The sequence below is a fragment of the Nostoc sp. KVJ20 genome, from assembly GCF_001712795.1.
In the GTDB taxonomy this organism is placed as follows: Bacteria; Cyanobacteriota; Cyanobacteriia; order Cyanobacteriales; family Nostocaceae; genus Nostoc.
On record NZ_KV757541.1, the window covers coordinates 1 to 49421 of the forward strand.

Genomic DNA, 49421 nt, shown 5'->3' on the forward strand with positions numbered 1-49421 from the left:
GTTGAGCATTGAGATAAATGAATTCGCAAAATGAACTCTTAAAACAGCAGTTGATAGAAGCGATTTCTTGTCAAAATCTGCAAGAAATTCAAAAAATCCTAAGCCTAGCACAATTAGAGGATGAGACAATAATCCTCAAAGAAGCTCTTGTGCAAGTAGAGTATGCAAATTTTGTTTGGTTCTTGCAAGAATACGTAGGCAAGGAAAGTTATCAACAAGCCGTAAAAGATGTATCGACAAGCATGACTCAAAAGCTAGTTCAAGGAGGTTTCAAGCCAGGGGTTGATTTCAACTTACACCCAGATGGTAGGATGTTGGCATCAAAAGAAGCAAATGAATATTTAGAAAAATATCATTCTAAACAACTAGAAAATAGCCAAATTTCTGTTGTAGCTCATGCACTACCAGAGCCAATGCAGATGTTAGAAAAAGCTTTAGGTGTGCGATTTTTTGAGAATCTTGGGAGGGTGGCAGCTACACGTTTAGCCACAATGGATGATGCAACAGCTAGTATTTATGGTCTATGGCTGATGCAAGGGATCAGTGCCCGTCATCCATTGCTGGAAAAAGATTTTTGTGAGTGGTTTATGATTGAGATTTGTGGTGAGCGATTGTCAGTCTTAGCATCAGCCGAGATTCAAGGCTTGGAGTTTAATGGCTTAGTTGTATTTGAAGATTTGTTAATGGCACTGGGCAAAACAAATGTATCGATAGTGAAAGAGAATGACTTAACTCTTGAAAATTTGCGGTTACTAGATCAAGTTTGGACAGGAGAAAATATGCGAGTGTTTGAATTAATTTCCATCTTGGAAAAAGATGGCGAACGAAATTTTTAATCAAAATGCGTTCACTACGGCAATTGTGCGGATTCATGAAGTTAGCTGATTAATAAGTCCCGCATAAACACGGATTCATTCTTGCTGCCTTTCAGTAAAACTACATTATACAAGTTTTGAAGGTGCATTTATGACTGATACTACAGTGTTAGATAACCGTATAAATAAGCAAATAAAGGTCTTCAATCAGTCGCTGGTCTGAATCCCCGACTGATTGATTCTGACTCCTGAATTCTGACTTCTGAATTCTTCTTCAATTCAAACCCTTTATGGTTCTCGTGTGCCTCAATCGTGTTACCTTTAAATTCAAGCTGATTAGGAATTTTCACAAGTAATTATTTTTGGTTTTTGATAAGTACGGCGCTCTAGCTTGTTATTAAAAGCAAAAGAAGCTGAGATTAATCTCAAACTAATAAAATACTCAAGGTCATCAGTGCCAGATTTGGAAATGAAATTACCCTGCAAAGTGATTTTAGTTTCAGATTGTTGAATTATTTCAATGTTGGGTTGAATTTTGTTTATTAATTCTTGCAAGTTATCCATAGTTAATCTGAAATTTCATCGAATTTATAAGACTGAAAACTAGTATCAATCAGACCAGACTAAAGGAATTTGGATTTATCTGAGCCAGTTGTAGCATAAATTTATTCCTCCTTTATTGTTACCCAGTCAGTTAAAACAGCCATACAGCAAGCGGTTAACGTTGGCCTTCTCAATATCTTATTTTCATATTTGGCGACATAACCACCCTCTAAGTCATTCTGCTCAAAATAAACCCCAATTACGTTAAAAAGCTTATTAGCAACGTCTAAGGAAATTGATTTCGACCAAGACATATTTATCTCCCACCCAATCCCGGAAAAAACTTACTCCAAAGACTTTGCTCTTTAGGGGTAGAATCCCCTTGCATAGCACCAAATGATCCTTGCTGTTGAGCTTGAATCTCCTGCATATTAAGAGAATGAATCACCTGGGCTAACTCTGGACTGTCTTCTAACAATTCAGCTTCAAAGTTTAACTCTTGCTGCAACAGTTGGGCATTTCGCCGCAAGAACATCTGCTGATTGTGTCGCTGTCTGATAAGGGATTCAGTTAAGTGTAATTGTTCTTCAAAATTCAACTCATCGTAATCGCTATACACTTGATTCAACTCCAATTAAACTAAAATATTCTGCTGAGATTTCCATTAAGTAAGTTGAAGCTAAAGCTGACCAATTATCAGTGAACAGTTAAATCCTTGGAGAAACGCCGCACTCAGAAGAATGTAAGTCTCAATTTAGCGCTTCTTTATCCAATATCTATACACCTTTAAGATGGATAACTAATAACTGATTTAATTACCATTTTATTCCTCCATACAATAGCTTAAAGCCAAGCTGTAAACGTGCTATAAATTCTTCTGTATTTTTATTCTTCCGAACTGGGTCAGCCTTATTTTTAATCCAGTTATTTGATGAGTGTGCAACTTCGTGATGGCACTTGTCACACAGTGGAAACCAATTGATTCCCAACTTTTCGTGATTGGTATAAGTATACTCGGTATGGTGCATTTGAGTAGCTTCAGACCTTAAACAACAACAGCATTTACTATGAGCTTGTCGATGTTGTTTGTGAGCGATTGCCACTTTCTTCTTATAATTTTTCAAATCGCCATACCGAGCATTCCAGTCTAGTTCACCGAATCGGGAAAACCGAGATTTTCCAGCAGTAGGGTAACGCCTTTTTCGTTTAACTCTTGCCCCGTTAATTCGTGCCACTTCTGTTTGATTTCCTGAAAATGTGGTTTTCTCCCTAATTCTGTTGCCCATTTTCTAATTTCTTGATACCAGTCAACCTGCTGCTGTGAGGATTGCTGATTATTTTTAGAACTATTAACAGTGTCAGCATTCGGTTTGGAATCCTGTTTTTGTTCCAGACCTTTGATATCAAATTCTGGGATTAGAGCAACGAAGGGATTAGACCGAGTAGGAATCACCAAGGCATATCGAACTCCGGCTTTATCTAACAGTTCGCAAGCCTGTCGCAAGATTTCCAAAATCTCCTTTTTAACGTTTACGAAATCCTGGGGATGGTCAAGGATATAACTCGATGTCTGCCCCATCGCAATAAAGCAAACATTTTTCAGAGATGGACGGCTAAATCCGGTTTCTCCAGAGAGCGGGGACTGGCCCATAAACACCCCATGTCCTTTAAGTCCGGCGGTGAATTTGATGATATAGTTCCAAAAACCTTGCAAGTCTTTGGCAGTATCAGCATCAACCATTCCTGGAAGTCCCTTGCCACCACCATAAACACTATCAACTTCATCCTGTGCAAGAAATAATTCCGGGACACCCTGACATTCACCACCAACAATTGATACTCTTGCTTTCTGTTTGTCAATTTGGTCTGTGGCAAAGATGATCCAATTTCTTAATTCTTTCATGCCGTCAAACTTACGGCTAAACTTGCACAACCATCTAGTGACATCATCTTTTGGATCGCTGCCGATGACAATTGCTGGTGTTTGAGATTTTGCAGCAATTTTGTTGATAATCACGCCTGCTAGAGTGGACTTACCAGATTGTGTTCCACCAGAAAGGTAAAAATGGTGATTACTGCGAAGAGTCATATTTTGATTGGATGAAGCATTACACAGTTCATCAATCCAAGCACCATCAATTCTGATGTAATCAGGATAATTTGCTGCGATCGCTTGCAGAATTTTCATCGCACCCGGATTAATCACCGACTGCACTGATTCTTCATCAATGTCAGCAATATCAGGATTAGGAATCCCAGTCGGTGAAGGTGATTGTTGTGCTGGTGGTTCTGGAAGAGTTACCAAACCTTGCAATTGATATTCAGCAATCCACCGGGGGCGCTCTTGCATTGGTAGCCGATTCACATAATCAGCAACTCTGCGTTTAGCTGCGATCGCAGTGGTGACATAATCATAAACAGCTTCGCCTTGCAAATGCTGCTTAAGTGATTTCAGGTCAGCTTCTTGTAAAGAGCGATAAACTTTTTGCTTGCTTTCACTGATTTGGGCAGATACTCCAAATAAGCCAGCACTCACCGTTCCAGCACCAAGTAGCATCCCGGTTGTTATTCGGTCAGTATTTAAGAAAAAAGGAGCAGACAGACATAACACTGCACTCGCTCCTAAACTACATAAGATAGTCCGTTCTGCATGAATGGCACTACTGGCAGTTAGACGTTGTAATTCAAATGGCATAAACTTATCTCACCCCCAACGCAACACCGGCTGCAACTAAAGTCAAGAAGACAAACAGGAATATCACTCCAGGCATCAAGCCGATGGTGAAAGTTTTACGGTTGAAGCCAAAACCTTTAATGACTAAACCGCCAAAGTTGAATAACCCCAGAACTATGCAGCAGATGGAGATTATGCCAATAAACCAAAGAATGTATCGACTAACGGGGCTGGCAACGGATAAATAACCCATAAACATAGAAAAGCCAACCCCAGACACTGTATATCCTACATGAGAGAGCTTGATTTGCATAACCTAAAATCGGAATGAATCTCCCACTTCATCAAATGCTTTCTCATATCCCCCCAACTGGCGTTGTTGTTCCTGCGAACCAAAGGCATGACGAATTACCGCCTCCCCATGTAATCCCCTGGTTCGCTGCAAATCTTCCTCAATCTTCATGGCTTCTTGGGAATATGCCAATTGGTTTTTATACATCTCTGCCAAGGATTGCAACTGCTTGAGCCTGTGCCGGGAAAATTTAGTGTGCAACCACTTCTGTGCTTTTAGAGTGCCAGCCACTTCTGCTTCATCAAGAACCTGCTTTGCTGTAGTGTAAGCTGGCAATGTGTAGCGATCGCGGATTGATGAAGGGAGATTACCCTCAATTTGTGTTGCATCCCCAACTCTTAAATCCGTTGATACTACTCCATTACCTTTACCGCCAAATAAACCAGGAAGCCATTTTCCTAACATTCCTTTCTCCCCCCTACTACTTAAAATTGGTATAAGTCTGCTGAACTTGTTGAACTTGTGAGCCGATATATCGGGTTATGCCATATATGCCCATGAACGAAAACATCAATATAGTAAAAGCTGCGATCGCAGTTTGAGCCATCATTCCCCGTTGCATCAATTCCTCAATCTGTCTATTAGAATGCGATCGCACTCTCGACTCATCAATAATTTGCTGGACTACCAGGAATTCTTCTGTTGTCAGATTTTCTAGTGTCAGCCCTGACAGATTCAATTCCCCGTCCTTCTTCAGGTGAATATTTAATGCTTTGCGATGGGTTTGGTCTTGTTGCTCCATATATTGCCACGCCCAAAACGAGGGTTAATAGCAGCAGATTGAGTACTGCTGCTAATCCAATTAATTTATTCGGCTGCATTTGTTGGGCTAATACCGAAAATACCCGCAACGAGTTCGTCACCGATTGCACGAAAGGAATCTACGTCAGCTTCCTCCTCCATCGCTTTAGAGACAAACTTACTCACCACATCCTTGGGGGCATTGCGAATTGTTGATAACAACTGGTCGGCTTTGTCGGTTGTGTAAGCATCAATCCCGACGTTGAGAACATCCTCCAAAGATTGAATTTCTTGGTTAGAAACCTGAGATGCGTGAGCGATCGCTCCTTGCAATGGCGGAATGGATTTACGACGGGATGAGTTTTTACCGAGTTTACCGTTGCCATTTTTGGACTTGCCATTAGTGGCTAATTTCCCGGTTGCTTGCCTTTGCTCAAGAATCTGAATAGCGATCGCTTGGGCTTGTTGATCGGTCAATTGGTCGATGTCAGCGTTAACTTGGGCGCAGAGGTCAGCGATTTCTGACTCAGTGGCTTCTATATTATAGGGTTGAAGGAATTGTTGAATCTTTTCCATAATATGCTTCCATTTATGCAAGTAATGGTGTTATTTTAGCATCCATTTATTTGACTTAGCATTAAAATTAGGAAATAGGACGCTAAAAAGTATAATTATGGAATCTAATTGGCATCATAAACATGGCAGATAAACGCGACCGAAGATTTTCCGTTAACCTTCCCTTAGTTAAGGAGATACGCCTGATTCTATGGGGACATACCAGAGGAGTAAGCAAAACTCGTATGGCAGAAGCAATTTTGATTGATCGGGTTTCCAGTGATGGGAATTGGCGAGAAGTTTGTCAGGACTTGAAACAAGAAGCAGCTATCAATCACTCTACGGTTAGTGAACTAGTTGCAGACATACTCAAAAACAATGGCTTGAAAGACGTGTTAGATATTGAAACCGTAGATTGGGAAACATTTCTAGTAGACGAATCAGCAATACCTACGGAGGAATAAACTAAAACGCTATGGAAAAATATCCTTTAGACTGGCTGAAAACTTCTTGTGAGCAAGTCTATTGCCATCCCATAGCAGAACGTACTTGGCGCAAATGGTTAAGATTGTGCCAAGTTCCACAGTATGCTAGGGAAGTGGTAAAGGAACAAGCTATGTGGTTATTGACTTTGGCTTACATGAAGAAGTTAGAGCCAAATAAAAAATTCACCCTGTTTCAAATTAAGTTTAAACTCTCAGGAAATCCATTTGCCGAATTGCATCTAGCTGAAGCAATTTATAACGCTTGTTACACCAATGCAGTTGGAAAAGATTTACCAGAAATTATTCTAAGAGTCACAGGTAAACAGGTAACAGTACGAACACTTTACCGTTGGGCACGAAAGCAGCAAGTAACTTTCAAAGCTTCTAAACGTTTAAGCCGCCCAGAAGTTGAGCAATGGATACGATGGGCTGCGGCTTAATAAAAGGGTAAAGGGTAAAGGGGAATGGGGAAAGGAGAATTTAAGGTTTTCTCCCTCGCCCCTTCTCCTTTTCCCTTTTAATTGGGGGGGCAGAATTTGCCCCTCTTTTTTATTTCTTTAGACTTCTTGCAGGGAAAAGGGTTAAAGAAAATTCTATCCTTTCCCCTTTAACCCTTTCCCTTTACCCGACTTCTTTTCGGATGTCGCAAATCAGGTGTGCCGTGACATTTCAAAATGCTCAAAACCCTGATTCTCTCGTTGTGACATCGGGCCGCTTTTTCTGAAACTCTTATATTTCTAGTGTCACAGCCACCATTTTCTAAAACTCCCTCCCTGCAATCATTAGAGCGATTTTTATCCTTTTTTTGGCCGCTTTCCGTGCCGCTTTTGTTTTTTAACTTAATTTTTGAGTGGTTAAAAATGCCTCAAATGCTGTCGGGATAAAGAGTAGAGATGTCACAACTCAAAGCGGCACACTTGGTCAAGTTTTGAGAAAAGCGGGCTTTTGGGGCTTTTTTTATTAAAGCCCGATTTTTCACACCACCTCTAAATACTGTGTCAGGTTCTCAATCTTGCGCTGGTAAAAGTCAATCTCGCCTTCTATGTCCAAACGCAATTCTTTTTCGGGTGGTAATTGAACCCCAGATTCCGAAATATATTCGACCTGCTCATCTTCAGTGCTAACTAATACCGCATATCGCCATGAACCGTCTCGTTCAGGAACCACTAAGTTTTCAAATAGACAATACTGAATCCCTACAATCATCCCCTGCTTGGTTCTTTGCCCTAACGAATATTTGGGTGATGTCCAATGATTCGGGATAGTGACAACTTTTGAAGCTTCCACGCAATTGCTCCTATCTTTGTTTTAACTGTGTTGGTACTACTCGCTGCTGCCTTTTCTCCACCAAAACCTTACCGATAGCTCCCCCAGTACCCAGCCCTAACATGGCTGTAGTAATTGTGTACATTGTATTTCTGCCAAAAATTTGTACTCCTAAATACCCGATAGATATGGCCGCTAATGTGCTAGTCAGACTTACAACAATTACTTGTGCTTGATTCCGTTCCATAATTAGAATGCCTTTCCCTGATGGAGGTTATCATTTAAATGATTTTGCTGTTACGCGAACGCGCCACCCCGGAGCAACTTGAACTTATGCTGCAACAGCACAAGTTTTACATTAGAACCGCAGTTGATATCGAACGTCGGGTGCTGGTTGGTGGTGGTGGTCTACACGCTGATTGTGAAGAAAAATTGCTAGATGACGGCAGTAGACAACAAGATATTTGGGCTGCCAGTTTTATGCCGATAAGTGGAAAAATCATTTATGAGTCGATGGTTAATCTTCGTCCCCGGCAAAATAGATCAATGGAACTTTTAGACCCTAAAATTAGAGAAAGGGTAGCTCAACTGATTAACGAGTTCCTAGGAAATTTATGATCGAAGTGACACCAAAGCAACAAATTTTTATGCAAGATGATGTGACTACACGTTTACGTCGTCTAGCTACACACTTGTCACAAATTCAATCTTTGTGGACTCAAGGCTCATCAGAAGATTTAATACTGGCTTTGGTTGATGAAAGCCGATACTTTATTGAGTGGACTGTACCAGATATGGTAAAGGCAGATGATATTGACCGAGCCTGTGAATTAGTTGATTTAGTTCGTCTTCTGACTCGTTGGCTATTCCATTGGGACGATATCTGGACTGATGCTGAACAAAAGCAATCTGCTTCTCTTGAAATTTCATATTGGTTACAGCGAGTTTTAGAAATATCACGTACAGAACCAGAATCAATGAGTGCTTGATCTCTATGAATTCTTCCTCTGTTTGACCAACAGCGATCTCAGGTACTGCCGACAAGCTGCTTCTCCCCGATAAATCAGAATCCGCAGTGCCTGTACTTCCTGGATCGGAGAAACACAAATCTCAGCGATCGCGGCAATCAAATTCTGTTGCTTCTGCACGTAATCTTGATGCTGCTGCTCCAACTCTTGAATCTTGGAGTTTAGCTGTTGTATTTGTCGTAATGCTTGCGTCAGGGACGATTCTTTGTTTCGAGAGCGATTATCTAGGGTTAATGTCATTTTCTTGCTCCTTCTTTAGATAGTTGAAAGCCTTGCCAATCGGGGCATTCCGCGCTCTCAATGCCTTCGGGATGAACAGAACAAATTAAAGGGGAGCCGTTGTAAGAGATCCCGTGATAGTATTTGCAACCTATACAACTGGTGGGTCTATTTAAAGGTCGAGGTCGGCGCAACATAACTTGGTCAATTTCATTTTGACCAGTAATTCGGTCAACCATGAATGCTGTGATCCCAGTCCCGGCTATTGCTCCACTAATGACGTACATGATATTTCTGCCGAGATATTGAGTGCCGAAATATCCACAAATAATTGTTGCTGCTGCTGCACTGATGCCTTTGATGAAAAGACTACAATTCATCTTTTCTTACTTCTTTTTTACTGATGGTTCATTCTCAGTTAAAAGTCTGCCAAAATCGTAAATCGTTACAGTTGGCTTTGGTTCCGGCTCCGGTTTTGGTTTTGACTCGATTGCGAGTTCAGGACTACCCAACCCGACTGCATTTCTGATTTCTTGTTCCATATCAAAATTCTCATTTTTGAGTCATCTGCTTCATATCATCGATTGCATCCAAAACTTCCTCCAAAATATTGAAAGCATCGTTTAAAACCACGTCATTCAATGTAGAAAAGTATTCGGAGGATTCGATATTGCGATAATCTTGACTACTGCTAATAAGCCGCAGTGTATATTGACACCCTTGCAATATGGCTTGAATTTCTGAAGTAGTTAGCTTAATTTCCATTGGTGTGTTCTAACTTTGAAAAACTGAATCAATTTCGCCGTTATCAATAGCATTTTTGGCATGGCGAACAGCTTGCGTATGATTGTCAAAAGTTTGAGTTGGAGGTGATGCCCAAGTTGTTTTTAACAGACCTGTTTTTCCCACATGAACATCCACAGCGCCATCTGATAACTCGGCAGTCTCAATTTTGTAGCCTCCATGTTTGGTTTTGTACTCTTTCATTAGCGTTAACTAACCTAAAATTTATCTCGTTGAATACTAAAACTTGCTCCGACTAAAGAACTGCCTAAGAATGCGGAAAAACTTACCAGCATTGCACCCAAGCAAATATTTTTCTGTTGCTCCCAACCAGAGATGATTATGTTGGGATTATTAGTCTCGATAATCTCCAGCCCCCAGCAAGCCATTGCCCCTACTCCTGAAAAGCCAGTTAAGAGCAGAGAGACAATTGCAGTTGTTTCTATCGTGCGGTCTATGAATACTTTGGGGTTAAATCTTTTTCGAGTCCGGCGTAGAACTAATTTATTACGGGTGTTTGAAGGCAAAGATGATTGATGAGTTACTTTATGGGTTTTCATTTCACTTCGTCCAACTCCACAAAAAATCCTGCACCTGTATTCGTAATCTTTACTCTTCTTTGATTGACCAATGTTTGAATCACTCCCAAGCTAAAATTGATACTGCATAACCGAGCGCTGCCACCGCAACGACTTAGGTACTGAAGGCATAACTGGGAATGGTCTTTTGGGACTGGGTTAGCTTTTTTAGGCATGGTGTCTTTCCTGTTGTGGTTTGTGGGGGTCAAAGCGCTGCGTGAAAAAAATAGCCAAGCAGTATTAATGCTTGACTAAAGTGTTTTTGAACTTAAAAAGTGAATTTCAGTTATTAGAAATTATCAAGATCGTCAAATTGATTTGTTGCAGAGTGTTTGTAAGTTTTGGCTTTATTCATTTGATGGGTAGAAGCTTTAATTACTGGAATTGCAGCTTCCTTAACTGAATCCTTTGCTTGTTGAAATAGAAATTGTGTCGTCCCTTGTGCATCTTCTTCTTTTGGGTCAATTTGTCCCCATAGTGAGCAAGTTAATTCTAAAGATTCGTAGTCACCTAAATTGAACTTACGTGTGTAAGTTACAGCAATAGTCTTGATTTCCATAATTTACCCAAACAATTTTTCAAAATGAAATGTAGCTATTTGGCATCTCTTACAAAGTGACGCTTCTCAAATTACAAATGTCGCCAGAAGTTCTTACTGATAGTCTTGAGACTAACTACCTTGGGTTCTGCTGCTGCTTCAGGGACATGGCCAGCAGCCACCGCAACAGCTTGTGGTGCAGGTGTCGTTAACAAAGAATTAAGCAATACCATTTGATAATCAACATCTTCTACTGAGCGATATACTCTGTATGGTTCAATTTGCATACCCAAAGGTGTTGGTACAATCTTCAGATATTGATTTAGGGCATTGATATAAGCAACTGAAAAGTTTTTCTGCTCTACATAAGGACGAATAATTTCTAGTAATTCAATCGCTCTGTTGATTTCAGAAACTTCACAATTACTGTCGATTTGTGACTGACTTCTTCTGTAGCCTTTCATCATCTTTTCGGCTACTAGATTGTTGAATTTGCTAACCGCCCTCTGATGATTGCCTAATGTGTGAACTTTGGTTTGTGCTTGATAACCGACTCTGCCCCACTGCACTGTCAAGTTACCATCTTCGACAATGGCCGCCCAGAATTTATTGCTGTTTCGGATAGCATCAACAAAGACTAAATAGATTTCCATGTTTCTTACCCTGTCAATTCACGGTTTGACGGGCATTGCCCCATCTAATTTGATGTTGTAGTGCTTCAAGTATTGTTTCCGCTTCGTGTGTTGTTAGCCCATTTAAAGTAGAGCAGACATCCTCAAACAAGTTTTTATACAATGGATATGAAACTAATAAGCCCAGATTAGACAATGCATCCTCAAGTGCCTCAGCAACAGTATGCTTAGTAGAACTGTCTTTTTCTAACGTAAAAATGTAAGTTGCTAATGCCATTCGGAGCATAAGCTTAGTTTCTCTGTCCAACTTCTCTAAATACACACCATATTTATCAACCAGTTGGTCAATAGTTGGAGTCTGCCCGTAATAAGTAACTAAGTCTGTCGTCATGTTTATTCGCCTTATTAAGTATGTTAATTGGTTGCTTTCAATTACTAAAAAAAAAGAGTGATTGCCCCCATAGAATCAGGAGACAATCGCTTTCTCATCAGTTCATATTCCGAAACTTAGCAGCACGCAAAGATTGAGTTTTCGCTGCAACCACAGGGCTACTAGCCCGTCGTGCGGTGGATGCCCAACCCTGCATACGCTCGACTGCCGCCGCATCCTGAATCGCAAGCGGGGTAATGGTTTGGCGGCAGATTTTCAGATCAGCAAGCGTTACCTGCTGCGGTCTACCCTCATCGAATGCCAGCAGAGCAGCTTCCGAAGCAAGGGTTTCCAGTTCAGCACCGGAAAATTTCGCGGTCGAAGCTGCGATCGCTTCGAGATATTCGGATTCCAGGTGAATGCCAAAGCGTTGTAGATGAATCGCCAGAATCTGTACACGCTCCGGTTCTGTGGGAAGATCAACAAAGAAATTTTCATCGAAGCGGCCTTTCCGTTTTAGTTCACTTGGCAGCGCAGATGGGTCATTGCAAGTTGCCACGACAAACACGCCACTGGTTGATTCCGACATAAACGTGAGGATATTGCCTAGAATCCTTTGGCTGACTCCACTTGTATCCCCACTACCGGAGAGGGCTTTTTCTATTTCATCAATCCATAACACGCATGGAGCAATAGCTTGGGCTGTTTTAAGTGCGCGGCGGACATTCCCCTCAGACTCACCGACCAGACTGCCCAAAAGGGATGCAATGTCTAGCTGTAGAAGTGGTAAATTCAGTATAGTTGCAATGTTTTTGGCACAGTTAGATTTCCCTGTTCCGGGTGGGCCAGCCAGCAACACACCTTTCGGTTGGGGTAAGCTAAGACTTCTTGCCTCTTGTGTGAACAGCCGCCGCCGCCTCATCAACCAATCACGCAGTAGATCCAAACCACCGAAGGGTATGCTGGCTGGTTTACCCAATTCGATACCCATTTGAGACAGTAGCCGAGTTTTGTACTCGACGGCTTTGGGGATAAAATCAGCGCCAACGACGACACCATCATTAGTTAAGTTTTCTTTGACTGTTAACCGAAGGAAATCACTAATCTCCTCTAGGGTTAAACCCAGCGCTGCACGAGAAAGAGTTTCAAGTTCAGCATTTTCAAGCGTAACAGTAAAACTTAATTCTTGCTCCCTAGCTGACTGTTGTAGGTCATGCAAATAAGAAGTGATATGTTCAAGTATTTGGTCAATACTAGGTAAAGGAACTTCACAATAAGGAATCAATCTGACTAGTGATTCGTGTAATTGTATATTCTGACCCAACAAGACAATGCGTTTATCTGTGGGTTTTAACCTGTGGTAAAGGTTTTTTACCTTGCTTAAAATCTCCCATGATAATTGGGGTGAATTCTTAGCAATAAAGGGGTGAATATCTCCAAGGATAAATACACCATTTCCGCTAAAGTTAGCAATGTAATCAAACACATATAACAATGGGTCAGCGTGTTGTGGTCTTTTGTACTCTGCAACTGGCTTAAACACCAATCCTCCATCTGCTGCGATTAAACATTGCTCCAAGGTTGATACTCCCAGATTCCAGAAGAACACAGGACTTGAAAGCTTATTGTTAGCTTCAGCAGTCAGCCACTGAATAATCGTCGCTTCATCGGGCGACAGAACATCAACCGCAGCAATGGGTATTTGTGAATCGAGTGTGGAGAGAAGATTTGAGAGGTTCATTGTTTTTCAATTTGATAAGGAACTGGAGAGAGTTCGTCATGAGTGTTGACCACTTTCACGACTACCTCATAAACTTCGGCATCGCCGTCAAAAACCTCAGCTATACCATTGCACTCTGATTGAGCAATGGCAGAAATTAAAGCATTCAATAGCACACATAGCCCTTCAGTATTCGCTTTTATGATCACGGGCTGCCGTGTTTTCTGTTGTGCGTAAATATGAACAAACGGGTATTCTTTAGCTAATTCGTTCATGATCTTTTGGGGGGGAACTTGTTGATTCCCCCATGTTGATTACTGACGTAAACGTGTTTGACTGCTATTTGTAGTCCGAAGTTGTTGGGTTTGGGCTTCGTCCTTGTAAGTGCGATCGCTCTCGCTGACAACTCCAAGTGCTTCTTCAAATGGTTGCGTAGCCGATAAACAACTCAAGCCCTCGAACCCCTCCGCTTCCACTCGAACTTCACCTGTAGCATTGTCGAAATGAATCAGTATTGAGCGTTCCATATTTATCTCCGTGCAAATTGTTTAACTTCTTGATGTCCGGCAAAAGTCAGCCGTAGAGTTTGCACAGTGCCGCTAGTTTCTTCAGCGATCGCACATTCACCAAACTGCTCTTGTAACTCGGCAGCCTTCGCCAAAACCATCCGCCGTCCGTAAGCAGGCATTAGCTGACAGGCGTAGAACTTTCCTCCTAACCGCCTAATTACTTCGTACTCGTCCTGGATCATTTCATATTCCGAGCCATTCCATTTAAATCCCATATCTGCACGGGCTTTTATAGTGCGACCAGACACAATGATTTCAGCGCTTTGTCCTTGAGAGCCGCCGTAGTATCCTTTTAATGGCTGCGCTGTTTCGTAAACTTGCGGATTCATTTTCAAGTCTTGTAAAGCTTGTACTAGACATTTGCGGTTGGTGAGCTTGGTTTTAACGGTTGAGAAATGGGACATGAGAATCTTGTTCCTTTAGTAGAAGTGCGGTATTCTTTTTGAGGTGTATATAATTTCTCGTTTAAGGTGCTAGTCTTGGGCTAGGGCAAATTCGCCCAAGACTGCTTTTTACCTAAACTTAAACGACATCACGGTAGCCTTCGATAAGCCCACGTCGTCAGTCGCAAGTGATTGTAGATTGCGTTGTTCATCTAACAACTTGGTGCGAATCTCTTGTATCTTGTGCTGCAATTGACTGCGCGTATCTGAACCCAGATTCTTCGACTCAATCGCTGGATCGTTAACGATAGAATCTAGATGCGTCATCATCGCCTCCAAGCTACTGCCTGCCTCCGGGTCAGCATTCGCTAGTAGTACTTGAACCTTCATCAGATGGCGTTGCATCTTCTTTTTAAACTGTACGGGCTTGCGTCCTGGCTCCCAGTCGCTTAATTCTTCAAGCAATTGGGCGGCAAGTTGTTCACCGCCAGCGATCGCAGATTCCCGTAGCCTTTGCTCCAGATTTTGGTCATACTGCTGAATGAACTTGGTAATCTGGTCAAGACATTCGGCTTGTTGCTGATTGAGTTGTTCGGACAATGCCGGGATAATCACCGGGCGACCAATGACGACTTGCAAATAGTCTTCAAGATCGGTCAGAGTCGGAAATGCTCTTAGCAAGTTGGCTTTTACAGATTCTTGCTTATCCTGCGATAATTCCCAAGTGTTAAGTGAGAGAAACTGATCAATTCGCTCTTGATAATCAACCAACCCAGCTTCATAATCAGCTTTTAATTGATTACGCAGTCCAGGGGCGATATTATCTCTGATATTGATTAACTGATTCCAAACGAGTGGAGCTAAATCAATCGGACAAATCCAATCACCAGTATCCGCAGACATCCACTCTTGAACTGAAGCAATCTCTTGCCTCAATTGGGCAGCAGCCTCATCCAACTTCTTGAATACCTTGATACCTCGCAAACCGACTTCAGAATTTGTGACTTTCACAAGGTCTGATTCAATTTCAGAAACCTCAGCTTTTAGCACATCGGCCCATTTAGGCGCGGCAGACTTTGTACTTTTCTTTAGTTGAATACGAAAGCGAATGCGAGTTTTATTTAACTGTGAGAAATTGTGGCGCTCGACTACTGCATCAGTTAGGAAATTTGTAGCAATAGGGTTGTCGATTGCTTGTACCATGATTATTGACCTCAATCATTATTTTTCACTTTCGATTAAGCGAAGCTTTCTTTGTGATGATTTCTCAAGAGAGCGAATGTCTGTAGTAGCTCTATAGATTACTTTTGTAGAGCTTTTTTGCAGGCGAATATGTCTTTTAATGACTGGTGGTTTATGTATGGACATGGCTAAAATAGCTGAAGTTGCTGTGAATTATCCTGTACCGCAGGCTTCTCATAAACCATGCCTTCGACTTCATAGCAGCGAGTCATGAGTTTGTTTCGATTTAATCGAAAGCTGGCTTTTTTCTTTTGATTTGGCAGAGGTGCAAATAGATATTGTGGATGTTTTATAGTACCTTCATCACCCAAGTATCGAGAAAGCGTACCGTCGATTTGGTAAACTTTCGATGAACTTAACAGTGTCGCGTCATACACTTTAATCAAATTTGTTTCCATCTGATTAGTATTGAAGTAGAGTGTGTGATAATCTTTTGTGGAATCGATTTTTCTCTACAGTCAGACTGATTGAATCTGACTGTAGAGTTTTTCACGGATAAGCTGATTCTTCTTTCGTTAAGCAGCAACTTTTTCCTTATTCGGTTTAGACAACCTAGAACCGCTCCCAGAAGTACGTTTAGTTGTTGAAATTGGTGGGTTGACTTGACCGAATGGAGTCTGAATCTTGAGGTCAGCTTTTAACTCTGATTGCAGTAATACAAGCTGAGTCAAATAGTAATCGACTTCTTCTAGAATCTCAGCTTCTACTTCTGACGGTGAAAGCGGTGTAATCTGATCTGATTCCAGATATTTAACTTCTTCGGTATGGCGAGAAGTCATGACAATATAGCGATAGCCATGACCGCAATTCTCAGCTAATACGCTATCGTGTGGTAATACTTCAATACCAATGACTTTGCCTTGTTGAGTACGTTGCCCAACATAAAACTTTGGAATTCCATAACCGCGTGGAAATGTGATTGTTGGTTGCATATTCGTTACCTTTGCATTAATTATTGATTGAAAGTGACAAATACTAAAGATAGAAATGCTCAAAAATCTGATTCAATTTTTCCTTTGATTCATCAGGCAGAGCATTAAAATCAAACTCGTCTGATTCCCAAACTTCATCAAGACTTGTTGACTCATCAACGATATTTGCAATCAAACAAGATTCGTCGTCGTACTTCCAGCCATTTGCTAAAAGCCACGGTAAAAAACCTTCAGATTTCAATAGTTTCTCGATGTCGAACAAGTCAGAAAACTGTTGTAAGTTTTCGAGGCTAGGGGGAACGATTGTTGTAGTCATTTATTGCTATTGGTAATAGTGAATACACAGCAAAAAGAGGGGAGGAGGGTTAAAGGGATTCATGAATTAAACCATGTGTAGAATAGTAAGGTTTAACCTTTCCCCTTTCCCCTTCTTCATTAGCTGTAGACAAGACTTGAGAACTGATTGAAGAAGAATTCAGCTATTCTGAATTCAGGAGTCAGAATGAATGAGTGGGGGATTCAGATCCACCACTCGCACAGAATTCAATTCTGAATTCTGGCTCCTGACTCCTGAATTCTGTTCGTTAAATATGCTTCCCTACTTGAAGGTAAATAGGGAAGCATAAAGGCGAACACAATTGCTGCAATCACCTCAACAAGTATTTGGCTATTAAGAAGGCACATCTTCCCAGTAACCAACTTCACCATCATAATTTGCTTGCATAGACTGCAATTTGGTGACGAAGTTAGCAAATTCTTCGTTAGTTAGTGACTGCCTTCCTTTTTTCCCATAGTTGTCCATGAGAAACTGTTTGCCCTCTTCCTCTTTCCAACCTAAAGCTTCAATTAATCGTTGCGACTCCATCATTAATTGATTGCGATCAAGTGCATGAGACGTAGCTGCTCCTGATAAGTTGTTCTTGGGCAATCCTTTTTTCCACCAATCGCTGATGGAATTATGCACAAGGGCAATTTCTTGAGCTATTGGTTTCTTGCCAATACAATAACTCTCCCAGTTGAGCGCAGTTGGCTTTTCGTATCCGCCACATACACAGGCGTTGGAAGTTTGCCCCCCTTTCTCACGTTTCTCTGTTTTCAATATGGGACAAAATACCCACATCGAATGCCAAAGTAAATTCTTTGGTTGGTGATGTTTGCCTTGAAAACTTGCATAAGCTTGTTCGCAGGTTTCACGGAATGCCATTAGTTGTTGATCAAACGACACTTGGAACACTCCCCAAGCAGTTATTTGTACTGGTGCGATATGAAGAGGTTGATTTTGGGCATCGACGAAAATCACCATATACCGCCTACCAAATTTGTAGGCGTTCTTGTCCAAACCATCACTGCTACGCCAAACTCCAATCACCTTTCTATCGTTTCCGTATAGCAGAGGCGATCGCCCAATCACAAGTATTCGTGGTTGTCTATAGAGAGCGCCAGGAATACCTATCTTTTCATCGTTTTCGTCCAACTTGTTAGTAAGAACTTTATACTCTTTCCCACCTTCTAGTTCTTTATTTTCGTACCATCCTGCTAATTGTTGATTTTCGTAAGCAATCCAAATGCCTGCGGGTGAAGGAATACTTTTGGCTGCTGGGGTCTTTTGGTATGACTTGTGTTCAGCAGAATCAAAGTCAAAAGCTGTCATAGTAGCTGCTGCCTTTCTTTAATGTTAGTTTTCGCAAAAAATAAGCGAAGCTTTAATTCTGAGTGGCGAATGGCACTGATTTTAAAACAGTGGTGGAAGAGAATTCTCTTCCACCATTTCACTTACGCCGCTACCAACTCCCGACGAACTTGCGGCAGTTCAATCGGAGTTATCACTCTACGTAGTGCTTCTACAGCCTCCCTGACGCTCCAATACTTCATGCCATCGCCACAGCGCCAGTAGTAAGTCTTGGGGTCGTTTTCCCATAACTCATCAACGTTTCTGACCTTGAAGATAATTCCCAAGAATTCACCATCTAGATATACGTTGTGAGCAGTCTGGATGTTAGTCTTACCCACATACATCAAACGATAGTTGTCCACTGGTTCGCACAAGTCTTCTGCACGAGTCCCGCGATACCCACAGTTACCGCACCCATGACCTTCGCAGTCTGGACAGATGGCAGCAGGCATATTCCACTTCGGCAGTGTAAAATCCCATTCAGCCGGTGGGGTTAATATTCGAGCCTTGTGAGAGATATAACAACCAGCGTGACCGATTACTTTATCAGAATGGTATTGGAGACTCAACGATAGCCAATCACAATCACCCAATAAGCCAATTTTCTCAGAAGCTTGTTTTAATTCCTCATCTTCCTTATGATTGCGCTCTACTGGAGCAGAAAGACTCGCTTTTACCTCTGCAACAGCGCGTTTGAATGATTGTTTATGGTATCGAGCATAACCGTGGGTCATTTTCACCCACACGATATCATCACTGTTGATCCAGATAGTTACTACATCTTCGGGCTTGCACTCTTTTGAGTAGTCCGACTGATTGACGATGGTTGCAATGATTTGGCGATCCTGTGTGGTTAGTGGATCTTTTGTTGGCGCAGGGGCTGAAAGTTGTGTAATCATTAGCAAATACCTCTTAAATGGGTAAAAGGGCGATCGCAAGTTTTGCAGACGGAGCGATCGTCCTATTTTTATTGGTTAGTTTGTTGTGCTGAAAGCACAACACTCTCAATCTAGAATTGGCGAAGCCTCATTTTTCTTGCTCCTAACCAGTAGTTAGAGCTACTAAGCAAAAGACATAGTGCGTCACGCGACCGACGGCTTCAATAGTATTATTTGCCAGCCACTGCACTCAGGCGATTGCTTCTGCTTTGAATAAAAGGCTTGCTCAAAATGGCTGTGTGTCCGTTGATTGCTTCTCCAGGCTTCTTTACCCACTCAACAGAGCTTGTGCTATACCCCGGTGATCATGTCTCTAGACTATGTTTCGACTTGGAACGTTAACTCGATTTGGTTTGTAATGGTTGACTTGCGAACTCTTTCGCGTCCTGGGTGCTGGCAGTTCGCTTTCCTTGCCCTTATGTTTATTAACATACTCTAGTTAACTAGACTTGTCAACTATAGAAGCTAGTCAACTAGACTAGCTTACTATTGACTAGACTAGTTAACTAGATTAGACTAGGCAACAAGACAAGTAATGTAGAGGAGGTGATTAAGTTGAAGTTGCTCATTTTTATGGATTTAAAGGAGTTGCGTGAGAAAGCTAATTTATCAGCTGAACGGGTAGCAGTAGAGTTAGGTAAATCTGTTTCTACTATTAGATTTTGGGAGGCAGGAACATATATTCCTAGCCTTAGTCCCAGTGAAACCCTACAGCTAACCCGTCTTTACCGATGCACTCTTGAAGAGTTATCGGAGTCTTTTATTGAAACGCAGCGCAAAAGCGGAAAAAAGCTTAATTAAAATGGCTTTTTTCTTACCCAACCATAAAAGAGCAGATTAAATCACTGGAAAGTAATCACGTAATTCCTTAGCAAGATTGTTCTAGGCTGAGTTAGTTTTTTCTCAGCTTAGTAGAGATGACTTTTGCGTATGATCTGTTCTTGCTTGATAACGAAGAGAAGATTGTTTCTTTCGTCAGCCATTAATTCGCAAACAGGAGATAGAAGTAGAACGCATACATACTCATGTTTTAGTTGTATTGTTCTATACTTTAAAAATATTCTGATTCAGGCTTTTTCCAACAATTCAAAAGATAAAGCGATCGCTCGGCACTAAACAAGGTGCGAAGTAGTTTTTAAGGAAGCATATTCACAAATAGTTCAGGGTTCTAAATCGGCGGAGTGTTAAGTCTGCACCGTCAATATTTTCATGCTCAAAACCCAATAAAGAACGAGAACAAAGCATAGAGGGGAAAATGAGTAATTCTGTTGTAAGCAATCGCAGTGATTTTGCAATAGTCGTTCCATCGTTTCTAGACGACTATGGGCTTAATCCTCAAGAGTATCGTTTATATGGACACATAGTTAGACGAGCCGGAAAAGACGGATGTTTTGAATCAATTCCTAACATGGCAGCAATCTGTTTAATGAATGAAAAGACTGTCAGGAAAACCCTACAAATCCTGATTGCAGCTAGGTTTATCAAAATAGCCCAAGAACGAAAAGGGAAAACCACAATTTATGAAATCACACATCATTCGCAATGGATGGCATCAAAATATCTAGAAAAAATCAGACAACAAATCACTGGTGGTAAATCAGGTAGTACCAAATTAGGTGGGGGTAGTGGTACCAAATCAGGTAGGGGTGTGGTACCAAATCAGGCAGGGGTAGTGGTACCTGAAATGGTAGGAGTACCCCTACCTGAAATGGTAGACGAAGGAATTACCATTAAGGAATTACCAATTAAGGATCTCCCTTTAAGGGATCTCTCCCTTAATCCCTCTCAAACTGACATCGACTCACAAGAAAGAAAAGAAAAAAGAGAATTTGGATTTCAAGTCAAAGAAGAACCCAATTCAAGTTTCTCCACTTTGTTGCCAAAAAAATCCGAGACTACGCAACCAACAAGTCAGTCTCTCATGAAGGTAAATGTTCCGCCGCCACTGCCCGACCCATTTTTGAAAAATCAACGCAAAAAGCCCAACGATGTGATTTGGGATTGGCTACCAGATGGCCCGTGGCGTAATGAAGAGGGCAAGCTTGATGCAGAATTTCAAACCGCCCTCGCTACTCGGTGGATGAAGGAGTATGGCGGCGACTTACACGCAAACAAAGCCAAGGTACTGAAACACTTCCGCAATGAACCGACTAACTTAGCGATTGAGTGGGAATGGTATCAATCGACTTTCATCCATCGCGTTGTCAATATCCAAACCCGCAAGCAGAACGGGCTAGACACCACCCAAGATGAGGAACAGATAGCGCTTCAAGCTAGAGCAGCAACACCATTACCTGAATCAGTACGTGTAACACAAACACCCACGTTAACCAAAATGGTAGAGCAAGTAGCAGACTATGCCCTGCCTACTCTGATTTCTCAAGAGCCGCCCAAAGATGAGTTTGGTTGCATTAATCCTGGGGCTTACTTGAATACACCAAAACAGTCAGACAGGGAATTTTGGGCTAACTTCACACCTCACGCTGTGCCAAGTCGCAAAAAATCATCTGTTGCATCCGTTCTAGAAACGGCAAAAACAGCTATCGAGGCTTTGAAAGTTGAGAAAGTAGAGCATTTGAGTGAAAAAGCTCCTGTGCGAGAAGCAGAGGAAGAGGTGGGAGTGTGGGGAGATATTGCCTCACATACAACTCCCGCAAATAGCTCTCTGCCCCTTGCCTCTTCTAAAAAGTTGACTGCGATCGCCGCTATAGTTCAGCCTCCAGTAATAGAAGAAGAAGCTGTACTACAAGATATGAGGAAATATCTTAATTGCGGCAGTGACGTATTGAGGCAAACTGCAATTGATTGGGCCTGCGATCCTGCTAATCAATGCGAACTCGTGATTGTATCAGGGCGAGTGGTTGATTTGAAATGGGTTGATTTTTAAGCCGCAAACTCAATACCAGAGTGTCTTATGGAATACTACAAGCAAAATAAATACTTACAAACTTGGAATTGTCAAGATATTCCGGGTGAATACAGTTTCCACCAGCTTATATGTCAAGAGGTAGTTAGTGAGGAGAAAAAGGAGTGACTATTTTTACCTCTTACTATGCAGGAGAAATCAGAGGTGAAGCCGTCTCCATCTCTCTATATCCTCCAAAAGGCTTTCCAGGCAAGCATTTACCTTTATTTGCTCCAACGTCAGAGCTACTGAAATGGTGGAAGTCTTCAGCGTCAGATACTAATGCTGAACAAGAATACACCCGCCAATTCCACGAAATTTTGCTTTGTAGGCAGCAGCTGATTGATATTTGGGTTGCAAAACAGCAGCAAAACTCACATGACATGACATTGTGCTGCTACGAAAAAACTGGCGATTTTTGCCATCGGCATCAAGTTGGACGTGAAGTTATCCAACGATATCTGCCTGAACTTTGGGGTGGGGAAGTTGGGTTAAGAACTGTTACTAAGCAGAAAATATCCACCAATGATGGGTCAAAAATCATACTCCCAGCTACATACCCGCCCCAAGTATTGAGTCTGATCGAGAAATGTCATGAGTTGGGGTATCCTGTAAAGTGCGATCGCTTAGAGTGCGGATACTACCAAGTTACCCTCAATGGAGAAGACTTAGGTGTGTGGTCAGAGTTGGGTGTGCTTGGGGTATTATCCGGGTTGCAGGAGAAGTTTTACCGTGAGCGCTTAATTCCGTCAGTGGCTATGGCTGCAAAGGCAAGAGGTAAGAATAATCAGCAAGATATCAAGATGCCTTCGTGGGTTTTGGCTAGGGATACTCAGTCGGAAGTTTCAGCCCTAGTGGATCAGCCAGCAACAGAAGAGTTAAAGCCATCTCGTGCAGAAACATCTATTATTGAGCAGATGAGTCTGCTATGACTATTGTTCCATCAAGTACTGATGAGACAAGTAAGATAGTGCCCTGAAAGCTAAGGTTCCGCCGCGCCTGTCGCTCAAAATGAATTTTCTTCAAGTGATGAATATCCATCTACTTCAGCAATACGATTTCAAACTGTTAGCCTTCGCGCCTCCAAAACTTTACTTTCAAACCATCCCTTGGACGAGAAAATGGTAGTACTAAACGTCAAATGGATGTTCGAGTGGTTTATCCGACACACTTTCCATCGGATTTTTCTTAACATTCAAACTTCTGCGGTTGAGATTATTGAGACAATGAGGTGAGAAAAATTGATGTAAAAACACATCGGATGACTAATGGGAGTAGCTTGTGGTGGTACTGTTGTAGTTTAGAGTTGAAGATTATGTTCGCAGTTAATATGTTAGCTTTGATGACTGATACTCTTGTGGATTGACATACAAGGTTCAAACCTTCAATACATGCAAAGGCGTGCTGATGCCGGAAACTAAAGAGGTTGTTTACACAAGCAAAATTATTAAAGCTGGGGCGCTTGTCGCAGATACAAAAACCCTTTTGGTAAACTGGGATTCATCGCTTGCTGTTGCGGAAAATTTAGACAAGTTTCGACGGGAGAATATTTTTGGTAAACCATCTCGCTCCAGGGTAGAAGATATCCTGGCAATTTTTCGTCAGCGATACTTAATGGAGGAGCAAGTAACTAAAGCATTGGTAAATTTGCTTGATCGCAGATTCCCAACAGAGGCATTTAACTGTATCCTTTACTTTCATGCTACTCAATCTGACCGTTTGCTTCATGATGTTGTTACAGATTTACTGGCTAATTTTTACTACTTAGGAAGGCAAGATGTTAGCGTAAATGACGTGAAAAGTTGGATTAACAAACAAATTGCTCAAGGGAAAACACAGTCTACATGGTCGGACAGAACAATAACAGGCTGTGCTAGGGAGATTTTAAGCACACTAAGGGATTTCGGTATACTGAAGGGAGCAGTTAAGAAATATCTAGCACCCATTTACTTACCAGTGCAGGCATTCGCTTATATTGCTTTGTATTTAAAACAACACCAGCCATCGGGGGAAAAACTGATTAATGCGAGCGAGTGGCAACTGTTCTTTTTGTCAACTAAAGCTGTAGAACGTTTCTTTATGGAAGCCCATCAGCACCGACTGCTGGAGTATTATGCAGCAGGGTCAATTATCCGGATTGATTTTCCTACCGAGTCTATAGCTGAGTACGCCGATGTTATCGCTTCTTGACCGCATATCACTTTTAGAAAATGACTTAAAAGCAGTTCCACTAAGGATTAGTGTTCACCACGATTTACCATTTGCGATTTTGCGGTACGACCCAAAGGAGGAATGGGAGGTGCGACGACAGGCGAAATTATTAGCAACTCGTATGGGTGAATGCGGTAAGGAAGTCCGAATAATTTCGTTGTCCCAAATGTTATGGGAAGCTATAAAACACTCTGAAGGGCTAAAAGCAATTGTAGACCTGGAGACGGAACGTGGATTTAATGCCGCACAGGAGCAAGTCAATATATACCTATCCGATCGCGATTGGTGTCCATTAACAGATTTGTTAACCCAAAAATTGCGATCGCTAGACCCACAAAAACATATTGTATTTCTGACGCGGGCCGCAGCGATGGCACCAGCAATTTACCAAATGTCGAAACTTTTGGATGAAATGCAAGGTCGGACACGGGTAACAACTATTTTGTTTTATCCGGGAACACTAGAAGGGACAACGGGCTTGCGGATGATGGGATTAAAAGACCGCGAAGCTATGGGTAACTATAGAGTAAAAATATACGGGTAATAATATTTTGGATTTGAGATTTTAGATTAAGAAATATTTTTGTATAGCGTTTTGGGCATTTATATATAGGTAATTGAGGGATATGAATACAATTGGTGAACTATTGGCACGGGATTTGGGACAACCGATTGAGGAAATTATCAAGGTTGACCAAGTTAATGAAGACTCAGTTTATACCGAGATTACTGAGTATATCGCCACGGAACGTATCCTCGAACAGTACCGCAGTTTGCTCAAAGCTATTGCTGAAGAACCGTCTGAACCAACGGAAGGTATCGGTGTTTGGATTTCTGGTTTCTTTGGTTCTGGTAAATCTTCTTTTGCGAAAAATTTAGGGTATGTCCTCTCGAACCCTCATATTAAAGGTGTTGCGGCTAGCGAGTTATTCAAACACCAAGTTAATGACCGTCGGTTGGGTGAATTTTTAGACTCAATTAATACCAGAATTCCTACTGAAGTCATCATGTTTGATGTTTCCGTAGACCGTGCAGTTAAGCGGACTAACGAACGTATTGCAGAAGTTATGTATACTGTCCTGTTGCGGGAGTTGGATTATGCGGAAGACTACGATATTGCTGAGTTAGAAATTGAACTTGAGCGGGAAGGTAAATTAGATGAGTTTATCGCCCGTTGTCGCTCTATTTACAGTATCGAGTGGCGAGTTGTCCGTAAAGGTGCCCAGAAAATCGCCAGGGCTAGTGCAATTCTCCATGCTTTAGACCCAGTAACTTATCCTACAGCTGATAGTTGGTCGCAATCCCTGCGAAATAAAAGTGCTGATATTACTGTGGGTCGGTTTGTGGAGCGGACATTCGATTTATGCGCTCGCCGTAGACCGGGGAAGGCTTTAACTTTTGTGATTGATGAGGTGGGACAATATGTTGCCCGCAGTGCCGATAAAATTGAAGATTTACGAGCTGTGGTGGAGCAGTTTGGGAAAGTTGGTAAGAATTTATTAAAGGCGAAAAAGGTCATAGCACCAATTTGGGTGGTTGTCACCTCGCAAGAAAAGTTGGATGAGGTTGTTGCTGCGATTGATGATAAACGGGTGGAGTTAGCGAAACTTCAAGACCGCTTTAAAACCCGGATTGACATGGCTCCGGCTGATATTCGAGAGGTAGCTACCCGACGGGTTTTAAGTAAGAAAGATGCTGCTGTGCCAATTTTGCAACAGTTATTTAAGGATTCCCAAGGACAGTTAAACGCCGCTTGCCGTTTGGAAAGAACAACACGCAAAAGTGAAGTTACGGAAGCGGATTTTGTACAATTTTATCCCTACTTACCGCATTTTATTGAGCTTTCGATTGAGATTATGTCGGGTATTCGGCTACAACCAGGAGCGCCGAAGCATTATGGGGGCAGCAACCGTACTATCATTAAACAAGCCTATGAAATGTTGGTATCGGAAAGAACTGCTTTTGCGAAAAATTCGGTTGGAACTTTAGTTACTTTAGACAAAATTTTCGAGTTGGTCGAGGGTAATTTGTCCACCGAAAAAAGAAATGATATTGACGAAATTACCCAGCGTTTTAAAGATAATTTAGAAGATAATGGCATGGCGGCACGGGTAGCTAAAGTCATTTGTTTGCTAGAGTTTGTTCGAGATTTACCACGCACGGAAGCTAATATTGCAGCTTGTTTGGTGGATAGAGTTGGTCAACCATCGCTTGTGGCTGCGGTGGAGAAGTCGTTAAAGTTACTGTACGATGCTAAGTTTATCCGCAATACGGAAGAAGGTTGGAAGTTACAAACAGCCCAAGAAAAAAATTGGGAGACGGAACGACGCTCTTATTCTCCAAGACCACGAGATAGAAGTGAGATAATTCGGGAAGCGCTCAAGGATATATTTAGCGATGGGCGATTGAAAACATATCGCTATCGTGATTTACGTAATTTTGCGGTAGCAATTAAAGTTGATGGTAATGCAATTAACGATGGACAAGTACCGCTTGGGATTTGGACTGCACCGGATGAGCAAGAATTTACGGCGAAGGTGACAGATATCCGTAACGAAAGTCGTCAAGAAACGCACCTTCAGGAGATTTATTGGGTATTTTCTGTAAATGAGAATATTGACAGTTTAGTGGCTGAGTTGTATAAATCGCGGCAAATGGTTGCTAAGTATGACCAGATGCGGGTGCAAAACAAGGCTACAAATGAAGAACTAGCGTGTTTGCAAACTGAGAAGTCTGAGGTTTTGCGCTTTATTAGTAGGTTAGCAGGAAAGTTAGAAGAAGCACTGATTGCTGGTACGGGAATGTTTCGGGGTGTATCGAAGGATGGTTCAGATTTAGGGAAATCTTTGGGTGAGATTTTTAAGGGTTTATTTGATTTTGCAGTTCCTGACCTTTATCCTAAATTAGAGATGGGAGCGCGTAATCTTAAAGGTAATGAAGCTGAAGAAATTCTCAAAGCTGCTAATCTCAACGGTTTATCTCAGGTATTTTATAGTAGTGACTCAGGGTTAAACCTGGTCATCAAAGACGGTGCAAAGTTTGTTCCTAACCCCGAAGCCGATGTAACGAAGGAAGTACTGGATTATTTAATGCAGCAGCATTCCTATGGTAGTAAGGACACGCGTACTGGTAAAGCGCTAGAAACGCGGTTTGGCGGACTTGGTTATGGGTGGGAACGAGATATTTTGCGTTTGGTGTTGGCGGTTTTGTTCCGCGCAGGTTCTATTGAAGTATCTCACAAAGGGCAAAGGTTTGATAGCTATCAAAATCCCAACAGCCGCGAACCTTTTACCAGCAATACAGCTTTTAAGTCTGCGTTGTTTACACCTGTCAAACCCATTGGTTTATCTACGCTCAAACAAGCGGTAGAAAATTACGAGGATTTGGCGGGTGATACTGTTGATATGGAAAAAAACGCGATCGCAACAGTTCTCAAACAGCTAGCAACGGAAGAGTTACACCTTTTGTCGCGGGTGGAAGAACGAGTTAAGGCGAATAGTTTACCTGTTGGCGACCAACTCCAAGATTACCGCAACACACTCACAGAAATTCAAAATGGCGCTGCGGACGATTGTGTCAAGATTTTAGCAGGCGATGGGGTTTCTTTGAAAGCAGCAAAGGAAGGCTTTCGGCGCATCCGCGAAGCAACTAGTGATAAGTCTTTGTCTACCTATAAAGTTGCGAAACAGGTAGCGGGAAATCAATGGTCTGTTGTCAGCCAGCAAAAGCCGGAAATGGCAGAAATTGCGAATCGCTTGCGGGAAAACCTTGATGCGGAGTATTTTGTTGACCGCATGGCACAAATAGAGGAAGATGCAGAAGCAATTTCTACTGCCTATGCCGAATATTATGCTGATCGCCATAATCAACGCGCCCAAATTTATTTAGCAGCCATTACGGACATTAAAGGACGTAGCGAGTGGACAAATATACCTCTAGAACAGCAGGAAGTTTTGTTGGGTGATTTGCAAAAACGCGCTTGCGAACACGATTTATCTGCTAAAAATTGGTCGTCAATTGGTGATGAATGTCCGTTGTGCAAGGCAAGTATTGCCCAAATGGAGTCAGATTTGGCTGCACTTTCGGGCTTAAAGAGTCAAGTTTTGGTTAGAATTCAGGAATTAACAGCACTTACGGAGGAAAAGGAAGTAGTAATTGAACGGGTGAGGTTAGGGGATTTTTCCTCAAAAACCATAGACTCGGAGGAAGCGGTGGAACAAGTGGTGGAACGTTTAAGGGAACACTTGTTAGACCGAGTAAGTAAGGGTGTGAAGATAATTTTGGAGTAATTAAAATATGGTTCAACTTAGTGAAGTTTTTGGCATAGCAACATCCATACCCAAATATACCTATGTGGATCGTGCTAGTTTAGATAAAACATTTAAATACTTGCTTAGTCGTGACCAGCATATAGTTATTCATGGTCCTTCCAAGCAAGGAAAAACAATTCTTCGCAAGAAGAATTTACAAGAACAGCACTGTCTGACTGTTCAATGCCGTTCTAATTCGACTCTTGAACAAATCTACCTTGAAATATTAAGGCTTTTGGGAACTCATATTCCGACAGAAATTACAAAAAGTTTTACTCTTGGTGCTGAAGGAAAAGGAAAGGCTTCCGCAGGAATTAAAGTACCATTCATAGGGTCTGGGACGGGAGAACTTGAAGGAAGTGGTAGTATCGAAAAAGGTTCAGAAAGTGTATATGAACCAGTTGGTTTAAATCCAGAGAGTCTTGGATATATTGCCGAACAAATTAAAAAATCAAATAAAAGAGTTATTATCGAAGACTTCCACTATTTACCTGATGAAGAAAAAAAACGATTGGCTTTTGACTTAAAAGCCTTATGGGATAATTCTGTATTTTTTATAATTATTGGTATTTGGGCAGATCAGAATCTACTTACTTATTACAATGGAGATTTAAGTGGAAGGGTTAGTGAAATTGATGTTCAGTGGACAAAATCAGAGTTAGAAGAAGTTTTGAGCAAAGGAGAAAACGCATTAAATTTTTATTGGGAGAAAAATATTAAACAAGAAATCATATATGATGCCAATCAAAATGTAGGTTTATTACAAAGAATAGCTGAAAAATATTGCTTTGAAGCAGATGTATTAGAATGTTTACCACAGGTAAAAAATCTAACAGACTTAGAACCACTACATAGATGTCGAATAGCTATTTGTAATGAAGAATCTGTTCGCTATCGTCAGTTTAGCGAGTCAGTTAGTTATGGTTTTAGGATATCAGGATCAAATGTAAGCGTGTATCAACGTATTATTCGTGTTTGTATTGAAGCCTCAGACTTAGAGCTTTACAATGGATTACACCAGAACGATTTACTAAATCGTATTAATCAATTAGAGCCACAAGTTAGAAGTTCAGATTTGACAAAGGCTTTAGAGCGGCTTGACAGACTACAAGCAGATCGCAGCATTTCACCATTAATTTTTTCATATAATCCTGATTCCCGAAAAGTACAGTTGGTAGACCGAGAACTTTTGTTCTACCGCAAATATGGCAACCCCAACTGGTCATGGGAGGAATCATAAAATGGATAAATCTCTAAGAAATACTCTCCGCAATGTAGTTACTCAATGTCGCAAGCTATTAGAAGAAGCAGTAGCCGAAGTTTTAGAAGGACAATTTGGTATTTACGCTACAGGTAAAATTGAATCTGCTGACCGTATGGGACATCTTTCGGCGGATGATTTGGAGTACCGAGAACAGTTATTAATTCATTTACAGCACATCCAAGCAGCAGGTTTTAAAGTCAAGGATGCTGTAGAACAATTAGTGCGAGAAGTAGCGTTTACCCATCTTAATCGCTTTTGTGCTTACAAAATGATGGAAACGCGGGGATTGATTCGCAAAGCGGTAAGTGATGGGTTAAAATCTCAAGGATTTCTCTTTTATTTGGCTGAAAATTCAGAGTCAGAAAAACTCTACAATGAGGGTAAGCAAGATGTCGCTTATCGGCATTTTCTGGAATATTTAGGAAGCACTTTATCATCAGAAATTGGGGTATTATTTTCACCTAATGATCCGGCAAATCGATTATTCCCACCGCAGCGTGTTATTGATTCGGTGCTGAGTTTAGTTAACAGCGAAGAATTGAAATATATTTGGGTTGAGGATGAAACAATTGGCTGGGTTTACCAGTATTTTACACCCAAAGAATTGCGGGATAAGGCGCGAAAAGAAAGTCAAGCACCGCGTAATTCTTATGAATTGGCGTTTCGCAACCAATTTTACACGCCTAGCTATGTCGTGCAGTTTTTAACTGATAATACTTTAGGGCGAACTTGGTATGAAATGCGCCAAGGAGAAACAGCATTAACAGAACATTGTCAATATTTGGTGCGTCGTCTTAATGAAATATTTTTAGCTGAAGGTGAGGAGGTTCCCACAAGTGATGATAATGCTGAGGATTTGTCACAGGAAGAACTTTTAAAGCAGCCAGTTTATATTTTGCATCGACCGAAAAAAGACCCCAGAGAGATTAAAATACTTGACCCAGCTTGCGGTAGTGGTCACTTTTTACTTTATTGTTTTACTTTACTATTAATTATCTACGAAGAAGCTTATCATGACCCGGATTTAGGTGCAGTATTAAAACAAGACTATCCAGATAGAGAAGCATATAAAAAAGCTGTTCCAGGGTTAATTTTAGCGCACAATATCCACGGTATTGATATTGATATTCGAGCTACTCAAATTGCAGCTTTGGCACTGTGGTTAAGGGCACAATGGACATTTCAGGAAATGGGGATTAAGAAAAATCGCCCACAAATTACTAAGTCAAATATTGTCTGTGCGGAACCCATGCCTGGGGAAAGAGAACTTTTCGATGAGTTTATATCGGAACTTCAGCCGACTGTTTTAGGGCAGTTGATGAGGGTAGTTTTTAATAAGATGAATTTGGCAGGGGAAGCAGGTTCGCTATTGAAGATTGAAGAAGAAATTAAAGATGTTATTGCAGAAGCAAAGCAGCAGTGGAAAGCAAAGCCAAAACCGAAGCAACTATCATTATTAGTACAGTATGAAGAACCAGAAATAGAGCAATTAAATTTATTTGATGTGCGAGATGTGACAGATGAGGAATTTTGGAATGAAGCAGAGACAAAGGTAATTGAAGCTTTAAGAGAATATGCAAATCGTGCTGTTGGTAGTCAAAAGCTTCTCCGTCAGTTATTTGCTGGTGATGCAGTACAGGGTTTTGCTTTTATAGATATCTGCCGGAAAAAATTTGATGTTGTTTTGATGAATCCACCTTTTGGTGATGCCAGTCTTCCATCTAAAGAATATATTGAAGAAGTTTATGGAGACACAAAAGGAGATGTTTACAAAACGTTTGTTGAATGTTTTCAGGATAGGTTAGTTCCCTGTGGATTTTTAGGAATAATTTCTAGTAGGACGGGATTTTTCTTGGGTCAATCAAGTGATTGGCGAGAAAGAATTTTGTTGCGTCTCTATCGTCCCATGTTATTAGCTGACTTGGGATATGGCGTACTTGATGCGATGGTGGAGACAGCGGCTTATGTTTTGCGTAATATTAGTGTAGCTGAAGACCGTAATTTAACATTAGAAATTCTTCCAGAACTGCTTACTATTCCAACAGATAAAGATTTTGCATTTAGTATCCCCAAATATCAAAAGCATCGGGGAGGATTAAAACGACATCAAGCAACGCAAGAATTACAGCGAATTCAAGAAAACCGCTATATTCACTCTCTATCAGACCATTATAAAAAGTTTAAAGCAAATAAGGACATTATCAAAAAAGCTAAAGCTCCAGTTTTTATTTCATATCCATCTCTAATTAGTTTGCGGCTGTTAGGGGAAGATGATAAAGAAGCGGCTTTGCAGGAAATATTACAGAACTCAAATGATTGTCGATATTTTGTGGTTTCACCACTTGAGTTTAAAAAAGTTCCAAATACACCGTTTTGTTATTGGGTTAGTAACCGCATTCGGAAACTATTTAATGACTTATCACCATTTGAAAGTCAAGAGAGGACTGTTAGACAAGGATTAAGCACTGCTGATGATTTTCGCTTTGTGCGTCTTTGGTGGGAAGTAAAGACAAAGGCTTTATGTCCACCTATTGTTCATCCAATTAAACCGTATTACTCATACTGTGTGTTGGGTGATTATCGCTGGTTTCCATTTGCTAAAGGAGGACAATATTCTCCTTATTATGCTGACTTGCATTTGGTAGTCAATTGGGAACGAGATGGAGAGGAGTTGAAAGCTTGGGCAGATCCTCTTTATAACAACTCTGGTTGGTCACGTATTATTAAGTCTGTTGACTACTATTTTCGTCCAGGTTTGACATGGCCTCGAAGAACAACCAGTGGGGTCAGTTTTCGTGTTTTACCAGCAGGCAGCGTTTTTGCTGATAAAGGTTCAGCAGCCTTCGTAGAAGAAAAGCCTTCCTGGATAGGATTACTTCAGTCATCTTCTTTTGAAGCTTTAATAAGCTTGCAGCTTGGCGCGGCAGATGCTGCCGCACGTTCTTATGAAGTAGGATTAATTCGTAATACTCCCGTTCCAAATATTTCTAGCTTCGATGCTAAACATCTAGAACAACTAACTTTGTTGGCAATAGATATCAAGCGTTATCTAGATACAGCTAATGATATAAGCCATGTTTTTTATTTGCCTGCCTTATTAAGACAAGTTGTAAAAAATACATTAGCCGAAAGTTTATCTTTTGAACAGGCTCAGTTAATTGAAAGTAAAGATAAATTAGCTGATTGTCCGCGTCAAATCAATGAGCTTGCCTTTCAGCTTTACAATATTAAAGACAAAGATAGAGAAATAATAGAATTATCTGTTGTTCATCAGTCATTATCAATTAGTAAAGAAAATGACGAAGCTGACATAGATGAGGATACCTCCACAGACAACGAACAAATAGGCAACAAAAAACTCACCGCAGACCTTATTTCTTATCTTGTCGGTTGTATAGTTGGACGTTGGGATATTCGCTTCGCCACAGGCGAAAAACAACCCCCCGAACTTCCCGACCCTTTCGCACCGCTTCCCGTCTGTTCCCCTGGAATGTTAACAGGCGATGATGGCTTACCCCTCCATGAAACACCACCTAACTACCCAATAGAAATTGATTGGGACGGTATTTTAGTAGACGACCCAGACCACCCCGAAGATATTATCCGCCGAACCCGCGATATACTACACGTTATCTGGGGCGAAAAATCAGAAGCTATCGAACAAGAAGCCTGCGAAATCCTGGGTATCAAAGACCTACGTGATTACTTCCGCAAATCAAGCAACGGTGGTTTCTGGACTGATCACATTAAACGCTACTCCAAAAGTCGCCGCAAAGCCCCTATCTACTGGCTGCTACAATCATCCAAGAAAAACTACGCTCTTTGGATATACTACCACTTCCTAGATAAAGATATCCTATTTAAAGCCCTAGTCAACTACGCCGAACCCAAACTGCGCTTAGAAGAAAGCAACCTCGAACAACTCCGCAGCCAAAAAGAAGCAGTTGGTACAGCAGGGAAAACCGCCAAACAACTAGAAAAACAAATCGACCGTCAAGAAGCTTTCATCTCCGAACTACGAGATTTTCAAGAAAAACTGCGTCGTGCCGCTAACCTCAACTTAGAACCAGACCTCAACGATGGTGTAGTTCTCAACATCGCCCCATTGTGGGAAATAGTACCTTGGAATGAAGCCAAAAAATATTGGCAAGAATTAACAGAAGGTAAATACGAGTGGTCTACCATTGGTAAACAACTAAGGCAAAAGGGGATAGTTAAATGTTAAAAGAACTTCACCTCCAGCAAGTTGGTCCATCTGACCATTTTGATGTTGAATTTACCGATAGACTCAATATATTTACGGGTGATAACGGTTTAGGTAAAAGTTTTTTACTCGATGTTGCTTGGTGGGTACTCACTAGAAATTGGGTAGACCAACCTGCTTATCCACAAAGACATACAGATAAATTACCAACAATTATCTCAAAAATTGATACACAAAATTGGGAAGTACTTTTTCATGAAATAGACGTTCAAAGTCACTTTGATTTTTCTGAACAGAAATGGCAGGGAAATTGGCCCCTGCATAACTTATCAAAGAATTTGGTTATTTTTGTTCGCGTTGATGGCGGTTTTTCAGTTTTTGACCCTGCTCGCAAACGTGATAATGCTTATAATTTTAACCAGGATACGCTTTGGAATGGCTTAAAACAAAAAGGTAAAGTTATTTGTAACGGTCTAATTCAAGATTGGGTTGCATGGCAAAATCAACCCAATAAATATCCATTTAAACTATTTGCTAACGTCATTAAAAAACTTGCACCTCATCCTGATGAATGGATAGAGATTGGAGAACCTACGCGAGTTTCTGTGGAAGACGTGCGTGATATTCCTACAATTAATTTGACCTATGGGAATGTCCCTGTAACTCAAGCTTCAGCCGGAATGAAGCGGATTTTGGGACTTGCTTATTTACTTGTGTGGACTTGGTACGAACATAAACAAGCTTCGGAACTGCGACAGCAAAAGCCAACAAATCAAATAGTTTTACTAATAGATGAAATTGAATCTCACCTGCACCCTCGTTGGCAAAGAGTAATTTTACCGGCTATTTTAGATGTGGTGACAGAATTACAAAATAGTATGAAAATACAGGCTTTAGTAACTACCCATTCTCCACTTGTACTTGCTTCCTTAGAACCCAATTTTAACGAAGAAGAAGATAGATTATTTTTATTTAAATTAGAAAACCGAGAAGTTACCCTTGATGAAATACCTTGGTCAAAACAAGGAGATACAGTAGGCTGGTTAACCTCAGAAATTTTTGGACTCAAACAAGCCCGTTCCCAAGAAGCAGAAATTGCTATCGAAGCCGCAGAAGTATGGATGCGAAAGGGTGATATGAATGAGTTACCAAAAAACTTGAGAAACCACACTCAAATTCATCAAGAATTGCAAAGGGTTTTACCCGGACATGACCCCTTTTGGGCGCGTTGGATAGTCACATCAGAAAAAAGAAATTCTGGATTATCAGGGGTATAATACCATGTTTGTTTAAATAACCATAAATCAGTTTTTAGTTGCGTTTAAACACCAAACTTATTTTTTAGGGCTAATGCCCAACTACAAACTAAATTTTATTAATTTTATTATGGGCAATAAACAGAATATGATAGAACACAGATGATACCGTTTGAACCGCCACTAGAACCACCAGATTTTGATGAGAAAGTGCGACAACGAGGAAATGCTTGGTTGGCAAAAAATCCCGACACAAAAAAAGGAACTAGAGACTATTGGTCGCCTTTCAAAAGTAATTTAGCCGATGGGTTTAACAATCTTTGTGCATATTCAGTTATGTACGAACCAGTTGGTACAGTAGAGCATTATCTCAGCCGCGAAAATTATCGTAATTTAACTTACGAATGGAGCAATTTACGCTATGCTTCGGCTTGGATTAATAGTACCAAAGGCACCCTTGATGATCAAGTACTTGATCCCTTTGATTTGGGAGAAGATTGGTTTGAAATTCTGCTCCCTTCCTTACAGTTAGTCTTAACAGATAAAGTTCCTCCCCAACAACGTCGAAAAGCAGAATTTACCTTAGAAAGGTTGCGCTTGCGCGATGATGAACGAGTCTTGCGCCAACGTCAATCATGGTATCAACTATATTTGGATGGAGATTTAACTCTACAAGGATTAGAAAAAAAGGCTCCTCTTATCGCCCGTGCAATTATTAGAAAACAGCAGCAAGCAACTCAAAAGCAATAATATCAATTATCTAGTGGTGCAAATAACAACGGATGTTACAATTAGAACCTCACCGACCTTGCTTCTAAATTCCTTAAAATGAACAATGCTGACAACTGAGGGGCAAAACTGACAGTGGGAATTATCACCGACTATCTCCGCAAACTAATTACCAAGCAAATAGAGGACAACGGTATCGTCGTTTGGTGCGATCGTGATCGCCACTACACAGACATTGTATCAACCCTGAATATTCCCAATATAACTGTCATTTGCTACATTAACAGTTTTTTTGAACTCCGCCACGAAATCGAATCCTTGTTGGACGGCACAGAACCCCCTCGGCTGCTGATTTATGTACCCCTTGGCTCCAGTGAAACTCACAACGCTCTCATCGAATTAGAAGCCGCCGGGGTAATCATGAAACCCGGTCAGCAACCCCCCATCCGCAACACCAAACTTTCAGTTATTGCCCGCAATGCCTTAAAACCCATCTTGGGAGATGAGACAACCGCCAGCATCGAAAAACAGGTAGAAGCGGGAAAGCTGACACTAGCTGACCTCAACGCCATAGCTGAAAAAGGCGAAGGCATTTCTCAAGGAGTCATCCTGACCATATTTAAAACCGGGAATCCCCAAGAAGTCACACTGGAATTTTTGGCTAGTGATCGCTTCGACAGTGCCATTGTCAGTAAAGACGCTAGTCAAGAATTAGCGATACTAATGCAAAGCGCTTTTGACGTACAATTTCCATCGGAAGAACCCCCCAACGCCCACCGTGCCAGATTAGCACGACATATCCTCTCTACTGAATTTATTTCCAGCATTAAAGGAGACATCCCCAACCAGCTAAGTAGCGTCAAAATTCCTGCAAAACCTGCTACCCGCGACGCTTGCATTCAATTAGCTAAAACTTGGCGACTGCGACGCGACCTCAAAGAAAGTTATATTAATTACGCTAATCAAGTTGAAGCAGAACTTGGCTTAAATAATATTGATTTTCCACAACAACAAATAGCCGAAATTGAAACCTTTCTTGGGGTTGAAAGGAGAGTGCAGCGCTATATCGAAACTGCTTTGCTGACAGAAACTAATGCACAAATTAGCCAAATTATCAAAGCAAGGCAATCAAGCTTTTGGTCAGAAAATTTTCCAGACATCCAAGCACATTGGGCACTAATTGCCGTAGCAGGTCAACTGCTATTAGAAGCGAACCGGATCGAGAAAGAATTGAAACCACCACTCGCTGATGTGCAAACCATCTTTAACGCTTACATCGATATAGAAACACCCTGGTGCTTACTCGACACCTATCACCGTCATTTGGAACGACGTTGGCATAACTTTGAGTGGGGTTTGCATGACCGCTACCAAAGTTTAGAACAATTGGTTAACCATGCCAGACATCGCTACATGAGCGTCGGTTCGCAATTGGCAGAGACTTTTCTTCGTCGCTACGAAGCCGCTAAATTTCTCCTTCCTGGAGTCATGTGCCAAACCGAAATATTTGCCAAAGCAGTTAAGCCCAAATTATCAGAAGGCAAAACCGCCTATGTGTGGGTAGATGCACTACGCTACGAAATGGCACGAGAATTAACCCAAACCCTAACAGAAGACTATAACTTGCAAATTCAGGGAGCAATAGCTACAGTTCCCACCATCACTGAAATTGGTATGGCGGCGTTTCTCCCCGGTGCAGAGAAATCAGCCACCGTGGTCAAGAGTAGCGATAGTAAACTGGGACTGGAAATTAACGGTACAGTTCTCAAAGACAGAGCAGGGCGGATAAAATTTCTGCAAGAAAACGCTGGAGTGAGTATTTTTGTCACCAAATTGGGAGATTTATTGCCCAAACCGAAGAAAAAAGAGCGAGAAGGCATCCAAAACAATGAATTGATTCTCGTTACTTCCCAAGAAATTGATGCTATTGGCGAAGGTGATAACATTCGTCTTGCTCGTCGGACAATGGACGAAATTCTTAACGAACTTAAAAAAGTCTTTCGAGTTTTGGGTGAATTGGGTGTAGAAACAATAATTTTTGCTGCTGACCACGGCTACCTATTTGGTGACGAACTCAGCGATGATATGAAAATAGATTCCCCAGGTGGCGATACAGCAGACCTGCATCGACGTGTCTGGGTGGGGAAAGGTGGAAAAGCCGACCCTGCATATCTTCGCGCTAAACTGTCAGATTTTGGTTTGGGTGGAGACTTAGAAATTGCGACACCGTGGAACTTTGCCTGTTTTAAGGTTAGAGGTGGTACAGAAGCTTACTTTCATGGTGGTTTGTCACCCCAAGAACTTATTATCCCAGTAGTAACTTTAACACCCAAGCAAAAAATAGCTGGGGGAATTACTAGCGAAATCAATTGGACACTGGAACCCGGCAGTCAGAAAATTAGTACCCGCTTCTTCTCCGTGACAATTAAAGGGGATGCCACTGGCATCTTTGAATTAGTACCGCCAAAAGTGCGAGTGGAGGTGCGTGTCAAAAAAGATTGTATTTCCCAACCAGCAACAGCATCTTATGGTTTTGAGGAAGCAACAGGCGACATCCAACTACAATCGGGAACTGACAACCCTAGAGCTATTGAGTCAAATACTGTAGCCTTAATAATTACACAAGACCAGCCAGCTAAAACTATAGCCAGCGTGCATTTGCTTGATGCCGTCACTGACACTGAGTTAGCTAGAATACCAAAGATTGAGATAGCGATCACAATTTAATCAACTAAAAATAAATCAAAATAAAAAATGTTTGTACTCGGTTTGCCAGTTTTAGTCTAGCGTAGCAAAACTAACTAGAGCAAAAACTTAAACGTAGTAAATTCGTTATTATTGAAAATTTTGGTTTACCTATTTACGCCTATTTCAATCATGAAAAATCTCCTCTAGTAAGTTTTACCACACTAGGTTTTAGTTACACAGGTTAAACCGAGATAAGCTTAATTAATATTAGGTGAGAATCAATGCCGGAACTAGACCAAAAAGCAGCATCAGTATTCGCGGGTAAAGTCGTTCGCAAAGATTTGGTGCGAAAAGTCAAAGTTGGGGCGAATGTTCCGGTGTTTGTCCTGGAATACCTGCTTGGCAAATACTGTGCCACCAATGATACCTTTGCCATTGATGCAGGTTTGAAAGTCGTCAATTCTACCTTAGCTGAAAATTTTGTCCGCCCCGACGAAGCCAACAAAGCCCAATCTTTTGTCCGCGAAAAAGGGCGATACACCCTCATAGATAAAATAAAAGTCCGCTATCTTTCCGATGATGATAAATATTGGGCTGAATTTACCAACTTCGGTCATAAATACGTCCATATACCCGAAAGCTACGTTCGGAAATACGACCGCTTGCTAATGGGTGGTATCTGGGCACAAGTAGAATTACGCCACGAATTTGACGAGGAAGCATCAGGAAAACGCAGTCCTTTCTGGATTGACAGCATCAAGCCAATTCAGCTAGCAACCTTCGACCTCGACGAATATCGTCAGTGTCGCAGTCAGTTTAGTACATCGGAGTGGATTGATTTACTCATCCGTAGCATTGGTTTAGAACCCTCCCATTTTGACCGCAGGCTAAAACTACTGTTTTTGGTGAGACTTATCCCCCTATGCGAACAAAACTACAACCTTGTTGAACTTGGTCCCCGTGGTACAGGTAAATCTTACGCCTACCAAGAACTCAGCCCCTACGCCATTTTGTTAACTGGTCCCACCACAGTTGCCAATCTCTTCTATAACATTGCTTCGAGCAAGATGGGGTTAATCGGTTTGTGGGATTCGGTAGCATTTGACGAAGTAGCAGACTTGCAAAAGATGCCCAAAGAAGTTATCACCACCCTCAAAACCTACTGCGAGTCTGGTACGTTTGCCAGAGGTAAAGAGGCGCTTTCGGGAAGTGCGTCCATTGCCATGTTTGGTAATACAAACCAACCGGTAGAAGTTATGGTACGGTCTTCCCACTTGTTTGCCCCCATGCCGGACGTAATTCGAGAAGACATGGCTTTCCTCGACCGCATACATTATTATATCCCCGGTTGGGAAATCCCCAAAATGCGGATTGAATATTTCACCGACCATTATGGTTTCGTCGTGGATTATCTGGCAGAAGCCCTACGGGAACTGCGTCGCCACAACTTTACAGAGATGGTAGACCACTATTTTTCTCTGGGTTCTCACCTTAACGCCCGCGACGTAAAAGCTGTCCGCAAAACAGTGGCGGGTTTAGTTAAATTAATCCACCCTAGCGGGGAAGTTGCTAAAGAAGAAATGGCAGAATTGGTGGAATTGGCAGTGGAAGGTCGCCGTCGGGTGAAGGAACAACTAAAGAAAATGGGTTCCTTCGAGTACCATCAAACTTCCTTTTCTTACATAGATACTGAAACCCGCGAAGAACGTTATGTTGGTGTCCCAGAAGAAGGCGGGCGGGATTTAATTTCCACAGACCCCCTTGCCCCTGGTAGCGTTTATGTTGCTTCAGTAGATGACCAAGGTAAAGTAGGACTTTACCGCCTAGAAGTGGGATGCGGTGCAGGTACAGGTAGATTGCGGTTAGCTGGTGGCATTGATAGCGCTATGAAAGAATCAATCCAACGAGCATTTGCTTATATTCAAGGTAACAAAGTCAACATGGGTATAGCCCAAGCTGTGGTTACAACTGATTTTCATGTTGAAGCAATTGATTTGTTAACAAATCGCGTTAATTGCGATGTTGGTATTGGTTTTTTAGTAGCTATATATTCTGCAATCAAAAAGCATTCCGTACAGCCAGGACTACTAATTTTAGGCGACCTCAGTATCCAAGGGAACATCAAAGCAGTTCGCTCCTTAGCCGAACCATTGCAACTAGGGATGGATAATGGAGCGCGGCGAGCTTTAATTCCAATTGAGAACAAACGTCATTTTTTAGAGGTGTCGGCAGATATTATGGAACGGGTTGACTCTATTTTTTACAGCGACCCACTGACGGCGGCGATGAAGGCATTAGGTGTAAATTAATAATTAGCTCCGAAGCGATCGCTGCACTCGAAGAACGCCATAAACAGGAACTAGAGAGACTTTCCCAAGAATTGAGAATTGGTTTGCAGTATTCTGGTGTATGGGAAGCCCGACGCAGTGGAGAAAACCTGATTGTAGATTTACAAAGTCGGCTCGAACAGCAGACTTCATTGACAATGACTTAATCGCTCACATAAATCCCTGCCTTACCCCCAGGCTTCCTTATGTGTAATTTCCGACTCTAAGAGACTTAGCATTTTCTCTTCCAAATCCGTCACATAAGCATGATTCAGTTTCCCCAACGACTCCAGAAACTTCTGCACCGACTCCTCCAGCCCACTCGAATACACCCGATTGATGCAATCGCTCAAGGATTGCATCTGCTGACACTCCTGGGGTAGGTAGTTGAAGAACTTCAGATGCAGCAACCCAACCGTGTGTTCGCCATGCCAAAGTCTCACAGTGAAACTGAGTACATTCACTGCGCTGAGTATTTCAAACCTGGATGACTTCGTAATGACGCACCAGAAAATCAAATTAATTGCATTTACCAAAAATTCTTTTCAATAGGATCTGAACCAATCAGAAAATCAAAATTACCTTCACCCCTGCTTCTCTTCAATGTTTCCATGATTTTTTTAGGGTCATCATGGGGGCCATTGACATAAAATGGTTTCCCATCACGACCACATTCAATACGTATTGTCCCATCCCATTCTCCGATGTGCGAACGCGATTTAGAAAAGTCTTTGTGTGGTTGAAACCCTAAGCTTTCTGCATATTCGCAAGCACTAAATATCATCCCTTGGGCTACTTCAAGGGGAACCTCTTGTGGTTTCCCAGGAAATGGCTCGAATAGTGATTCTGTAAATTCTTTAAATTTTATCCTGTCTACTGTACGTGGTGAGATGGTATCTTTAACACCTAAGCACCATATATCTAAAAGGTAGCTACAGACCGTGATTTGATTGTATCGAGCAACTCTTGCAATAACTACCAATCCTAAACCGCGATCAATATCGTCATTGTTTTTTACAGGTAGGATTTTTGTCAGCAGATTTTTGATGCTGTTTTCTGGCGGGATTTTCGGTAACAATTGGATAAGACTATCGCTTGCTAAACACTGATATACAGGGTCTAGTTCTCCTTTGGTCAATCTATCTAATGTGGTTTGCTGTGCTTGATTTTGAATCGCTGCATTCACTTCTGACACTTTAAGACCCAATTTTCGGGCTATCTGTTTAGGTGTTAAATTCAATGCCCGTAAATCCATTATTTCTTGTTGTTGTCTTCCTGTCATAAATTACTACTTTCTACAAACAACTGGAGCAGAAATATATTAAACCAAAACAAGATTTTATTAATTTAATACCACAACCAATCACAGAAAGCATTGCTTCTTTGTTGCCTTAATCTCTAATTTCCAACTCCAGAACCTTCAACAATTTGTCTTCCAAAGCTGTCAAATAAGTCCGATTCAGCCTCCCCAGCGACTCCAAAAACTTCTGCACCGACTCCTCCAGCCCACTCGAATACACTCGATTGATGCGATCGCAAATCACCCGTATCTGCTCACACTCGGCAGGCAGGTAGTCGAAGTACTTCAGATGTTGCAAGCCAATGGTGTACTCGCCATCCCACATTCTCACCGTGCAACTAAACTCGTTTACTGCGCTGACAATTGCCCAGCACCCGCCCTTGCCTCTAAGTTCGGGGTTGTCCTTTGTGAGGATTTGGCAGACTTCACCCAACTGGTAGGTATTAGGTACTTGGGTACGCTCCATTATGCGCTGCACAACATCTTTCACGATTCTACCAGTTGGTATTTTCCCTCCAGCAAGTTCTACTGCTTTTAGCCACACTTCCTGCTGTTCCTGGGGTTCAAGCTTTGTCATGGGTCGAACTTGGCGCTCACTCGTGGGCAGAATTTGTGTCCCATTGGTTGTCAAATTCTCATTTTCCACATTTTGACAACCAATGGTTGTCAAATTTTCGTAAACACCAGCTGCGGCAATCAAGTAATTTGACTGTTGGCGACTATGAGCAAAGCGATCGCGGCAATATTCTTCAAAGGTTTTATGCGTGGAGCGATAAAGCCGTCTGTCCCTCAATTCCGTCAGCGCTTTCCCTGCCTCAAAAAACGCTCTTTCCACACGGCGCTCTAGGTAAAGGCGATCGCGCTGTTCTTCCTCTGTCAATTCTGGAACTTCAACAGCACTAATCGTAATTGTTGCTGAACCTGGATCTTCTTGCTGGGAGATATCCTCGTTTGCAGAGTTAGCAGATGAAGTTGAATCGGTAGATGCGGCAGAGGTGGCTTTGTTGCGTCTAGAAGGTGGTTTAGGCATAATTCCACCTTTCTAGTTCAATAAGATTTTCTCAGAGTCAACTGCAACGTAAATTTTGGATGTGACAGATAAGTGCGTAGACGTAGCCCAACCTAGACATTGCTCCATAAAGGAGACTAGAGGTAGAAATAAAAGATTGATACTAAGGGAATCAATCATCAAAACGCACCCCTAAATCTAATCCTAAAGCTTGTTCAATCCCGCGCAGAGTTTCTTCAGAAATCCACTGTCTTTTTTCTTGTTCTATTTGATACCAATAAGCAGTAGAAATTCCTGCTGAGGTGGCTAAAACCTGCACTGATCTTCCATCTTTTTCCCTTGCCTCTTTAATTTTTTGAGATAAATCTGGGATTGTAACTTTTATCTGTCTAACAACATCCATCAACATTGGTGTACACGCCTCCATAATTCTAAACTTGTTTTGTATTCTAAAAGTATACACCAGTTGACAACTGCTGTATACAACAGTAGTATAAAAGATATAAATAGAGAAAGCGCCCCCGACTCGCAATCTGAAGCGCTTTCCGTCCCGTTAGGAACTGATTTATTATGACCCACATTATCTACAGCCAACAACAGCTGCAACTGAAATCCATTGCCCGACTCAAGCAAATTTACAGCGAAATAGCCTGCACAGTCGAAGTAAGCGACAAACGCTGTAAGGATTCTTGGATTACTGCCATTGTTAACTATCAGGCAAGCAAGATTCAGAAAATCGCCCCTGCTACCCCCGACGAACAAGCCCTCGCCCAAGCCGAACTCGACAACTACATCGCCGACCAAGCCCAAGCCGTAGCTCCCGAACCCCTCACAATAGTCGAAATCTCGTTTTCTGATTACGAATATTATGCTGATGACAAACTGGTAGCCAGCATCAGCCATGACGACAATCACTTAACGCAACGCTGGGTAGTCATGATCAATGATAAAGAAATATTTCGTGCCAATACTCTAATGCGTTGCGATCGCTTCATCTGCACTCACTACAAAGATGGCTCATTACCTGTGCAGGAAGAACTTGCAACACCATGCGCTACTGGTAACGAAGTCATGGCGCAGATTTCCGATGAATGTGAAAAGTACGGCTTTGAAATCCTCGATGATGGCATTTACAACAACAATATCAAACTAGGCGAAGTAGGGCAGACTGACAGTAACTGGTGGTTAACACGCGCAACAGACGAAACCCAGCGCATAGCCTGTGATTCTGCAATGGATGTAGTGCAATCGCTATCGATGGTGAACGTGTCTACTGGTGGTAAATCCATTTTTGATGAATATTTTTTAGACCAACCGTTAGAACAGCTAACTGGCAATAAATTGCAACGACTGCTGGAAAGAGCGGAGTTAGTCACAGCGTAAGTCTTGGGCTTCGCCTGGGAAAAGGTTAAAGGGGAAAGGTAAATTTCTTCATTCCCTTCCCCTTTGCCCTTTCCCCCTTTCCCTAATTATTTATTCACCAATCCCCAATTAAATCTATGAAAGCCACAATATCCATTCCCCAACACTGGGCATACCCTCGCTTTACTTTGGAACAGCGTACAGAACAAGGCACAATTCTGGGACTTTACTACTACCCATCTGGTACAGAATTAGCTGAACAATTTGATGATGGCTGGCGTTATGTGCTGATGCCTAACAAGAATTCTGATGAAATATCGTACTTGAAAGAGGATCAAATCCAACCGTTATCTCCACAGGAATTGTTCACGCAAATTACCGCAGAGATTGAGTTTTATCAAAGTCAAATAGCGATTCTGCAACAACAGTTAGCAGCCATCACTGGAGGTAGCACCAATGGCTAATTCTATAGACAGCTTTGACCGTAGAGCTAATCATTTGCTGCGTTCGATTCGACTTTGCGGTGGTTGTGTTCCTCTGCATCGTCTGCAATTCCAATTCTCCGATTCAGTAATTCAAACACTGCTGGATAAAGAACTGGTGCAAGTGCAGAATACGGGACGCGGTTTTTTGTTGGAGATTTCCGAAGATTTTTAGGTTATTAATCCCAGAGGACACAATCATGAAACTTTACGCGAAAACCATTCCACATACTTTACCTGATTGGGCAACCACCGTTACAAAGAACGCAGATTTGTTTGAGGTTGAAATTAACGATGAACACCCCAATTTTCAATCTCTGCTTGAAGAGTTAGAAACCGAGATTGAGCCAGGAACTTTTGGTGTGAAAGCGGAAGAGTTATGTTCCAGGCTGGGCATCGAAATGTCTAACCCCAACCTCCACCAATTAGTTGAACAAGCTCAAACTCTAATATCCCTTATTGCTACGCACCCAGACTACAGACAACTGTTGGACTTGGGATATACCCCTGATTTAAACATTGCCGATGCTCAAACTGCACTGGCTTATTTGGAATGGGAATTAGAGGGGAATCGAGAACCTTCTAAATAGAAAAAAAGCGTTCACCTAAAGGAATGCCATTACTTTAGGTGAACGCACGGAAGTTTTTCTCCCGCTACAGAATTCCCATTATTGCACACAGGAAAAACTGGGGCAATGTAAATCACAAATCAAGATTCAGAATGATTTTACTTCTGAATCCTCAATTAATCAGATAGGAATTAGCCATGAAAGTCATCGTTACAGTAGTCGAAAAAATCACCAGTGAAGCGCACATAGATATCCCTGGTGGACTGAATAAATCCGCAATTAAGCAGTACATAGTAGACCGCTACAACACTGGGGAAATGCAGACTGAGATGAACATTTTTCAAGTTGACTTTGAATCTATTAGCGCTCGGATTGTACAAGGACAGGCAGACACCAATTCTATCTCTTCAGAGAAGGAGGCAATCAGATGAGTATCAAATGGACTGATGAAGAACTAGCAATTATTGAGGCAAAAGCTGAAGTCTATACAGTCAAACAAATAGCTTCAATCCTAAAAAGGCGAGGATATCAACGCACACCAGTTGCAATTTACCTGAAGTTAAACAACTTAGGTTATTCAGCCCGTCCCACTCTTGATAATTATAGCTGCCAGGAAATTGCTCAAGTCCTTCAATTGAATTTCTCAACTGTTACAAGGTGGGTAAAAAGAGGATGGCTCAAAGCTACAACACGCTCTGCTAGACATTACCAAATTCGGAAATGGCATCTTAAGCAGTTTTTTGATAACCCACCACAATCAATCAAAAAACGCATTGCTGCTCTTGATGTTGAAGCCATTAATTATTTATTAGGGAGACGAGTATGATTGACCACATTAACGCACTCAAAACAAGTTGGTATCTCTCCCCACCTTGGGGACAAACAATTCCACCTGTTGAGGTGAATTTACTGGAGAGAGTTTACCTACGAACCAACAGAACATTTGGCTACTGCTGCGGTATGCAATGGAAGCATGAGTGCTGGATTTATTCAATTGATTGCCGTAATGAAATACTCCACGCCACACAAAACCAAATCATCGGGACTGGAGAATTAGAATCCATCACTGTGCAAAAACCCGCTTTTGTTTTGGGCGAAAGAGTAATCCTCTGTTCGCACGATAAAGGAACAAAACAACGGCTGATTTTGGGGATTGCGCTGGTGCATAATTCTTGGTTTTACCTCGTTGAATTGATGTCACCAACGTTAATTAAGACACCAACTATATCGAATCGCTTCTCCCTGCTTGGTGAAAAAAGTTTGGTGCGGGTAAATGTTTAAAGTCTTGAAATTTACTTAGGAGTCGAACAGGATGAGTTTACCTTTAAATCAAAATGTTTTAGTCGAGTCTCCATCATTGAGAACTTCTGCACTTTCTAACCTAGATGATTCTCGTGCCCAAGAAGTTCTCAGCAAAGCAAAGGCAATAGTGTTCGCTGTATGGAACGGTAGCAGCTGGGCAACTACTGCACAAATAGCGGAATATTTTTCAGTTACAGAGTCCGCAGTCAAAGAACTAACAAGAGTAAATCAATCTGAATTCCAAACCCAAGAAACTAAAACCCTTGCTGGGAAGGACTTACGTGATGCTCGACAGACACTCTGTCTACCATCTAGAACTTCCCAAATTAGAGTTTTTTCGGCTTTGGGTGCATTAAGGATCGCAATGATCTTGCAGCAATCTCAAGTAGCAGCGCAAGTTAGAACCATCATTTTAGACTTGGTTGCAGCAGTTCCCAGCATCATTCCTCAAACTCCTGCACCTGTTCCTGCCCTCCCCCCAGTTGAACAGCGATTGCATACTCTTGTCCTGGCCATGAAAACTTTAGCTGAGTTAACTGGTGGCAGACTCAACCCGTACATGGAACAGCAATTTAAAGACTATGCCGGGAACCTTCTGGCAGAACACAACAGAAAATTGTTAACCCCATCAGAAGAACGCTGGTTGGGGGTTGTCAACTTTGCAGAGAGCGAACTTGGAAAGAAAGTCCCCCTGAGCGGCGCTCACTATCGCGGACACTTGGGTACATGGGTGAGAACATTCTACCCGCATCTGGGCGATCGCCAAGAGACGCGATTGGTTAACGGTGTTCAACAGCCCATCTATGTCTACGCTTGTCACGAGCCGGCTGTTGCGGCTGGGTTGACCAAAGCTATAGAAGAGTTCTTTGCTCATCCGAGTCCTGGTGCAGCGCTAAGGCAGGCGGGAGCTTTCGCTAGTAAGAAAGCTGTAGTTACTGCTTAATGGTCATTGGTCATTGGTCATTGGTCATTGGTAATTGGTCAAGCAGAGCGATCGCCAAGTAATCAAGAATTAAGACTTTTACAACAAAGGTAAATTTTACCTTGAGGGGAAAAGATATGGAACTCGGCTACTTCCAGAAAGATGTACTCATTGAAAAACTAGCTAAGAAATTCTACGCGATTCAAGGCTATGTAGTCCCCGAATCATATCGGATGCAATCAAACAGCACATCGTTGGACTTTATAACAGTGGCGAAATGACTCTTGATTTAAACATATTTCAGGTTGATTTTGAATCCATCAGCGCAACGATTGTTCAACAACCCCAGGAGATAGCATGAGACTCACAACTCTACAAGGCCATTACCAGTGCATTGTTATAGATCCTCCCTGGTTCTACAGACTTCGTTCTAAAGACAAAACTCACCGCAACCGCATCCCCTATCAACCAATGCGGACTGAGGAAATTCTGGCTCTGCCCATTCCCGAATTATGCGGCAGCAATGGCTGTATCCTCTGGCTATGGTTCACGAACAATCACATGATCGAAGCGGCTCAATGCTTGCAAACATGGGGATTTGAACTCAAGACTATTTTGACTTGGGAAAAAGTCACCAAAGATGGCACTAAAACACATCTAGGTGTCGGTCATTGGTTGCGGAATTCGACTGAACATTGCGCTTTGGCTGTTCGTGGGAATGTGAAGGCTTTTGCTGGACGGACACTCACAAACCAGTCAAGCATTTTACACTCACCCCGTCGTGAGCATTCACGTAAGCCCGAACAGTTTTTTGAACTTGTAGAAAAGCTGTGTCCTGATATGACCAAGCTGGAGATGTTCGCACGTTCGTCTAGAGTTGACTGGGATTGTTGGGGTGATCAGGCGGATCTGTTTGATCAGCTTAATGCAGAAATTGATAACAATACTTCATTGAGTGCTTAATTAACGCTAATTTCGGCACTCAAAACTTGCTGAACCTTGAAAATCAAATATCAAACAATTCTAATTTTCTGACGGTGTGTCATCTGCTGTCTGATAAATAGAACGCAATTCATCCACAGTATCTGCTGTTTCTATTGCTGCCAAGATTGATTCCAGCAATCTGAAATCTTCAAGAAGCTCAATTTCAGGTAATAAGTTTTGTCCAGGTGTTCCAAATTTGAGTTTTAATCCCAAAGCTATGCCTTTTAATAAAGATTCTATTCGAGCAATTCTCTCAAAACTAGTAACGTACTGCATACGCAGTTGTGCCTCCAATTGTTCGACTTCTCTTTTAAACTCTAGTTCTAAATCCAATGGTAACGTTAGCATCCAATCAATAAAAGCCAAAAGGTTAACAACAGCCTCGCGTTCAAACCCTTGCTCATACAACCGACGCACTAAATTCAGTTTTGATTGTTTCCTTTGCGACCTATTACTGCGGGTTTGCACTGCTGCCAAGTGAGCCATTACCACTGTAGCAAAGGGGTTTCGACTGGCTTCTAGCTCCGACAACTTTTGCTGATAGTCTAGCAGCTTGATTACA

General features: G+C 41.7%; 62 protein-coding genes and 1 pseudogene. 27 read left to right on the plus strand and 36 right to left on the minus strand.

From position 1 onward, the window contains the following. The first annotated feature begins 17 nt into the window (after positions 1-17). Positions 18-836, plus strand: coding sequence for a hypothetical protein (locus A4S05_RS00780; protein ID WP_069067939.1), 819 nt, complete (start codon positions 18-20; stop codon positions 834-836). 315 nt (positions 837-1151) lie between these two features. Here the strand turns inward: A4S05_RS00780 and A4S05_RS00785 are convergent, their stop codons facing one another. The 9 genes from A4S05_RS00785 to A4S05_RS00825 form a co-directional block, all read right to left on the minus strand. Next, positions 1152-1379 (minus strand): hypothetical protein, encoded by a 228-nt coding sequence (locus A4S05_RS00785; RefSeq protein ID WP_069067940.1) that lies wholly within the window; start codon positions 1377-1379, stop codon positions 1152-1154. Positions 1380-1480: 101 nt separating this feature from the next. Beyond that, entirely contained in the window at positions 1481-1672 is a 192-nt protein-coding gene (locus tag A4S05_RS00790; RefSeq protein ID WP_069067941.1) for a hypothetical protein, read from the minus strand. A gap of 2 nt (positions 1673-1674) precedes the next feature. Continuing rightward, on the minus strand, positions 1675-1977 hold the full coding sequence (locus A4S05_RS00795; RefSeq protein ID WP_084226928.1) for a hypothetical protein: 303 nt from the start codon (positions 1975-1977) through the stop codon (positions 1675-1677). Between the two features lie 196 nt (positions 1978-2173). Beyond that, a complete protein-coding gene (locus A4S05_RS41185; RefSeq protein WP_069067943.1) occupies positions 2174-2386 on the minus strand; it encodes a hypothetical protein in 213 nt (70 codons plus the stop codon). Between the two features lie 119 nt (positions 2387-2505). Then, positions 2506-4053, minus strand: a complete 1548-nt coding sequence (locus tag A4S05_RS00805; RefSeq protein WP_069067944.1) for a hypothetical protein — start codon at positions 4051-4053, stop codon at positions 2506-2508. Between the two features lie 4 nt (positions 4054-4057). Continuing rightward, positions 4058-4345 carry a hypothetical protein gene (locus A4S05_RS00810; protein ID WP_069067945.1) on the minus strand — a complete coding sequence of 96 codons (288 nt, stop codon included), beginning with the start codon at positions 4343-4345 and terminating at the stop codon, positions 4058-4060. A gap of 3 nt (positions 4346-4348) precedes the next feature. After that, positions 4349-4789 carry a hypothetical protein gene (locus A4S05_RS00815; protein ID WP_069067946.1) on the minus strand — a complete coding sequence of 147 codons (441 nt, stop codon included), beginning with the start codon at positions 4787-4789 and terminating at the stop codon, positions 4349-4351. A 16-nt stretch (positions 4790-4805) separates the two neighbouring features. Beyond that, complete coding sequence (locus A4S05_RS00820; RefSeq protein ID WP_069067947.1) at positions 4806-5126, minus strand: hypothetical protein; 321 nt, start codon at positions 5124-5126, stop codon at positions 4806-4808. 65 nt (positions 5127-5191) lie between these two features. Next, a complete protein-coding gene (locus A4S05_RS00825) occupies positions 5192-5701 on the minus strand; it encodes a hypothetical protein (RefSeq protein WP_069067948.1) in 510 nt (169 codons plus the stop codon). Between the two features lie 122 nt (positions 5702-5823). Here A4S05_RS00825 and A4S05_RS00830 point away from each other — a divergent pair, with 122 nt between their 5' ends. Next, entirely contained in the window at positions 5824-6144 is a 321-nt protein-coding gene (locus A4S05_RS00830) for a hypothetical protein (protein ID WP_141699617.1), read from the plus strand. 11 nt (positions 6145-6155) lie between these two features. Then, positions 6156-6605 carry a hypothetical protein gene (locus tag A4S05_RS00835; RefSeq protein WP_069067950.1) on the plus strand — a complete coding sequence of 150 codons (450 nt, stop codon included), beginning with the start codon at positions 6156-6158 and terminating at the stop codon, positions 6603-6605. 535 nt (positions 6606-7140) lie between these two features. On the opposite strand, the gene A4S05_RS00840 is transcribed toward A4S05_RS00835, so the two are convergent. Together A4S05_RS00840 and A4S05_RS00845 are read right to left on the minus strand one after the other, a co-directional pair. Further along, complete coding sequence (locus A4S05_RS00840) at positions 7141-7452, minus strand: hypothetical protein (RefSeq protein ID WP_069067951.1); 312 nt, start codon at positions 7450-7452, stop codon at positions 7141-7143. 10 nt (positions 7453-7462) lie between these two features. Next, positions 7463-7678, minus strand: a complete 216-nt coding sequence (locus tag A4S05_RS00845; RefSeq protein ID WP_069067952.1) for a hypothetical protein — start codon at positions 7676-7678, stop codon at positions 7463-7465. Positions 7679-7716: 38 nt separating this feature from the next. Here A4S05_RS00845 and A4S05_RS00850 point away from each other — a divergent pair, with 38 nt between their 5' ends. Beyond that, on the plus strand, positions 7717-8049 hold the full coding sequence (locus A4S05_RS00850; protein ID WP_069067953.1) for a DUF5674 family protein: 333 nt from the start codon (positions 7717-7719) through the stop codon (positions 8047-8049). Then, positions 8046-8420: a hypothetical protein gene (locus tag A4S05_RS00855; protein ID WP_069067954.1), complete on the plus strand. Its 375-nt coding sequence runs from the start codon at positions 8046-8048 to the stop codon at positions 8418-8420. The genes A4S05_RS00850 and A4S05_RS00855 overlap by 4 nt, the downstream gene beginning before the upstream one ends. Positions 8421-8423: 3 nt before the next feature. Here A4S05_RS00855 and A4S05_RS00860 read toward each other — a convergent pair whose 3' ends face one another. The 20 genes from A4S05_RS00860 to A4S05_RS00950 all read right to left on the minus strand — a co-directional run bounded on the left by A4S05_RS00860 (position 8424) and on the right by A4S05_RS00950 (position 18996). Further along, a complete protein-coding gene (locus A4S05_RS00860; protein ID WP_069067955.1) occupies positions 8424-8699 on the minus strand; it encodes a hypothetical protein in 276 nt (91 codons plus the stop codon). Further along, entirely contained in the window at positions 8696-9058 is a 363-nt protein-coding gene (locus A4S05_RS00865; RefSeq protein ID WP_069067956.1) for a hypothetical protein, read from the minus strand. Before A4S05_RS00865 ends, A4S05_RS00860 begins: the two co-directional genes overlap by 4 nt. Positions 9059-9064: 6 nt before the next feature. Then, positions 9065-9220 carry a hypothetical protein gene (locus A4S05_RS41190; protein WP_176726879.1) on the minus strand — a complete coding sequence of 52 codons (156 nt, stop codon included), beginning with the start codon at positions 9218-9220 and terminating at the stop codon, positions 9065-9067. Positions 9221-9230: 10 nt separating this feature from the next. Then, positions 9231-9443: a hypothetical protein gene (locus A4S05_RS00870; RefSeq protein ID WP_069067957.1), complete on the minus strand. Its 213-nt coding sequence runs from the start codon at positions 9441-9443 to the stop codon at positions 9231-9233. Between the two features lie 9 nt (positions 9444-9452). After that, positions 9453-9665, minus strand: a complete 213-nt coding sequence (locus A4S05_RS00875) for a hypothetical protein (protein ID WP_069067958.1) — start codon at positions 9663-9665, stop codon at positions 9453-9455. 14 nt (positions 9666-9679) lie between these two features. After that, the gene (locus A4S05_RS00880; RefSeq protein ID WP_069067959.1) at positions 9680-10021 is read right to left on the minus strand and encodes a hypothetical protein; all 342 of its coding nucleotides are present in this window, start codon (positions 10019-10021) and stop codon (positions 9680-9682) included. Further along, a complete protein-coding gene (locus A4S05_RS00885; protein WP_069067960.1) occupies positions 10018-10215 on the minus strand; it encodes a hypothetical protein in 198 nt (65 codons plus the stop codon). The genes A4S05_RS00880 and A4S05_RS00885 overlap by 4 nt, the downstream gene beginning before the upstream one ends. A 113-nt stretch (positions 10216-10328) precedes the next feature. Next, complete coding sequence (locus A4S05_RS00890) at positions 10329-10598, minus strand: hypothetical protein (RefSeq protein ID WP_069067961.1); 270 nt, start codon at positions 10596-10598, stop codon at positions 10329-10331. Between the two features lie 71 nt (positions 10599-10669). Then, complete coding sequence (locus tag A4S05_RS00895; protein WP_069067962.1) at positions 10670-11230, minus strand: WGR domain-containing protein; 561 nt, start codon at positions 11228-11230, stop codon at positions 10670-10672. A 13-nt stretch (positions 11231-11243) separates the two neighbouring features. After that, entirely contained in the window at positions 11244-11600 is a 357-nt protein-coding gene (locus tag A4S05_RS00900; RefSeq protein WP_069067963.1) for a hypothetical protein, read from the minus strand. Between the two features lie 97 nt (positions 11601-11697). Next, entirely contained in the window at positions 11698-13320 is a 1623-nt protein-coding gene (locus tag A4S05_RS00905) for an AAA family ATPase (protein ID WP_069067964.1), read from the minus strand. Beyond that, complete coding sequence (locus A4S05_RS00910) at positions 13317-13574, minus strand: hypothetical protein (protein WP_069067965.1); 258 nt, start codon at positions 13572-13574, stop codon at positions 13317-13319. The genes A4S05_RS00905 and A4S05_RS00910 overlap by 4 nt, the downstream gene beginning before the upstream one ends. A 39-nt stretch (positions 13575-13613) precedes the next feature. Then, positions 13614-13826: a DUF2997 domain-containing protein gene (locus tag A4S05_RS00915; RefSeq protein WP_069067966.1), complete on the minus strand. Its 213-nt coding sequence runs from the start codon at positions 13824-13826 to the stop codon at positions 13614-13616. A gap of 2 nt (positions 13827-13828) precedes the next feature. Beyond that, positions 13829-14272, minus strand: a complete 444-nt coding sequence (locus tag A4S05_RS00920; RefSeq protein WP_069067967.1) for a DUF1257 domain-containing protein — start codon at positions 14270-14272, stop codon at positions 13829-13831. A 108-nt stretch (positions 14273-14380) separates the two neighbouring features. Next, positions 14381-15454 (minus strand): hypothetical protein, encoded by a 1074-nt coding sequence (locus A4S05_RS00925; RefSeq protein WP_069067968.1) that lies wholly within the window; start codon positions 15452-15454, stop codon positions 14381-14383. Positions 15455-15621: 167 nt separating this feature from the next. After that, positions 15622-15891 carry a hypothetical protein gene (locus A4S05_RS00930; RefSeq protein WP_069067969.1) on the minus strand — a complete coding sequence of 90 codons (270 nt, stop codon included), beginning with the start codon at positions 15889-15891 and terminating at the stop codon, positions 15622-15624. A gap of 117 nt (positions 15892-16008) precedes the next feature. Beyond that, positions 16009-16425 (minus strand): hypothetical protein, encoded by a 417-nt coding sequence (locus A4S05_RS00935; protein ID WP_069067970.1) that lies wholly within the window; start codon positions 16423-16425, stop codon positions 16009-16011. Between the two features lie 43 nt (positions 16426-16468). Beyond that, positions 16469-16741 carry a hypothetical protein gene (locus A4S05_RS00940; protein WP_069067971.1) on the minus strand — a complete coding sequence of 91 codons (273 nt, stop codon included), beginning with the start codon at positions 16739-16741 and terminating at the stop codon, positions 16469-16471. Between the two features lie 354 nt (positions 16742-17095). Next, positions 17096-18076 (minus strand): DUF5895 domain-containing protein, encoded by a 981-nt coding sequence (locus tag A4S05_RS00945; protein WP_069067972.1) that lies wholly within the window; start codon positions 18074-18076, stop codon positions 17096-17098. A gap of 122 nt (positions 18077-18198) precedes the next feature. Then, positions 18199-18996, minus strand: coding sequence for a hypothetical protein (locus tag A4S05_RS00950; protein WP_069067973.1), 798 nt, complete (start codon positions 18994-18996; stop codon positions 18199-18201). Positions 18997-19590: 594 nt separating this feature from the next. Here A4S05_RS00950 and A4S05_RS00955 point away from each other — a divergent pair. The 12 genes from A4S05_RS00955 to brxL all read left to right on the plus strand — a co-directional run bounded on the left by A4S05_RS00955 (position 19591) and on the right by brxL (position 40911). After that, positions 19591-19836 carry a helix-turn-helix transcriptional regulator gene (locus A4S05_RS00955; protein WP_218107920.1) on the plus strand — a complete coding sequence of 82 codons (246 nt, stop codon included), beginning with the start codon at positions 19591-19593 and terminating at the stop codon, positions 19834-19836. Positions 19837-20290: 454 nt separating this feature from the next. Further along, positions 20291-21922, plus strand: a complete 1632-nt coding sequence (locus A4S05_RS42875; protein ID WP_256090770.1) for a helix-turn-helix domain-containing protein — start codon at positions 20291-20293, stop codon at positions 21920-21922. A gap of 143 nt (positions 21923-22065) precedes the next feature. Continuing rightward, the gene (locus tag A4S05_RS41195; RefSeq protein ID WP_069067976.1) at positions 22066-22872 is read left to right on the plus strand and encodes a DUF488 family protein, N3 subclade; all 807 of its coding nucleotides are present in this window, start codon (positions 22066-22068) and stop codon (positions 22870-22872) included. 475 nt (positions 22873-23347) lie between these two features. Next, complete coding sequence (locus A4S05_RS00970) at positions 23348-24130, plus strand: BrxA family protein (protein ID WP_069067977.1); 783 nt, start codon at positions 23348-23350, stop codon at positions 24128-24130. After that, the gene (locus A4S05_RS00975) at positions 24114-24695 is read left to right on the plus strand and encodes a BREX protein BrxB domain-containing protein (protein WP_069067978.1); all 582 of its coding nucleotides are present in this window, start codon (positions 24114-24116) and stop codon (positions 24693-24695) included. Before A4S05_RS00970 ends, A4S05_RS00975 begins: the two co-directional genes overlap by 17 nt. Positions 24696-24777: 82 nt before the next feature. Further along, on the plus strand, positions 24778-28440 hold the full coding sequence (gene brxC / locus A4S05_RS00980) for a BREX system P-loop protein BrxC (RefSeq protein WP_069067979.1): 3663 nt from the start codon (positions 24778-24780) through the stop codon (positions 28438-28440). Positions 28441-28447: 7 nt separating this feature from the next. After that, positions 28448-29701 (plus strand): P-loop NTPase family protein, encoded by a 1254-nt coding sequence (locus A4S05_RS00985; protein ID WP_069067980.1) that lies wholly within the window; start codon positions 28448-28450, stop codon positions 29699-29701. A gap of 1 nt (position 29702) precedes the next feature. Beyond that, positions 29703-33950, plus strand: coding sequence for an Eco57I restriction-modification methylase domain-containing protein (locus A4S05_RS00990; protein ID WP_069067981.1), 4248 nt, complete (start codon positions 29703-29705; stop codon positions 33948-33950). Next, positions 33944-35206, plus strand: coding sequence for an AAA family ATPase (locus A4S05_RS00995; RefSeq protein WP_069067982.1), 1263 nt, complete (start codon positions 33944-33946; stop codon positions 35204-35206). Before A4S05_RS00990 ends, A4S05_RS00995 begins: the two co-directional genes overlap by 7 nt. A gap of 141 nt (positions 35207-35347) precedes the next feature. Next, a complete protein-coding gene (locus A4S05_RS01000; protein WP_069067983.1) occupies positions 35348-35935 on the plus strand; it encodes an HNH endonuclease family protein in 588 nt (195 codons plus the stop codon). Positions 35936-36049: 114 nt separating this feature from the next. Next, positions 36050-38641: a PglZ domain-containing protein gene (locus A4S05_RS01005; protein ID WP_069067984.1), complete on the plus strand. Its 2592-nt coding sequence runs from the start codon at positions 36050-36052 to the stop codon at positions 38639-38641. Positions 38642-38883: 242 nt separating this feature from the next. Further along, positions 38884-40911, plus strand: a complete 2028-nt coding sequence (gene brxL / locus A4S05_RS01010) for a protease Lon-related BREX system protein BrxL (RefSeq protein WP_069067985.1) — start codon at positions 38884-38886, stop codon at positions 40909-40911. Positions 40912-41133: 222 nt separating this feature from the next. Here the strand turns inward: brxL and A4S05_RS01015 are convergent, their stop codons facing one another. From A4S05_RS01015 to A4S05_RS01030, 4 genes are all read right to left on the minus strand, one after another. After that, positions 41134-41364, minus strand: coding sequence for a hypothetical protein (locus A4S05_RS01015; protein WP_176726880.1), 231 nt, complete (start codon positions 41362-41364; stop codon positions 41134-41136). Between the two features lie 94 nt (positions 41365-41458). Then, complete coding sequence (locus tag A4S05_RS01020; RefSeq protein WP_069067987.1) at positions 41459-42211, minus strand: hypothetical protein; 753 nt, start codon at positions 42209-42211, stop codon at positions 41459-41461. 109 nt (positions 42212-42320) lie between these two features. Further along, positions 42321-43259 carry a hypothetical protein gene (locus A4S05_RS01025; RefSeq protein WP_069067988.1) on the minus strand — a complete coding sequence of 313 codons (939 nt, stop codon included), beginning with the start codon at positions 43257-43259 and terminating at the stop codon, positions 42321-42323. Positions 43260-43410: 151 nt separating this feature from the next. After that, entirely contained in the window at positions 43411-43665 is a 255-nt protein-coding gene (locus A4S05_RS01030; protein ID WP_225892776.1) for a helix-turn-helix domain-containing protein, read from the minus strand. Between the two features lie 143 nt (positions 43666-43808). Here A4S05_RS01030 and A4S05_RS01035 point away from each other — a divergent pair, with 143 nt between their 5' ends. From A4S05_RS01035 to A4S05_RS01075, 10 genes are all read left to right on the plus strand, one after another. Beyond that, complete coding sequence (locus A4S05_RS01035) at positions 43809-44621, plus strand: hypothetical protein (RefSeq protein WP_069067989.1); 813 nt, start codon at positions 43809-43811, stop codon at positions 44619-44621. Positions 44622-44737: 116 nt separating this feature from the next. Continuing rightward, positions 44738-45064 carry a hypothetical protein gene (locus A4S05_RS01040; protein WP_069067990.1) on the plus strand — a complete coding sequence of 109 codons (327 nt, stop codon included), beginning with the start codon at positions 44738-44740 and terminating at the stop codon, positions 45062-45064. Beyond that, positions 45057-45257 carry a hypothetical protein gene (locus A4S05_RS01045; protein WP_069067991.1) on the plus strand — a complete coding sequence of 67 codons (201 nt, stop codon included), beginning with the start codon at positions 45057-45059 and terminating at the stop codon, positions 45255-45257. The genes A4S05_RS01040 and A4S05_RS01045 overlap by 8 nt, the downstream gene beginning before the upstream one ends. Positions 45258-45282: 25 nt before the next feature. Next, entirely contained in the window at positions 45283-45672 is a 390-nt protein-coding gene (locus A4S05_RS42880) for a hypothetical protein (protein WP_256090771.1), read from the plus strand. A 176-nt stretch (positions 45673-45848) separates the two neighbouring features. Then, positions 45849-46082: a hypothetical protein gene (locus tag A4S05_RS01055; RefSeq protein ID WP_069067992.1), complete on the plus strand. Its 234-nt coding sequence runs from the start codon at positions 45849-45851 to the stop codon at positions 46080-46082. Next, positions 46079-46477 (plus strand): MerR family transcriptional regulator, encoded by a 399-nt coding sequence (locus A4S05_RS01060; RefSeq protein ID WP_084226927.1) that lies wholly within the window; start codon positions 46079-46081, stop codon positions 46475-46477. The genes A4S05_RS01055 and A4S05_RS01060 overlap by 4 nt, the downstream gene beginning before the upstream one ends. Beyond that, complete coding sequence (locus A4S05_RS01065) at positions 46474-46932, plus strand: DUF1392 domain-containing protein (RefSeq protein ID WP_069067993.1); 459 nt, start codon at positions 46474-46476, stop codon at positions 46930-46932. Before A4S05_RS01060 ends, A4S05_RS01065 begins: the two co-directional genes overlap by 4 nt. Positions 46933-46963: 31 nt before the next feature. Continuing rightward, positions 46964-47896 carry a hypothetical protein gene (locus tag A4S05_RS01070; RefSeq protein WP_069067994.1) on the plus strand — a complete coding sequence of 311 codons (933 nt, stop codon included), beginning with the start codon at positions 46964-46966 and terminating at the stop codon, positions 47894-47896. 116 nt (positions 47897-48012) lie between these two features. Beyond that, a complete protein-coding gene (locus tag A4S05_RS41205) occupies positions 48013-48156 on the plus strand; it encodes a hypothetical protein (protein ID WP_176726881.1) in 144 nt (47 codons plus the stop codon). A 76-nt stretch (positions 48157-48232) separates the two neighbouring features. Continuing rightward, positions 48233-48838 carry an MT-A70 family methyltransferase gene (locus A4S05_RS01075; RefSeq protein ID WP_069067995.1) on the plus strand — a complete coding sequence of 202 codons (606 nt, stop codon included), beginning with the start codon at positions 48233-48235 and terminating at the stop codon, positions 48836-48838. A gap of 60 nt (positions 48839-48898) precedes the next feature. Here the strand turns inward: A4S05_RS01075 and A4S05_RS42885 are convergent. Continuing rightward, positions 48899-49421: pseudogene (locus tag A4S05_RS42885) on the minus strand (cytosolic protein); the annotation flags it as partial.

Coding starts and splice junctions, on each gene's coding strand:
- A4S05_RS00940 (WP_069067971.1), bottom strand. CDS start 16,741: ATGACTACAACAATCGTTCCCCCTAGCCTCGAAAACTTACAACAGTTT.
- A4S05_RS00870 (WP_069067957.1), bottom strand. CDS start 9,443: ATGGAAATTAAGCTAACTACTTCAGAAATTCAAGCCATATTGCAAGGG.
- A4S05_RS42880 (WP_256090771.1), top strand. CDS start 45,283: ATGAAACTTTACGCGAAAACCATTCCACATACTTTACCTGATTGGGCA.
- A4S05_RS01030 (WP_225892776.1), bottom strand. CDS start 43,665: ATGGAGGCGTGTACACCAATGTTGATGGATGTTGTTAGACAGATAAAA.
- A4S05_RS00915 (WP_069067966.1), bottom strand. CDS start 13,826: ATGGAACGCTCAATACTGATTCATTTCGACAATGCTACAGGTGAAGTT.
- A4S05_RS00820 (WP_069067947.1), bottom strand. CDS start 5,126: ATGGAGCAACAAGACCAAACCCATCGCAAAGCATTAAATATTCACCTG.
- A4S05_RS01075 (WP_069067995.1), top strand. CDS start 48,233: ATGAGACTCACAACTCTACAAGGCCATTACCAGTGCATTGTTATAGAT.
- A4S05_RS00860 (WP_069067955.1), bottom strand. CDS start 8,699: ATGACATTAACCCTAGATAATCGCTCTCGAAACAAAGAATCGTCCCTG.
- A4S05_RS00920 (WP_069067967.1), bottom strand. CDS start 14,272: ATGTCCCATTTCTCAACCGTTAAAACCAAGCTCACCAACCGCAAATGT.
- A4S05_RS01045 (WP_069067991.1), top strand. CDS start 45,057: ATGGCTAATTCTATAGACAGCTTTGACCGTAGAGCTAATCATTTGCTG.
- A4S05_RS00865 (WP_069067956.1), bottom strand. CDS start 9,058: ATGAATTGTAGTCTTTTCATCAAAGGCATCAGTGCAGCAGCAGCAACA.
- brxL (WP_069067985.1), top strand. CDS start 38,884: ATGCCGGAACTAGACCAAAAAGCAGCATCAGTATTCGCGGGTAAAGTC.
- A4S05_RS00945 (WP_069067972.1), bottom strand. CDS start 18,076: ATGACAGCTTTTGACTTTGATTCTGCTGAACACAAGTCATACCAAAAG.
- A4S05_RS00830 (WP_141699617.1), top strand. CDS start 5,824: ATGGCAGATAAACGCGACCGAAGATTTTCCGTTAACCTTCCCTTAGTT.
- A4S05_RS00890 (WP_069067961.1), bottom strand. CDS start 10,598: ATGGAAATCAAGACTATTGCTGTAACTTACACACGTAAGTTCAATTTA.
- A4S05_RS41185 (WP_069067943.1), bottom strand. CDS start 2,386: ATGCACCATACCGAGTATACTTATACCAATCACGAAAAGTTGGGAATC.
- A4S05_RS00850 (WP_069067953.1), top strand. CDS start 7,717: ATGATTTTGCTGTTACGCGAACGCGCCACCCCGGAGCAACTTGAACTT.
- A4S05_RS01040 (WP_069067990.1), top strand. CDS start 44,738: ATGAAAGCCACAATATCCATTCCCCAACACTGGGCATACCCTCGCTTT.
- A4S05_RS00810 (WP_069067945.1), bottom strand. CDS start 4,345: ATGCAAATCAAGCTCTCTCATGTAGGATATACAGTGTCTGGGGTTGGC.
- A4S05_RS00875 (WP_069067958.1), bottom strand. CDS start 9,665: ATGAAAGAGTACAAAACCAAACATGGAGGCTACAAAATTGAGACTGCC.
- brxC (WP_069067979.1), top strand. CDS start 24,778: ATGAATACAATTGGTGAACTATTGGCACGGGATTTGGGACAACCGATT.
- A4S05_RS00970 (WP_069067977.1), top strand. CDS start 23,348: ATGCCGGAAACTAAAGAGGTTGTTTACACAAGCAAAATTATTAAAGCT.
- A4S05_RS00950 (WP_069067973.1), bottom strand. CDS start 18,996: ATGATTACACAACTTTCAGCCCCTGCGCCAACAAAAGATCCACTAACC.
- A4S05_RS01000 (WP_069067983.1), top strand. CDS start 35,348: ATGATACCGTTTGAACCGCCACTAGAACCACCAGATTTTGATGAGAAA.
- A4S05_RS01070 (WP_069067994.1), top strand. CDS start 46,964: ATGAGTTTACCTTTAAATCAAAATGTTTTAGTCGAGTCTCCATCATTG.
- A4S05_RS01025 (WP_069067988.1), bottom strand. CDS start 43,259: ATGCCTAAACCACCTTCTAGACGCAACAAAGCCACCTCTGCCGCATCT.
- A4S05_RS00990 (WP_069067981.1), top strand. CDS start 29,703: ATGGATAAATCTCTAAGAAATACTCTCCGCAATGTAGTTACTCAATGT.
- A4S05_RS00905 (WP_069067964.1), bottom strand. CDS start 13,320: ATGAACCTCTCAAATCTTCTCTCCACACTCGATTCACAAATACCCATT.
- A4S05_RS00790 (WP_069067941.1), bottom strand. CDS start 1,672: ATGTCTTGGTCGAAATCAATTTCCTTAGACGTTGCTAATAAGCTTTTT.
- A4S05_RS00855 (WP_069067954.1), top strand. CDS start 8,046: ATGATCGAAGTGACACCAAAGCAACAAATTTTTATGCAAGATGATGTG.
- A4S05_RS01035 (WP_069067989.1), top strand. CDS start 43,809: ATGACCCACATTATCTACAGCCAACAACAGCTGCAACTGAAATCCATT.
- A4S05_RS42875 (WP_256090770.1), top strand. CDS start 20,291: ATGAGTAATTCTGTTGTAAGCAATCGCAGTGATTTTGCAATAGTCGTT.
- A4S05_RS00885 (WP_069067960.1), bottom strand. CDS start 10,215: ATGCCTAAAAAAGCTAACCCAGTCCCAAAAGACCATTCCCAGTTATGC.
- A4S05_RS01060 (WP_084226927.1), top strand. CDS start 46,079: ATGAGTATCAAATGGACTGATGAAGAACTAGCAATTATTGAGGCAAAA.
- A4S05_RS00825 (WP_069067948.1), bottom strand. CDS start 5,701: ATGGAAAAGATTCAACAATTCCTTCAACCCTATAATATAGAAGCCACT.
- A4S05_RS01020 (WP_069067987.1), bottom strand. CDS start 42,211: ATGACAGGAAGACAACAACAAGAAATAATGGATTTACGGGCATTGAAT.
- A4S05_RS00930 (WP_069067969.1), bottom strand. CDS start 15,891: ATGGAAACAAATTTGATTAAAGTGTATGACGCGACACTGTTAAGTTCA.
- A4S05_RS01055 (WP_069067992.1), top strand. CDS start 45,849: ATGAAAGTCATCGTTACAGTAGTCGAAAAAATCACCAGTGAAGCGCAC.
- A4S05_RS41190 (WP_176726879.1), bottom strand. CDS start 9,220: ATGGAACAAGAAATCAGAAATGCAGTCGGGTTGGGTAGTCCTGAACTC.
- A4S05_RS41205 (WP_176726881.1), top strand. CDS start 48,013: ATGGAACTCGGCTACTTCCAGAAAGATGTACTCATTGAAAAACTAGCT.
- A4S05_RS00985 (WP_069067980.1), top strand. CDS start 28,448: ATGGTTCAACTTAGTGAAGTTTTTGGCATAGCAACATCCATACCCAAA.
- A4S05_RS00785 (WP_069067940.1), bottom strand. CDS start 1,379: ATGGATAACTTGCAAGAATTAATAAACAAAATTCAACCCAACATTGAA.
- A4S05_RS00835 (WP_069067950.1), top strand. CDS start 6,156: ATGGAAAAATATCCTTTAGACTGGCTGAAAACTTCTTGTGAGCAAGTC.
- A4S05_RS00975 (WP_069067978.1), top strand. CDS start 24,114: ATGTTATCGCTTCTTGACCGCATATCACTTTTAGAAAATGACTTAAAA.
- A4S05_RS00880 (WP_069067959.1), bottom strand. CDS start 10,021: ATGAAAACCCATAAAGTAACTCATCAATCATCTTTGCCTTCAAACACC.
- A4S05_RS00815 (WP_069067946.1), bottom strand. CDS start 4,789: ATGTTAGGAAAATGGCTTCCTGGTTTATTTGGCGGTAAAGGTAATGGA.
- A4S05_RS00925 (WP_069067968.1), bottom strand. CDS start 15,454: ATGGTACAAGCAATCGACAACCCTATTGCTACAAATTTCCTAACTGAT.
- A4S05_RS00845 (WP_069067952.1), bottom strand. CDS start 7,678: ATGGAACGGAATCAAGCACAAGTAATTGTTGTAAGTCTGACTAGCACA.
- A4S05_RS00780 (WP_069067939.1), top strand. CDS start 18: ATGAATTCGCAAAATGAACTCTTAAAACAGCAGTTGATAGAAGCGATT.
- A4S05_RS00895 (WP_069067962.1), bottom strand. CDS start 11,230: ATGGAAATCTATTTAGTCTTTGTTGATGCTATCCGAAACAGCAATAAA.
- A4S05_RS00805 (WP_069067944.1), bottom strand. CDS start 4,053: ATGCCATTTGAATTACAACGTCTAACTGCCAGTAGTGCCATTCATGCA.
- A4S05_RS00935 (WP_069067970.1), bottom strand. CDS start 16,425: ATGCAACCAACAATCACATTTCCACGCGGTTATGGAATTCCAAAGTTT.
- A4S05_RS00900 (WP_069067963.1), bottom strand. CDS start 11,600: ATGACGACAGACTTAGTTACTTATTACGGGCAGACTCCAACTATTGAC.
- A4S05_RS00910 (WP_069067965.1), bottom strand. CDS start 13,574: ATGAACGAATTAGCTAAAGAATACCCGTTTGTTCATATTTACGCACAA.
- A4S05_RS01065 (WP_069067993.1), top strand. CDS start 46,474: ATGATTGACCACATTAACGCACTCAAAACAAGTTGGTATCTCTCCCCA.
- A4S05_RS00995 (WP_069067982.1), top strand. CDS start 33,944: ATGTTAAAAGAACTTCACCTCCAGCAAGTTGGTCCATCTGACCATTTT.